At 61.1% G+C, this 51162-nt stretch carries 58 protein-coding genes and 2 riboswitches; of the genes, 29 read left to right on the top strand and 29 right to left on the bottom strand.

Going from position 1 to position 51162, the window contains the following annotated elements:
* Positions 1-423 precede the first annotated feature (423 nt).
* From Q0877_RS14665 to Q0877_RS14640, 5 genes are all read left to right on the top strand, one after another.
* A complete protein-coding gene (locus tag Q0877_RS14665) occupies positions 424-681 on the top strand; it encodes a glutaredoxin family protein (RefSeq protein ID WP_299169113.1) in 258 nt (85 codons plus the stop codon).
* A 99-nt stretch (positions 682-780) separates the two neighbouring features.
* Positions 781-1284 (top strand): single-stranded DNA-binding protein, encoded by a 504-nt coding sequence (locus Q0877_RS14660; RefSeq protein WP_299169111.1) that lies wholly within the window; start codon positions 781-783, stop codon positions 1282-1284.
* Between the two features lie 64 nt (positions 1285-1348).
* Complete coding sequence (locus Q0877_RS14655; protein ID WP_299169109.1) at positions 1349-1720, top strand: hypothetical protein; 372 nt, start codon at positions 1349-1351, stop codon at positions 1718-1720.
* Between the two features lie 8 nt (positions 1721-1728).
* On the top strand, positions 1729-1986 hold the full coding sequence (locus Q0877_RS14650; RefSeq protein WP_299169107.1) for a ParB family protein: 258 nt from the start codon (positions 1729-1731) through the stop codon (positions 1984-1986).
* A gap of 369 nt (positions 1987-2355) precedes the next feature.
* Positions 2356-3039 carry a hypothetical protein gene (locus Q0877_RS14640; protein WP_299169104.1) on the top strand — a complete coding sequence of 228 codons (684 nt, stop codon included), beginning with the start codon at positions 2356-2358 and terminating at the stop codon, positions 3037-3039.
* A 277-nt stretch (positions 3040-3316) separates the two neighbouring features.
* Here the strand turns inward: Q0877_RS14640 and Q0877_RS14635 are convergent, their stop codons facing one another.
* Positions 3317-3715, bottom strand: a complete 399-nt coding sequence (locus Q0877_RS14635) for a heavy metal-responsive transcriptional regulator (protein ID WP_299169102.1) — start codon at positions 3713-3715, stop codon at positions 3317-3319.
* A gap of 55 nt (positions 3716-3770) precedes the next feature.
* Between Q0877_RS14635 and Q0877_RS14630 the strand changes: the two genes are divergently transcribed.
* The 3 genes from Q0877_RS14630 (at position 3771) to Q0877_RS14620 (ending at position 8029) form a co-directional block, all read left to right on the top strand.
* Positions 3771-4064, top strand: coding sequence for a thioredoxin family protein (locus tag Q0877_RS14630; protein WP_299169101.1), 294 nt, complete (start codon positions 3771-3773; stop codon positions 4062-4064).
* A gap of 105 nt (positions 4065-4169) precedes the next feature.
* Positions 4170-5522, top strand: a complete 1353-nt coding sequence (locus Q0877_RS14625; protein ID WP_299169100.1) for an NAD(P)/FAD-dependent oxidoreductase — start codon at positions 4170-4172, stop codon at positions 5520-5522.
* 557 nt (positions 5523-6079) lie between these two features.
* A complete protein-coding gene (locus Q0877_RS14620) occupies positions 6080-8029 on the top strand; it encodes a cytochrome c oxidase assembly protein (protein WP_299169098.1) in 1950 nt (649 codons plus the stop codon).
* A 216-nt stretch (positions 8030-8245) separates the two neighbouring features.
* Here the strand turns inward: Q0877_RS14620 and Q0877_RS14615 are convergent, their stop codons facing one another.
* The 14 genes from Q0877_RS14615 to Q0877_RS14550 form a co-directional block, all read right to left on the bottom strand.
* Positions 8246-9361 (bottom strand): ATP-binding protein, encoded by a 1116-nt coding sequence (locus tag Q0877_RS14615; RefSeq protein WP_299169096.1) that lies wholly within the window; start codon positions 9359-9361, stop codon positions 8246-8248.
* 194 nt (positions 9362-9555) lie between these two features.
* Positions 9556-9741: a hypothetical protein gene (locus Q0877_RS14610; RefSeq protein ID WP_299169093.1), complete on the bottom strand. Its 186-nt coding sequence runs from the start codon at positions 9739-9741 to the stop codon at positions 9556-9558.
* A 117-nt stretch (positions 9742-9858) separates the two neighbouring features.
* Positions 9859-10332 carry a DUF3093 domain-containing protein gene (locus Q0877_RS14605; RefSeq protein ID WP_299169091.1) on the bottom strand — a complete coding sequence of 158 codons (474 nt, stop codon included), beginning with the start codon at positions 10330-10332 and terminating at the stop codon, positions 9859-9861.
* A 102-nt stretch (positions 10333-10434) separates the two neighbouring features.
* Positions 10435-10734, bottom strand: coding sequence for a hypothetical protein (locus Q0877_RS14600; RefSeq protein WP_299169090.1), 300 nt, complete (start codon positions 10732-10734; stop codon positions 10435-10437).
* Positions 10735-10771: 37 nt separating this feature from the next.
* Positions 10772-11467 (bottom strand): hypothetical protein, encoded by a 696-nt coding sequence (locus Q0877_RS14595; protein WP_299169088.1) that lies wholly within the window; start codon positions 11465-11467, stop codon positions 10772-10774.
* On the bottom strand, positions 11467-12351 hold the full coding sequence (gene lgt, locus Q0877_RS14590; RefSeq protein WP_299169087.1) for a prolipoprotein diacylglyceryl transferase: 885 nt from the start codon (positions 12349-12351) through the stop codon (positions 11467-11469). The genes Q0877_RS14595 and lgt overlap by 1 nt, the downstream gene beginning before the upstream one ends.
* A gap of 142 nt (positions 12352-12493) precedes the next feature.
* On the bottom strand, positions 12494-13249 hold the full coding sequence (locus tag Q0877_RS14585; RefSeq protein ID WP_299169121.1) for a cytochrome c biogenesis CcdA family protein: 756 nt from the start codon (positions 13247-13249) through the stop codon (positions 12494-12496).
* Positions 13250-13287: 38 nt separating this feature from the next.
* Positions 13288-13938, bottom strand: coding sequence for a TlpA disulfide reductase family protein (locus Q0877_RS14580; RefSeq protein WP_299169086.1), 651 nt, complete (start codon positions 13936-13938; stop codon positions 13288-13290).
* Entirely contained in the window at positions 13935-14114 is a 180-nt protein-coding gene (locus Q0877_RS14575; protein WP_299169085.1) for a hypothetical protein, read from the bottom strand. The genes Q0877_RS14580 and Q0877_RS14575 overlap by 4 nt, the downstream gene beginning before the upstream one ends.
* Before the next feature lie 32 nt (positions 14115-14146).
* Entirely contained in the window at positions 14147-15016 is an 870-nt protein-coding gene (locus tag Q0877_RS14570) for a F510_1955 family glycosylhydrolase (RefSeq protein WP_367182183.1), read from the bottom strand.
* A gap of 89 nt (positions 15017-15105) precedes the next feature.
* Complete coding sequence (locus Q0877_RS14565; RefSeq protein ID WP_299169082.1) at positions 15106-15747, bottom strand: DUF305 domain-containing protein; 642 nt, start codon at positions 15745-15747, stop codon at positions 15106-15108.
* Between the two features lie 101 nt (positions 15748-15848).
* On the bottom strand, positions 15849-16301 hold the full coding sequence (locus tag Q0877_RS14560) for a hypothetical protein (RefSeq protein ID WP_299169080.1): 453 nt from the start codon (positions 16299-16301) through the stop codon (positions 15849-15851).
* 81 nt (positions 16302-16382) lie between these two features.
* Entirely contained in the window at positions 16383-18437 is a 2055-nt protein-coding gene (locus Q0877_RS14555; RefSeq protein ID WP_299169119.1) for a heavy metal translocating P-type ATPase, read from the bottom strand.
* 126 nt (positions 18438-18563) lie between these two features.
* The gene (locus Q0877_RS14550; protein ID WP_299169078.1) at positions 18564-18887 is read right to left on the bottom strand and encodes a heavy-metal-associated domain-containing protein; all 324 of its coding nucleotides are present in this window, start codon (positions 18885-18887) and stop codon (positions 18564-18566) included.
* A 295-nt stretch (positions 18888-19182) separates the two neighbouring features.
* A riboswitch (cyclic di-AMP (ydaO/yuaA leader) is annotated at positions 19183-19362 on the top strand.
* A 6-nt stretch (positions 19363-19368) separates the two neighbouring features.
* Between Q0877_RS14550 and Q0877_RS14545 the strand changes: the two genes are divergently transcribed.
* Together Q0877_RS14545 and Q0877_RS14540 are read left to right on the top strand one after the other, a co-directional pair.
* On the top strand, positions 19369-20190 hold the full coding sequence (locus tag Q0877_RS14545; RefSeq protein ID WP_299169077.1) for an NlpC/P60 family protein: 822 nt from the start codon (positions 19369-19371) through the stop codon (positions 20188-20190).
* Positions 20191-20337: 147 nt separating this feature from the next.
* Complete coding sequence (locus Q0877_RS14540; RefSeq protein ID WP_299169075.1) at positions 20338-21189, top strand: M23 family metallopeptidase; 852 nt, start codon at positions 20338-20340, stop codon at positions 21187-21189.
* A gap of 76 nt (positions 21190-21265) precedes the next feature.
* On the opposite strand, the gene Q0877_RS14535 is transcribed toward Q0877_RS14540, so the two are convergent.
* From Q0877_RS14535 to Q0877_RS14525, 3 genes are read right to left on the bottom strand one after another with little or no spacing between them, the layout of a single operon-like run.
* Positions 21266-21868: a DUF305 domain-containing protein gene (locus Q0877_RS14535; protein ID WP_299169074.1), complete on the bottom strand. Its 603-nt coding sequence runs from the start codon at positions 21866-21868 to the stop codon at positions 21266-21268.
* 33 nt (positions 21869-21901) lie between these two features.
* Positions 21902-22456: a DUF305 domain-containing protein gene (locus Q0877_RS14530; RefSeq protein WP_299169073.1), complete on the bottom strand. Its 555-nt coding sequence runs from the start codon at positions 22454-22456 to the stop codon at positions 21902-21904.
* 31 nt (positions 22457-22487) lie between these two features.
* The gene (locus Q0877_RS14525; RefSeq protein ID WP_299169072.1) at positions 22488-22898 is read right to left on the bottom strand and encodes a four-helix bundle copper-binding protein; all 411 of its coding nucleotides are present in this window, start codon (positions 22896-22898) and stop codon (positions 22488-22490) included.
* A gap of 1020 nt (positions 22899-23918) precedes the next feature.
* Positions 23919-24122: riboswitch (cyclic di-AMP (ydaO/yuaA leader) on the top strand.
* Between the two features lie 3 nt (positions 24123-24125).
* On the opposite strand from Q0877_RS14525, the gene Q0877_RS14520 reads away from it, so the two are divergent.
* Positions 24126-25013: a LysM peptidoglycan-binding domain-containing protein gene (locus Q0877_RS14520; RefSeq protein ID WP_299169070.1), complete on the top strand. Its 888-nt coding sequence runs from the start codon at positions 24126-24128 to the stop codon at positions 25011-25013.
* A gap of 193 nt (positions 25014-25206) precedes the next feature.
* Here the strand turns inward: Q0877_RS14520 and Q0877_RS14515 are convergent, their stop codons facing one another.
* The gene (locus Q0877_RS14515) at positions 25207-25773 is read right to left on the bottom strand and encodes a TetR/AcrR family transcriptional regulator (protein ID WP_299169068.1); all 567 of its coding nucleotides are present in this window, start codon (positions 25771-25773) and stop codon (positions 25207-25209) included.
* A gap of 88 nt (positions 25774-25861) precedes the next feature.
* Here Q0877_RS14515 and Q0877_RS14510 point away from each other — a divergent pair, with 88 nt between their 5' ends.
* Both Q0877_RS14510 and Q0877_RS14505 read left to right on the top strand, forming a co-directional pair.
* Complete coding sequence (locus Q0877_RS14510) at positions 25862-26080, top strand: hypothetical protein (protein WP_299169066.1); 219 nt, start codon at positions 25862-25864, stop codon at positions 26078-26080.
* The gene (locus Q0877_RS14505; RefSeq protein ID WP_299169064.1) at positions 26077-26598 is read left to right on the top strand and encodes a DUF2269 domain-containing protein; all 522 of its coding nucleotides are present in this window, start codon (positions 26077-26079) and stop codon (positions 26596-26598) included. Before Q0877_RS14510 ends, Q0877_RS14505 begins: the two co-directional genes overlap by 4 nt.
* Positions 26599-26749: 151 nt before the next feature.
* Here Q0877_RS14505 and Q0877_RS14500 read toward each other — a convergent pair whose 3' ends face one another.
* The gene (locus Q0877_RS14500; RefSeq protein ID WP_299169062.1) at positions 26750-28003 is read right to left on the bottom strand and encodes an NAD(P)/FAD-dependent oxidoreductase; all 1254 of its coding nucleotides are present in this window, start codon (positions 28001-28003) and stop codon (positions 26750-26752) included.
* A 115-nt stretch (positions 28004-28118) separates the two neighbouring features.
* On the opposite strand from Q0877_RS14500, the gene Q0877_RS14495 reads away from it, so the two are divergent.
* The 7 genes from Q0877_RS14495 (at position 28119) to Q0877_RS14465 (ending at position 34799) form a co-directional block, all read left to right on the top strand.
* Positions 28119-28331, top strand: a complete 213-nt coding sequence (locus Q0877_RS14495; RefSeq protein ID WP_299169061.1) for a heavy-metal-associated domain-containing protein — start codon at positions 28119-28121, stop codon at positions 28329-28331.
* A 98-nt stretch (positions 28332-28429) separates the two neighbouring features.
* Positions 28430-29437, top strand: coding sequence for a hypothetical protein (locus tag Q0877_RS14490; RefSeq protein ID WP_299169060.1), 1008 nt, complete (start codon positions 28430-28432; stop codon positions 29435-29437).
* Positions 29438-29477: 40 nt separating this feature from the next.
* Positions 29478-31832, top strand: coding sequence for a cation-translocating P-type ATPase (locus Q0877_RS14485; RefSeq protein ID WP_299169059.1), 2355 nt, complete (start codon positions 29478-29480; stop codon positions 31830-31832).
* Positions 31833-31890: 58 nt separating this feature from the next.
* Complete coding sequence (locus Q0877_RS14480; protein WP_299169058.1) at positions 31891-32151, top strand: hypothetical protein; 261 nt, start codon at positions 31891-31893, stop codon at positions 32149-32151.
* Positions 32152-32164: 13 nt separating this feature from the next.
* Entirely contained in the window at positions 32165-32512 is a 348-nt protein-coding gene (locus Q0877_RS14475; RefSeq protein WP_299169056.1) for a metal-sensitive transcriptional regulator, read from the top strand.
* Between the two features lie 792 nt (positions 32513-33304).
* A complete protein-coding gene (locus tag Q0877_RS14470) occupies positions 33305-34327 on the top strand; it encodes a hypothetical protein (protein ID WP_299169054.1) in 1023 nt (340 codons plus the stop codon).
* 229 nt (positions 34328-34556) lie between these two features.
* Positions 34557-34799 (top strand): hypothetical protein, encoded by a 243-nt coding sequence (locus Q0877_RS14465; RefSeq protein ID WP_299169052.1) that lies wholly within the window; start codon positions 34557-34559, stop codon positions 34797-34799.
* 4 nt (positions 34800-34803) lie between these two features.
* On the opposite strand, the gene Q0877_RS14460 is transcribed toward Q0877_RS14465, so the two are convergent.
* From Q0877_RS14460 to Q0877_RS14450, 3 genes are all read right to left on the bottom strand, one after another.
* A complete protein-coding gene (locus tag Q0877_RS14460) occupies positions 34804-35262 on the bottom strand; it encodes an AAA family ATPase (protein WP_299169051.1) in 459 nt (152 codons plus the stop codon).
* Between the two features lie 113 nt (positions 35263-35375).
* Positions 35376-35759 carry a DUF1304 family protein gene (locus Q0877_RS14455; protein WP_299169048.1) on the bottom strand — a complete coding sequence of 128 codons (384 nt, stop codon included), beginning with the start codon at positions 35757-35759 and terminating at the stop codon, positions 35376-35378.
* Between the two features lie 164 nt (positions 35760-35923).
* On the bottom strand, positions 35924-36466 hold the full coding sequence (locus tag Q0877_RS14450) for a hypothetical protein (protein ID WP_299169046.1): 543 nt from the start codon (positions 36464-36466) through the stop codon (positions 35924-35926).
* Positions 36467-36592: 126 nt separating this feature from the next.
* Here Q0877_RS14450 and Q0877_RS14445 point away from each other — a divergent pair, with 126 nt between their 5' ends.
* Complete coding sequence (locus tag Q0877_RS14445) at positions 36593-38881, top strand: AAA family ATPase (RefSeq protein ID WP_299169044.1); 2289 nt, start codon at positions 36593-36595, stop codon at positions 38879-38881.
* Between the two features lie 469 nt (positions 38882-39350).
* Here Q0877_RS14445 and Q0877_RS14440 read toward each other — a convergent pair whose 3' ends face one another.
* From Q0877_RS14440 to Q0877_RS14430, 3 genes are all read right to left on the bottom strand, one after another.
* Complete coding sequence (locus Q0877_RS14440) at positions 39351-39905, bottom strand: GNAT family N-acetyltransferase (RefSeq protein WP_299169042.1); 555 nt, start codon at positions 39903-39905, stop codon at positions 39351-39353.
* Positions 39906-39993: 88 nt separating this feature from the next.
* Positions 39994-40398 (bottom strand): VOC family protein, encoded by a 405-nt coding sequence (locus Q0877_RS14435; protein WP_299169041.1) that lies wholly within the window; start codon positions 40396-40398, stop codon positions 39994-39996.
* Between the two features lie 132 nt (positions 40399-40530).
* Positions 40531-41133, bottom strand: a complete 603-nt coding sequence (locus tag Q0877_RS14430) for a recombinase family protein (protein WP_299169040.1) — start codon at positions 41131-41133, stop codon at positions 40531-40533.
* A 196-nt stretch (positions 41134-41329) separates the two neighbouring features.
* Between Q0877_RS14430 and Q0877_RS14425 the strand changes: the two genes are divergently transcribed.
* The 4 genes from Q0877_RS14425 to Q0877_RS14410 all read left to right on the top strand — a co-directional run bounded on the left by Q0877_RS14425 (position 41330) and on the right by Q0877_RS14410 (position 43848).
* On the top strand, positions 41330-41689 hold the full coding sequence (locus Q0877_RS14425) for a helix-turn-helix transcriptional regulator (RefSeq protein WP_299169038.1): 360 nt from the start codon (positions 41330-41332) through the stop codon (positions 41687-41689).
* A complete protein-coding gene (locus tag Q0877_RS14420; protein WP_299169034.1) occupies positions 41686-42285 on the top strand; it encodes a cadmium resistance transporter in 600 nt (199 codons plus the stop codon). Before Q0877_RS14425 ends, Q0877_RS14420 begins: the two co-directional genes overlap by 4 nt.
* Before the next feature lie 401 nt (positions 42286-42686).
* Positions 42687-42857 carry a hypothetical protein gene (locus tag Q0877_RS14415; RefSeq protein WP_299169032.1) on the top strand — a complete coding sequence of 57 codons (171 nt, stop codon included), beginning with the start codon at positions 42687-42689 and terminating at the stop codon, positions 42855-42857.
* Between the two features lie 250 nt (positions 42858-43107).
* On the top strand, positions 43108-43848 hold the full coding sequence (locus Q0877_RS14410; RefSeq protein WP_299169030.1) for a response regulator transcription factor: 741 nt from the start codon (positions 43108-43110) through the stop codon (positions 43846-43848).
* On the opposite strand, the gene Q0877_RS14405 is transcribed toward Q0877_RS14410, so the two are convergent.
* The 3 genes from Q0877_RS14405 to Q0877_RS14395 all read right to left on the bottom strand — a co-directional run bounded on the left by Q0877_RS14405 (position 43802) and on the right by Q0877_RS14395 (position 45470).
* Positions 43802-44197, bottom strand: coding sequence for a hypothetical protein (locus Q0877_RS14405; RefSeq protein WP_299169028.1), 396 nt, complete (start codon positions 44195-44197; stop codon positions 43802-43804). The two genes, Q0877_RS14410 and Q0877_RS14405, sit on opposite strands and share 47 nt — an antisense overlap.
* A gap of 64 nt (positions 44198-44261) precedes the next feature.
* Positions 44262-44957 carry a hypothetical protein gene (locus Q0877_RS14400; protein WP_299169025.1) on the bottom strand — a complete coding sequence of 232 codons (696 nt, stop codon included), beginning with the start codon at positions 44955-44957 and terminating at the stop codon, positions 44262-44264.
* 294 nt (positions 44958-45251) lie between these two features.
* A complete protein-coding gene (locus Q0877_RS14395) occupies positions 45252-45470 on the bottom strand; it encodes a hypothetical protein (RefSeq protein ID WP_299169022.1) in 219 nt (72 codons plus the stop codon).
* An 837-nt stretch (positions 45471-46307) separates the two neighbouring features.
* Between Q0877_RS14395 and Q0877_RS14390 the strand changes: the two genes are divergently transcribed.
* From Q0877_RS14390 to Q0877_RS14375, 4 genes are all read left to right on the top strand, one after another.
* Positions 46308-46991 carry a recombinase family protein gene (locus tag Q0877_RS14390; protein ID WP_299169020.1) on the top strand — a complete coding sequence of 228 codons (684 nt, stop codon included), beginning with the start codon at positions 46308-46310 and terminating at the stop codon, positions 46989-46991.
* A gap of 62 nt (positions 46992-47053) precedes the next feature.
* Positions 47054-47461: a TnpV protein gene (locus Q0877_RS14385; RefSeq protein ID WP_299169116.1), complete on the top strand. Its 408-nt coding sequence runs from the start codon at positions 47054-47056 to the stop codon at positions 47459-47461.
* Between the two features lie 101 nt (positions 47462-47562).
* The gene (locus tag Q0877_RS14380) at positions 47563-50469 is read left to right on the top strand and encodes a hypothetical protein (protein ID WP_299169019.1); all 2907 of its coding nucleotides are present in this window, start codon (positions 47563-47565) and stop codon (positions 50467-50469) included.
* A gap of 4 nt (positions 50470-50473) precedes the next feature.
* On the top strand, positions 50474-50689 hold the full coding sequence (locus tag Q0877_RS14375) for a hypothetical protein (RefSeq protein ID WP_299169018.1): 216 nt from the start codon (positions 50474-50476) through the stop codon (positions 50687-50689).
* Positions 50690-51162 lie beyond the last annotated feature (473 nt).

Genomic DNA, 51162 nt, shown 5'->3' with positions numbered 1-51162 from the left:
CCCGGCTACAACTGGTCGGGACACCCTGCCAGCAGGCCAAATAGTCCGTTGACAACATCATTGAGATTCCTACGGATTATGCGGCCCCGCTCCACACCGTCAAGCCCTCCTACGTCGGGCCCCAAGGCCGACAAACTTTCCCGACGCGCTCCTACGTCGCTTATTCCGCCAGGAAAGTTTGTCACCCCATGTGCCCTGCGGGTTGACGCTGCTCCGTCGGGGCCAAGCAAGCAAGCTTGCCAGCAGGCAAAAAACAACGGGGGAGGGATAAGGACCACCAACCGACTAAGAGAAAACACAGCAAAATCCCCGTGAATAAGCCTCAAAACCTCTCCTTTTTCAGATGAAAAAATACTAGAGTTGAGGTAGCAGTACAGCAGTTGACTCTTACTAAAACCACCACGTAACCAAGGACTGAATGCTATGACTCTCACCATCTACATCAAGCCCACCGGGTGCTTTGGATGCGACAAGACGAAGCAGCTGTTCACCGAAGCCGGCGTAACGTTCACCGCCGTTGATATCACCACCAACCCGCAGGCACTGGAGTACATCACCGAAGACCTCGGCTACTCCCAGGCGCCGGTCGTTCTATACGAAAAGGGCGGCAGTGAAGACCACTGGTCAGGACTGAACCCCACCAAGATCAAGCAGGTCATCGCCCTGGATGCCAGTGAATAGAACGTACCCAAGAACTGACTCACGCAAACACTCATTTACTCAAATACTCACGGCAGCAACGACAACACCACAACCACCACGAGAGGCAAGTTGATCATCATGTCAGGCGAAACCATCATCACCGTCATTGGAAACCTCACCGCAGACCCCGAGCTGCGCTTCACCCCGAGTGGAGCCGCGGTAGCGAACTTCACCATCGCCTCCACGCCGCGCACGTTCGATCGGCAGTCCAATGAATGGAAGGACGGGGAAACCCTGTTCCTGCGCTGCTCGGTGTGGCGTGAATCGGCTGAGAACGTCGCGGAAACCCTCACCAAGGGAACCCGTGTCATCGCCCAGGGTCGACTGAGGTCCCGCTCCTATGACACCAAGGAAGGCGAAAAGCGCACCGTGATGGAGCTCGAGTGTGACGAGGTGGGCCCAAGCTTGCGCTACGCCTCCGCGAAGGTCAGCCGCGCACAGCGCACCAGCGGCAACGGTCAGGGTGGGGGAGGCCAGGCATCGAACCAGGGTGGCCAGTCTGACCCGTGGGGAGCACCCGCCAACGCCGGCGGCAACAGCGGCTGGGGTAACGGCCCAGAAACCAGCGAACCCCCGTTCTAAGCCCCTCTATGTCGGTGGCCGGCACTACGCTGGCCACCGACCCGCACACCCTGTAGGAGCCGCAATGTCTGATGAAACACCCGAAGTAGTACAACACGCCGACGACGCTTATGAAGCGATCCGGGCGATCAACCACCTGACCATCAACGCTGCCTCCCTCCCGGCGCCCCTCGTGTACAGCGTGTTGGGGAACCTCAAAGCTCTGGGACTCTCCCAAGCCCTGGGGCAGCTCGCCAGCGGACTCGGCCGATCCCTGGACACACACAACGTGCACGAAGACGACGGACGCGATCCCGTGCAATCCATTGCCGCCGCAACCGACCACCTCACCCGCGCCGCTGAACTCGCTGCACAGCTCAGCGACGAGCTGGCGAAAGCACAGAACGCAATCAGCCGGCAGGGCTACAACGAGCCCAGCCCGAACCGTAGTGAGTAAGTGAGTAAATGAGTAGACGTAAGCCGGTCTCATTCACCCCGTACTTCACCCACGCCGATGCTGACCAGGTGCGTGCCGCGTTCCTATCCACAGGCTCTGCTGAGGGGTATGCGTCCGTGGCAGACTTGATCGAAGCAGCGGTACTCAAAGAAGTCCGCCGGCTGCAGCGCAAACACAACAACGGGAAACCCTGGGAACCCGTACCACCGGGCGCGCTGCGCACCGGCAGGCGCAGCCGGGACGAAGAGAGACAGCGCGCTGAATAGATTTCCTTTCGCGGGAAAGCAAGAAAGAAACAGGGGTCGGGAGCTGTGTGGTGCAGCCCCCGGCCCCACCTTCATTGACGAGGACAACCATTGACTGAACGCCAGGAAAGCCCACGCTTCCTCACCATCAAGGACGTCGCCGTGGAGCTCGCTACGAGTGAGTCCCAAGTGCGAGCGATCATCAGCTGTGGGGACCTACCGGCTATCCAGATCGGTGGCCGCGGTTATCTTAAGTTCCAAACACTCGTAGCTGAGGAGTTACGCGTCTGACCTGCTGAAACGGTTACTCCTGGCGTTCCTTGAGCGTGTGAGCATCGTGAGGTTCGAATAGGCGGCTGAAGCTCGCCAGTATCCGTAAGATCGTTTTTCATGGACCCGGTCGTCGGCGGTCAGCCGAGAGTGAAGCGCGCGCATCTTGTTGATCTGCTCCCCTTGAGCTGGAACACCGCATTGGCCTTAAGTAGAGGGAAAGGTCCTCGGACCCGCTGGCGGAAACATTTGCAAACCGTGATGATGTTGCCAATCTTCGTGCTTCTCTTTCTCATGTACATCCCAGCAGGAGACGTGATCACCACGCCGTCGCGCGATGCCGTGATTCTCTTGACGGAGGCCAGGAACACCAAGAAGACCCTGCGGCGTGTCGGGTCCATCGTCCTCGTCTTCTTCGGAGCCCTATTCGCGTTTGTTATCTGGCTGTTCGCTCTGATGGGTCTAGATGATTCGGTGGAACCATGGGTTGGCTTGCTGTGGCCGCTTTGGGTCATGATCGGACTTCTACTCATAGTGTCTTCAACCGGCGGCGGCGGGAATGTTTCTGGCTTAGTAGAGGCGCTGGCGACACGTCCGCGAGGCTCCTACTGGGTGGCGCAAGCACTCGCGTCCGCACCCGGTTCGCAGTGGAGCGGTCTAGAGTTCGCGAAGGCCGCTATCGAGACCTTCGTCCCCGTCGGAACGCCAGTGGTTGCCACCGCTGGGTCGGAGAAGACTGCTGTGATCTATGAACGGTTTGGTTTTATACGACAAAAACCTGGCAGTCTGAACCTGACTCGCTGACCCCTCTCTAGGTCACCCGTTGAGCTTGAGGACATGGGCTCCTGGATCGTTAATCTATGGGAGAGGCTCACCGCCGTCGAAGGTGTAGTGCGATCCATAGTCCGCATCGTCGGCAGATGTGGGCTGCTCCATCTTCCACCGCGTGCAGCTTTCTCAGGGCTAGGTGGCGTCCGCAGCACGAACAGGTTGCGGTAGCTCGATCGGGCTTGCTGGCTGCGGTCATATGCCAGTTTAGGAGTGCGCACGCGGCCCCGGGTGACTGCTTGCTCTGGGGTGCTTACTTGGTGGTGAGGATGTGGCAGATCTCGGCGGGCCCGCAATCTGCTGGGTCCAGGGTGTGGCTGGTTTCGATGAGTTTCTTGAGTTCGCGTGCCAGGATGGCGAGTTCTTGTTGGCGTGCCCGGACCTCGGCAAGCTTCTGTTCGAGGACGAGTGATACGTGGGCGCAGGGCGTCTGGCCTGCATCGCGAAGGTTGAGGACCTGAGCGATTTCAGCCAGGGCAAGGCCTGCACTTTGCGCTGCGCGAATGAACCGTAAGCGGTCGATAGTTGCGCTCTCGTAGGTCCGGTAACCGTTAGCAGCCCGGCCAGGTGTGGGCAGCAGGCCCTCACGCTCGTAGAAGCGGATGGTCTGATTGTCCACGCTTGTGGCGGCAGAAACTTCCCCGATCAACATGGTCCAATTCTAGCCCTTGACCTTATACCCGACTGCAAGGTTTACCGTGGGGTGCATGGACATCACCTTGCAGTACTTTGATGGTTGCCCGAACTGGACGGTCGCAGACGAGCGGCTGCGCATCCTTGCTGAGGAGCGCCCCGACATCGTGCTCGGGTATCAGCTCATCGAGTCGGTGGAAGCCGCCGAACGGGTAGGGTTCCACGGTTCTCCTACCGTTCTCATCAACGGCGTCGACGCGTTTGGCGATGACTCCACGCCGGTCGGCCTGGCCTGCCGCAGGTATCTGACCGATGACGGGCCGGCGGGCGCGCCGAGCCTGGCCCAGCTGAGGAGCGCCGTCGACTGACTGCCCGCTCTGTCCATTGCACGGCGAAGCCCACGATGGGCGGGCATCCACGCTTCACCCGTTGAGAGAACAACGTTCCCACTGACTCACGAAGGAGCTTCCTTGATGACTGATACCTATGACCTGCTGGTAATCGGGGCGGGGATGGCCGGGGTCGCCGCCGCGACGAAAACCTCGTCCAAGGGCTGGCGGGTCGGCATCGTCGACGCGCTTCCCTACGGGGGGACATGCGCCCTGCGCGGTTGTGATCCCAAGAAGATCCTGCGCCGCGGCGCCGAAGTAATCGACGCTGCCCGGCTCATGGGCGGCAAAGGCATCGACAGCAATGGGCTCTCCATCAATTGGGAAGACCTGATGAAGCACAAGCACGGCTTCACGGACCCCGTTCCACACAATATGGAACAGGACCTCCGCGCTCATGGCGTGGAAACCCTGCATGGTCCGACAACCTTCACCGGGCCCACCCAGGTCGACATCGCAGACAAACCCTACGAGGCAGCCAAAATCCTGATAGCGACGGGGGCAGTGCCGCGTCCGCTCGACTTCCCAGGACACGAGCATCTGATCGATAGCAGCGACTTCCTGAACCTGGAGACACTTCCTCGCCGGATCGTGTTCCTCGGCGGGGGTTTCATCTCCTTCGAATTTGCTCACATCGCTGCCCGGGTAGGAAGCACGCCGATCATCCTCGACCGAGGAGCCAGACCCCTCAAGGCGTTCGACGCCGACCTCGTCGAACTCCTGGTCAAGCGCGGATCAGACGCGGGAGTCGACGTGCGGCCCCGCACCAGCATCACGTCTATCACCAAGACCAGCGGCGAATACACCATCCACACCGACACCGCCGGCACCCCGGACTCAATCCAGGCGGACCTCATCGTCCATGGTGCCGGCAGAGTCGCTGAACTATCCAGACTGAACCTGGACGCCGGTCAGGTGGCGCACGGCAGCCATGGTGTGGAAGTGGCCGGGCACCTGCAAAGCACCACAAACCCTGCCGTCTATGCTGCCGGGGACGCAGCGGACACCGCCGGACTACCGTTGACCCCCGTAGCGGTCATCGAAGCGAAGGTCGCCGCCTCAAACATGCTGAAATCCGCCACGACAGTACCGGACTACGCTGCAACCCCAACGGCTGTCTTCACCGTCCCCGAACTCGTCCGGGTAGGCATGCTCGAGCACGAAGCTCAGAGCAAGGGCTTGAACATCGACGTCCGCTATACCGACACCAGCGGCTGGTACTCGAACTACCGGATCGGTGAAACCGCAGGAGCCACCAAAATCCTGGTCGACAAGGACACCGATCTCATCGTCGGCGCCCACCTCTTCGGACATGGCTACGCCGAGCTAGCGAACACCATTAGCGTCGCCATGAAACACGGCCTGACAACCCGGCAACTGAAATCAACCACCGCTGTCTACCCATCAACCGGCTCCGACTTGGGCTCAATACTCTAACTGCCCCTGCCAAGAGACCAGCAACGGCGCGTTTGACCGGTTGAGAGAACCATCGTTACTCACTTGAACGGGAGGCACTGAGAATCGGGGGCGGGACTGATCGATTCTCATGAAACAAGCACCATAAACTGCACTGAAGATAACCGCGGGCACTGGCGTATCGGCAGGGCTGATCTCGAAGAATACATAGCAGCGGCATATGCCCGCACAGCCGAGGTGATCCGGCACGGAGACTTCACCGAGGGCGACCACTAAACGCCCCCGGTTATCTTGTCGAACACCGGCACCCTCGCCGAATGCACCAAACACCTACGCACCGTCCGCCAACGCTAAGCTGGCCCCGTTGGGGGAGGGCAGGTATCCCACAGGTTCCCTGCCCGGATTCTGATCATTCCGGGGCAAGCCTCACGTAACTCAGGTTGGTGGATGTCAGTGATGGCGCATCGAGCCGACCTGGCTTACCGGCGGGACATGTTTAAGGATTTCCCAAGCCGGGCCGGTGACACTGACCGGTACGGGGAGCGTGTTCCACAAGGGAGGCGCCGGGAGGGCCAGACATGTCAGTCGGCGTACGTAGTGGCGCAATTGTTGGTTTAGCTGCCGCGGCGCTGCTCGGGATGCTATGGGCATACAGTCTTGGCACTGACGCGGAGGTAAGCGTCCTGGACCCGACCGGGCAAACGCTGCTGGTAATGTCCACGGCTGCGAAGCTCCTCTTCAACCTCGCCGCTGCCTGCACGATCGGCGCTCTGACACTTGTCTGTTTCGCGCTGTCTTCGTCGGAACCCGCTTACAACGTTGGGTTACGTTTTGCCGCCGGCTCGGCGACCGTATGGACTTTCACCGCGGCCCTGCTGAACATGCTGAACTTTCAGCTCGTTGGAGGGGCGTCCCTGCTCTCCGGAGCGTTCTTGCCGGATTTCATAGGGTTCTCAACGACTGCGGAAGTGGGCCGGTCCGGTCTGCTGAGCTTCGTGATAGCTGCGTCCGTGTGCGCGTTGAGCTTCGTCATTCACCGTCGATCCGCGGTCGTAGGAACCGCCGTGCTGGCGTTCACGGGTTTACTGCCACTGATTCTTAACTCGCACGCTGAGGGAGCGGGCGACCACGCCGACAACACGATGTTCCTGGTCCTGCATGTGGGTGCAGCCGCCGTCTGGCTGGGGGGCCTTGTATCGGTTGCTGTGCTCCATCGTGTCCTGGCGCCCGAGCGGTTAGGCGCCGTGGTGGGAAGGTACTCCACGCTGGCTCTGGCAGCCTTCGTCGTACTGGGGTTCTCCGGATCCCTCACGGCCTGGGACCAACTGGGATCACTGAGCAACCTGGGAACAACCTACGGGGTGATTGTGGTGGCCAAGTCCGCCGCGTTCGGGGTACTCGGGATTTTCGGTGCGGTACACAGACAAAGGATTCTGAAGCAGCTAGAGCGTGATCCCCGGCAGGGGACACGGCGCTTCATGGTTCTTGTCGTGGCGGAGTTAGCGGTAATGGGCGCCGCATCCGGGTTGGCGGCGACGTTGGCCCGGACACCGGCACCACCGCTGGAGTCTGCCCCCACCGACCGGCCGCTTCCTGCCCCGGACGAGTGGAGCTTCATGTCGGAGTGGACCATCGATCCCCTGTGGGCACTGGTATGCGCGTTCGGTGTCGTCGTCTACCTTGTGGGAGTGCGCAGGATCCGGCGCGCAGGTGAGAGCTGGCCGATTCACCGGACGATGTTTTGGTTGGTCGGCGTCGCCGCCCTCTTCACCATCACCAACGGCGGCATCCACGTCTATCAGGGATACTTGCTCAATTTCCATGTGCTGACTCAGATGCTCATCAGCACGGTAGTTCCGCTGCTGCTGCTACCGGGCGCCCCGCTGGAACTTGCCACCCGTACTATCCGCCCTAGATCCGACGGAAGCGCCGGAGGTGCGGAGTTCATACAGGTCATCGTCCGGCCAGCGGTGGCTGCGGCCACTGCGGCACCCTACGTCCCGGTTCTGGTCCTAGCCGGTTCCCTGGTCGCAACGTATTACACGCCGCTGCTGGAATTTTCCGCACTCAATCAGCCCGGCTATGCGCTGATGACCTTACTGGCGCTGGCCTCCGGTTGCTTTTTCACTGCAGCGTTGGTTGGCACAACGCCGGTTGACCAGCGCCTGCTGAAGAAGCGGCTGGCCGCCCTGGCGGGAACGGCGGTGCTGTATGCCGTCTATGGGTGGGGATTATGGACACAAGGTGAGGCGCTGGAGGGGGCCTGGGCCCAATCTGTACGCCCATGGGGGCCGCTACCGGTCATCGCCCCGGAAACGGCCGGTCTGATCCTGTGGGCCATCGCCGGCGGAACAACCACTGCGCTTGCCGCCATCATCACTCGACGCACGCCGACCATCAAGGACGTCACAACCAAACCGGGAACCATCAGGCAATCTCAAGGACGGGCTTTGATCAGTTCCGGTGGCCTTGCTGCAACCCAGATTGACGGGCCGCGGGTCACGGCGCAGGGAACACAGCAGGATTGAGGACTGCAGCGCCGCCGGCTGCCCGTGTACAGGAGGAACTGGACCGCCGTAGTGACATAGCGGGGCAAACCCCCCGCTTGTCCACGTACCTCGGCTAAGGAGTCTGCGTGCGACCTACTGCATGGTGCAGGGAGGCACCCCGTGGTGGGAAGTATGGGAGTCCGCTGACTCCTCAACGGAACTTATTTGCGCTTCCGTTCTGTGTCATGGTGCTGTTCAGATATCCGCGGCCACATGTTCACGCAGGTACTCCCGAAGGTACGGCAGGGCGAAGTCAACGTAGCCCCTGCGGACAGGTTGGATCAGCTCGGCGGCGATCAGTCGGAGACGGTACTGGCTGGCATAGTTGACGCTGACCTTCAGGCGTTCCTGAATGTCGGACATCTTCGATGGTCGATCGTCCTTCGCCATTGCGAGGAGGAATGACTTGTCTATGTCAGAGGCGTCTGCCAGTGCAGGCTCGTGCACGAGAGCGCCCAGCCGCCGCAGAGCCCGGGTGACGCCTTCCTTCGCGTCCTCGACGGTGATCTCGGTCTCCCGTGGATGGAGTCTCCACGTTTGGGCGCCCACGAGCTGGATCAGGAATGGGTATCCACTCGTACCCTCGGCCATCACCTGCAGTGCGTGACTTCCGATGGTTCGTCCGGACGTTTCGATTGGTTCACGCAGCGCACGATTCACTTCGGCGGGGGTGACCGGGCCTAGGGTGTGGCGCTCGGCCCGACGAAGGAAAGTAAGGACATCATCATTTACAACGTCGCTGATGGCTGAAGTGAGGCCGGCACCGACGAAGGCAAGTTCCCGGCCTTCCCGGAAGGTGTGCTGGACCGTTGTGGCGATTTCCCGCAGTTCGCTGATTTGGTTCTGGTGAATCTCATCGAGGGTGATCAGCAGCCCTGTTTCATGTTCGGCAAGTAAATCAGTGAGCAGCTCAACCTGGTTGCGCAGTCCCGCTTCCACCACGTGCGATTCCACGCTCTCCCACGTCACCGCTCCGATATTGAGCGGGCCAGTGATCCCGGTCAACTTCTGGCGTACGGCGTCGGGGTCGAAGCTGCGCAGGAGACGGGGCAGGTGCTGCCTCGTGATGCGGTTGATGAAGCCTGGGCTGGCAGTTTCGCTGATGACCAGCCAGCCGCGTTCCTTGGTCCGGTCCTCGATGGCGTTGAGCATCACTGTCTTGCCTGATCCGCGCGCTCCGGTGTAGAGGGTGGCGCGGCCTGAGGAGCCGGGTCCGTCGTCGAGTGCCTCCATGAAGTCCTCAATGACGGCGTCGCGGCCTACAAGCAGCGGTGGGCTCACCCCGAAACTTGGGTGGAAAGGGTTCGGCATAGAACCAGTATACCTCAGGGTCTTTAGACTCTTTTAGACTTCTTAGACTCTTGTAGAGTATTGGACTTGTGCTCGGTGGTCGCCGGATACCTGGTCACACTGAGGATCTGGCGCAGCATCCAAATAGGGCATCGAGGCTGCGACTACGCCGACGCAGGCGGATCCTGCCATGCGCGTTTCGTCCTGGACTGGTTTCAGCCTCGATTCCTTGCTGAAGTTTCCCCCGCGGCCGCCTGGGTGGGTGCGCCATGTGTTATCTCGTGTTCGGCGGCGGCTTGTGCTGCCCGTTCGGCCCTGTCGGCGCCGAAGATGGCCCGCATTGTGAAGTAGAAGATGGTCCCCACGGCCACAGAGGGTAAGAGCACGGAGATGTATTCCATGGCGGCAGTCTATTGTGCATTGCTGCCATCCTTGGATTCGGGCACCCTGCCGCACCGCGCAGTGGACGATCAACGGTTACCTGGACTTCAATCCTGGTTCTGCCGTGGCATGGTGTCTTAGCGTCCCGAGTCCTCGCGGCATAACGCGTTGACGAGTTCAGTAGGACGTCTGGTCGACACGAGCCAGTAGGGGGTGGGGTCGTCCTCATCCTCTATCTGGATTCGCACCACGGGGTCGATCCAACCCCGTATGCACAGATACGCCAGGCCGTTCAGTCCGGGGCCGCGCTCTCTGGTGGCCTCATTTTTCAGATGAGCGTGCGCCGGGCCGAGGAACTCACGGTCGATGTGGGCGCGGCCAACGCTGAGCGAGGTTGTGGTCACAGTAATCCGTGGAGTGGACAGAACCAGGAGAACGACAAGGACGAAAAAGATCACGATGCAGGCGATAATTCCGGTGAGGATGCTGATGGGCGCGAAGACGAGAATTGATGCTCCCGCAATTCCCGAAATGATCAACCATACGAAAGGCGTCGGCCACAACCGTTCGTCGTAAAGGACTGCATCTGGCGGTGCGGACGCCTCAGACATGGTCCCCCGCTTGCCACAGCCTGCGGGGGAGGGGCCCAATGCTGGAGGCCTCGAGGTATGTCTCAGTGCACCTCACACGCTTCCAGGTACGCGGAAATAGGTTCATGTGCCAGACCGAATTTCTGTGTGCGGTACGTCGGCGGGCAGGGCAGTGTCGAGTGTCGCGGGTGTTGGGGTGTCACTAGTGTGGTTGCGGTGTTGCTCAGCCGCCTGCTCACGGTAGCGGACCTTGCGGATTCGGCCCACCATGGAACGCATCAGGAGGATCACGGCGATCACCATGAAGAGGGTCATGAGGAATCCCAGAAGCCCGGGGGTCACTTGGGTGGGATCCAGGCCGGGCCGTAACTGGCCCTCATCCGGTGGTGATACCAAGGCGGGTAGCGACGCGACTAATAGCATCAGAGTTTCCTTCATCCGTGGGCGGGTAGGTGTCGGGTCATGGTTGATTGAGCTTCTGGCGCAGCCGTCGCCGTAACCGGTGGCGCGCCGCTGTGCCGGCGATGACGCTCAGGACGGTGCCGAGGGCTGATGTGAGACCGATCCAGAACAAGGTTCCTTCCGGTGCTCCAAGCGGTATCGGCGCGCGAAAGATCACCTCCCACCAGATCGTGGCCGTCGTCAGCAGCCAGGGCAGGGCGGTGAAACCGGCTGCCCACATGTAGGGTTGAGCGCCTTTCCGGCGGCCGTTACTGCTGAAGCCGACTGCCAATAGGGCCAGACCGGTCAAGGTCCCTACCGCACCGCCGATCACGAGCTGACTCAGTAGCGCCCCAAACAGGATCAGCAGAGCGGCAATGAGTATTAGCCGGCGGTGTCGCAGGGGCATGCGGACCGGTGAGTTGGCGGCGGCCCGCCCGAGTGCTGCCCTGATGTCCGGCTCCTGCGGAACCGTCGGCCCGGGAAGGGGCCCTGCCGCGTTCATTTGCCCGGTTGCGACCGGGTCGATCTCCCGCCCGTCTACCCGAAGCACTGGGCTGCCCGGAAATATTGCCGCGGCAGCGCCTTCCCCGGCGGGAATCCTGGTGAAAATGATGTGTTCCTGCGGAGCGAGGTCCTCCAGAATGGCCTCGGTTATTTCCCGCAACGGTTGCGCCGCCGGACAGCCCTCGGCGTACCGGAGTTCGACGCGCATCACCGGCCCCCGGTATGTGCTGCCACGTGCTCGGGTTCGGTGGTTGATGACCGTGGCCGGTTCCTGCAGATGAGGAACACTGTGAGAGCACCGAGGAAGAGGATGGCGGAGACCCAGGTGTTGATGCGCAGCCCAAGGATGGTGTTGGCGTAGTCGGAGCGCATCAGTTCAAAGAAGAACCTGCCACCCGTGTATAGAGCGACATAAAGGGCGAAAGGTGCGGCTGCGCCCAGAGCATACTTCTTATCCAGGAAGAGGATCAGCGCCGCCGCGGCCAGGCACCACAGCGATTCGTAGAGGAAGGTCGGGGCGAAGTACCCTAGCACGACCGGGTTGCCGGCGGCGTCGAGTCGAGCAGAACCGGCCGACAAGTCCATGTCATGTATTTCGAGGGCCCAGGGCAGGGTTGACGGGTCGCCGTAGAGTTCGTTGTTGAACCAGTTCCCCCACCGGCCGATCGCTTGAGCGATGAGGACCCCGGGTGCGGCAGCGTCAGCGAAGGCCAGGAAGTTGACCTTGTTCCGGCGGCAGCCGATGTACGCACCGACAGCGCCCAGGGCGATCGCCCCCCAGATACCGAGCCCGCCTTCCCATATCCGTAGGGCACCCCAGGGGTCCTTCCCGGGGGCGAAGTAGAGCTGGTAGTCGGTGATGACGTGGTACAGCCTCCCGCCGATGATCCCGAACGGTACGGCCCACACCACCACATCCAGAGCCTGCCCGGGGTTGCCTCCGCGCGCGGTCAGCCGGCGGCTGGTGAGCCATACAGCAACGACGATGCCGGTCACGATGCACAGTGCGTAGAAGCTGATGGAAACCGGTCCCAGCGAGAGGGAACTGATGGACGGGGACGGGATGTAAGTGAGGGGTTCTGCTGTGTTCATGGTGGTCCAATGGCAGTGATGTCGAAGGTGGTGCAAGCCGTTGATGTACCTTGCACGGGCGCTTCGATCGAGTGGGGGAGCGTGAATCTGACAACCGTCGCCGGGGTGGGTCGCGGTGCGAGCTGCCGCACGGCAAGGGGGTTTAGATGGGGAGCCGGATGTCGTTGGCGAACCAGTTCTGTAGTTCTGCGACCCAGGCCCCCCAGACGCCGGAGACCATGAGCAACCCGAGGGTGATCAGGATTCCGCCGCCGAAACGTTGCAGCGCCAGACGGTGGGTGCGGAAAAAGCGCAGGGCTCCCATGCCGCGGCGGGCTCCGAGCGCTATGAGCAGGAACGGGACGCCCAGGCCCAAACAGTAGAAGAAGGTCAACAAGGCGCCCTTGGCTGCGCCGGAGCCATCGGTGAAGGCAAGTAGCTGGACAGCCGAAAGGGTCGGGCCGATGCACGGCGCCCACCCGAGGCCGAAGGTGACGCCAAGCAATGGCGCACCCCAGAGCCCGGTAGGTACGTGCGCGTGGATTCTCGCTTCCCGCTGGAACCAGGAGAGACCACCGAGGAAGACCACACCCATCAGGATCACCAGGACACCGAGCACCTGGGTAATCCAGGCCTGCCCCGGTGCCTGGAGCCACGCACCGAGCTGCCCGAACACTGCACCGATCAGCATGAACACCAGTGAGAATCCCAGAACGAACAACCCGATCCCCGCGAGCATCCGACCGCGTTTTTGCTGGGCAAGGTCCACTCCGGTCAGGCCGGTGACGTAACCGAGGTAGCCGGGCACGAGAGGAAGGACACACGGTGAGGCGAAGGACACCAGCCCTGCCAGCACAGCGATCGGAACCGCCAGCAGAAGCGAGCCGCTCAGGATGGTCTCAGCGAACGGATTGGCCACGGTGGAGATGACCATGGCCGGTGTCTCCATGAGCCGGGTCATTGTTCGGCCACCACATCCGTGATCAGAGCCTTCAGGGTGCTTTTCTCAGCCAACCCGATGATGCGGGCGGCAACACGGCCCTGACGATCCAATACCAGGGTGCTTGGTACGGCCTGTGCCGGCACGTACTCTGCCATGGTGAACTGAACTGTCCCGTCCTGGTCGTTGAAGCTGGGATAGGTGATGCCGAAATTCCGTTCGAACGCCTCAGCGGTCTGCCGTTGGTCCCGAATGTTCACCCCGAAGAACTGAACACCGTCCTGCTGGTGTTCCTGTGAGAGTGCTTGCAGGTCCGGGGCCTCCACACGGCACGGAGCGCAGGCGGCGTACCACACGTTCAGGACGGTCACTTGCCCGACCCAGTCGGCTGATGAGATCGTCGTCCCGTCATAGAGCTCGGCGGTCAGTTCCACTGGTTCTCCCCGTGTTTCGGGGGTGTACTCGCTCACTGAACCGTCACCGGCGATGTAGTTCTTGTTATCTCCGGCTTTGGCCTGTTGCGCCAGCGGATCGGTAGCGGCGCACCCAGAGATCAGCAATGACAGGGTCAGGAACAGGACCGGAAGATTCTTCCGTGGCCGGTGTTTCCCGCCGTTTTGCGGGCGGCGGGCGCCGGTTGGTGTGTGCCGGAAGAGTTGTCTGCTCATTTTCGTCGCCGATCGCGCCGGGCATCGGAGGAAGCGGAGTACGCGGCGAGGATCGCCACGGGTAGGACGATCAGTACCGACACCCAGGAAGGAAACGTTTGCCTGAGCAGGAGGTAGCCGATCGCGGCAACCAGGAGCAGGAAGGTGGCCTTATGCCATCCGCGCCATTGGGACATTTCTCTCCAGTCCAGGTGAAGGAGTCCGTGCATCAGGGCAGCAGATCGTTGAATGAGGTTCCACCGTCACCGGACACTTTCACGCCGGTTTCGGTGGCGACCCAAATTTCCTGGTCGGCTCCGTCGTCGGTGTGGGCGTCTATGGCGGTGGGTGCGGCCCCGATGGAGCCTTTCTTCGCCCAGGTCGCCCCGGCGTCTGCGCTGGTGTGAATGTCACCTTCAGGTGTGACACCGACTGCCGTTTCCCCGTCCAGGGCGGTCAGCAACAGTAGCGGGCTGTCAGCGACGAGACTCCAGGTGGAGCCGGCGTCGGTGGAACGGTAGAGCCCTTCCCCGGTTGTGGCCAGCACAACATCGCTGCTTGTCGTGCCGGAGAGGTCGAAGGGAGCGATCTGAGTTTCCGCGGCTTGCCACTGCAGACCGTCACCGCTGGTGATCAGTTGCCCGTCGTATCCGACGAATGATTCTCCGGTTCGGGTCAGAGCATGAAAGTCGGACTGGCCCTGCCGGGACATGGGTTCCCAGCTGTCTCCGCCGTCGGTGGAGCGGAGCAGCCCAACCGGATTGGGTAGATCCGTGTCCGGTCCGGGGTGCCCGGATGCGTACAGGGTGCTGTTCTCACCGGCGGTGTATCCCATCAGGTCGATCACACCTCCGATGCGTTGAGCGGGGGAGACGGAGACGTCGTACAGCCCATTGTGGGTGGCTAACAGCACCCGATCAGTCGCAGGGTCAACGCTCATGCCGTGCACATGACCGGTAGGAAAACTGTCCGGTGTGCCGGTTAGTTGGGGTGCTGCCGAAGGAGCCGAACAGGCCGCCAGGGACACCATCGAGATGAGGGCCACCGTGGGTAAGAAGAGACGACGGCGGAGAAGGATAGGAAAAGTTTTCGGGCGCATTGTTGCTCTCTAACCAAGGGAAAGTGGCGGGAAGAGGGTGGGCCTGGTCCGGGGAGGCTGTGATCGCCTCCCCTGACCGGGCTCCCGTCCTAGAGCTCGGCCAGGAGGGCTTCCATCTCCTCGATCTCGGCCTGCTGTGTTTCCACGATGGTTTCGGCCAGGGCGATGGCGTCCGGGTACTGTCCGTTCTCGATCTCTTCCTGCGCCATTTCGACCGCTCCGTTGTGGTGCGCTGTCATGGATTCAAGGAACATGCGCGCCGCTTCGTCCCCTTCGGCGGCTTCCAGTTCGGCGAGCTGGTCCTCGGTCATCATGCCCTGCATCTCCCCGGCGCCGCCCATGTTGCCCATGTCGTGGCCTTCCATGCCGCCTTCGGGTTCGACCGGTTCACCCCAGGTTTCGAGCCAGCCGGTCATCGTCTCGATTTCGGGTGCCTGCGCGTCTCTGATCTGGGTGGCCAGGTCGCGTACTTCCGGGCTGATGGAGTCCTTGGCGAGCATGATCTCGCTCATTTCCACGGCCTGGCGGTGGTGCGGGATCATCATCTGGGCGAACATGACGTCCGCATCGTTATGTTCGGCCGCGGTGTCCTGCGTGGTTTCCGGTGCGGCGGAGCCGGTACTGGTTTCCGGTGCCGTAGTAGTGCCGGGTGTGTCGCTGGCTCCGCATCCGGCGAGCGTGATGGTCGCGGCGATCGCCAGTGCGGACATGGAGAGGTAACGCTTGGTCATGGGGGGTGTGTCCTTCGATGGTTGAGCTATCTGCGTTTCAGGCGGCGGGCACGACGGGGTTGCCGTCGGCCCGTTATCGGAGTCGGGTATTTACGCGACTCTTACGTGCGACTGATGCAGAGCTGAACCAGTGTCAGCGAAGGTACGAAAGTGCGGGGAAGCTGTACTACCGGCGGTGGGCCCCGCAAGCGAACACGGCCGTAGGCCAGCCGGCTCCTGAGGACGATAGCCGTTGCAAAGGAAACCACTAGGAACGCCAGGATGCACACACCCGCGGCGATCTCTTCACCGCACGTATCAGCACAGTTCAGGTTCAGTGTCATCCCCGGGTCTGCGGTGTCGGATGCAGATGCCGGCGTGATCGCCTGGTGGTGCACAGCCGTCGCGGGCGCCGCCGTGACAGCCGGACCGACGGCGTGTGTGGCACCGTGCCCGCCCATCCACACATGCATCGCAAGGATACCCACGATGACGGCGGTCAGGCTAAGGAAGAGAAGAGCTGTTCGGGGGAAGCGGCGTGGAAGCGGCAAAGCGATTCTCGCCTTCTTGTTCATCGCTCTGCCCCTTCCTGTTCCAATGATGTTCGTGCCTGATGTCAGAGTACCGATCGATCCTGTGAGGGATCGAATCGGTGTTCAGTCGGTGATGGCTGCCGGATCCAGGTTCATCCGGCGCAGGAGCTGCGCGTTCAGAGCCACCACAATGGTCGATACTGACATCAGGACCGCGCCTGCCGCCGGGGAAAGAACGATCCCGGCGAAGGCGAGCACCCCGGCGGCCAGAGGAACGGCCAGGACGTTGTAGCCGGTGGCCCAGACGAGGTTCTGGATCATTTTCCGGTAGCTGGCCCGGGACAGATCGATCATGGACAACACCGATCGGGGGTCGTTGCCTGCCAGGACAACTCCGGCAGACTCCATTGCGACGTCGGTTCCGGCGCCGATGGCGATACCTACCTCGGCGCGAGCCAAGGCAGGGGAGTCGTTAACTCCGTCCCCGACCATGGCGACCTTCAGGCCGCGCTGCTGCAGTTCGGTGACCTTCTTGTCCTTGTCCTGGGGCAGGACGTCGGCGAAGACCTCATCGATTCCGAGATCCCTGCCCACCGCGTCAGCGACCTGCCGGGCGTCGCCTGTGATCATGGCAACTTTCACTCCGCGCTGCTGCAGGGCGTGTACCGCGGCCCGGGACTCGTCCCTGATGCGGTCCTCCAGGCGGAGGGCACCGACAACCACGCCGTCACGGATGACGTGCAGCACTGACGCGCCACGATCGATCCATTCCCCAGTGTGGTTGGTGATCTCCTCTGGCACGGTGAGCCCGAGTTCGCGCAGCATATTCGGTCCGCCTACGGCGACGTCGGCGCCGGTGACCTGGGCGCGCACCCCCCGCCCGGTCATCGACGCGAATCCGGTCCCCTTGTATCCGAAACCGGTGGCCTTGTCGTCTTCCTGGGCCGCGCGGACGATAGCCCGTGCGACGGGGTGTTCGCTGTCGGCCTCGGCGGCGGCCGCGAGGGCCAGGAGCTCGGCGGTGGTGGTGCTGGCCGCGGGTGCGGTGGCGGTCACGGCGTGTTTGCCTTCGGTGAGCGTTCCAGTCTTGTCGAAGAGGACCACGTCGATGGTGCGCATGCGTTCGAGCGCCATCCTGTTCTTGATCAGCACCCCGGATTTCGCTGCCCGTTCCGTTGAGATGGCGATCACCAGGGGAATGGCAAGGCCAAGGGCATGGGGGCAGGCAATGACGAGGACCGTGACGGTGCGGATGACCGCTTCGTCCGGGCTTCCGAGCAGGAGCCAGGCGATGAAGGTGATGATCCCGGCGCCGAGTGCGAAGTAGAACAGCAGCGCGGCCGCTCGGTCGGCCAGGGCCTGGGCTTTGGAGGAGGATGCCTGGGCTTCGGCTACCAGTCGCTGGATTCCCGCCAGTGTGGTGTCCGAGCCGACGGCAGTGACTTTGACCCGGACGGAGTTGTCGGTGGCAACCGTTCCTGCCACGACGGTTTCGCCGACGTTGCGCGGTACGGTGCGGGATTCACCAGTGATCATCGATTCGTCGAATTCCGCTGTACCGTCGACGATGGCACCGTCCGCAGGCACGCGGGCACCGGAGCGGACGAGGACGACGTCACCGGTAACAAGGGAGCTCACGGGTACGGTTTCGATGCCGGACGCGGTAACGCGGTCGGCCTCATCGGGCAGGAGTGCAGCCAAGGCGTCCAAGGCTCCTGCTGCGGATCCGAGGGCACGCATCTCCATCCAGTGTCCCAGGAGCATGATGACGACGAGCAGGGCCAGTTCCCACCAGAAGTCCAGGTTGAAATTCCCGATCCTCAGGGTGGTGATCCAGGAGGCGATGAACGCCACGCTGATCGCCATTGCAATCAGTAGCATCATGCCGGGCTGGCGGGATTTCAGCTCGGTCCACCCTCCCTTGAGGAAGGGTGCACCGCCGTACACGAAAATGATTGTGCCCAGAATTGGGGAGATCCACGACGCCCCGGGGAAGTCCGGCGGCGTGTAGCCGAGGATCATCGCGAACATGTGGCTGAACAGGACTACCGGGATGGTCAGTGCAAGGCTGAGCCAGAATCTGTTCTTGAACATTGCCGTGCTGTGTCCGGCGTGCTGGCCGTGTTCATGCTTGCGGTGGTCCTCGTCCAACGCTGAATGCGGGTGATCAGAGGGCATCGCCTGTCCATGGGTGTCCTCATCGATCACGCCGGGGGCGCTTGTTCCGTGGCTGTGGTCTGGCTGGTTGTGATGATTGGCGTTCATGGCCATGTCCTTTCCTCGTGCGAGGTGGTACCGCCTTGCTCAAGCGGTCGTGAGCGAGTACCCGGCGTCCTGGATCACCGGGGCGACCTCGGCGTCGGACAAAGCACGGCTTCCCATGACGTGCACGGTCGAGGTTCCTCCCGGGACCAGGTCGGTCCGCACATCGGAAACCCCATCCAGGGTCGTCAGTGCGTCCGCAACCCTGGATGCACAGGAACCGCAACTCAGTCCCTCAACAGCGAATTCGGTAGTAACCGCTTCTGCAGGAACTGGGTCGGCTTGAACGCCTGATTGTGGTGCGCAGCAGGCGCAGCCGACCGAGTTCTTTTCAGTCAGCCGCAGATCATCGGTGGTGCCACACATGGAAACTCCTTGCGTTACGTGGTGAGCAGGGTCAGGTAGCGCTGGATGTCGGGGTGCTTCCGTCGCGCGTGATGTGGGGACTGGTCGAACGTGCGGCTCCAAAGGAACCGGACAATGTCATCCAGTACCTCGAAATTATACCCCCCCAGGGTATATGTCAAGGGTTAGTTTCCGTGGATCCCCATGAGGGCAGGAGCCTCTAGTGGTGACTGGGAGACCCGCCGTGATCCAATTGTGATAATCGCTGCGGGGTGAGGTACTCTCAATCTCGTGCCTGCCCCCCATGGAGGCACTCCCACACGGATCGCCGAGCTCTGTCACCGTGGTGGGGTCGTCCGTTTTCCGCTGGCAGAGGCGGGGGAACCATGTACGCGGGCCCATGTTTTGAGGGTCCTTGGGGTTAAGCCGTTTTCACGGCCGGGTGACTCCCATCCGAACCCGACAGCTAACCTCGCAGGCGTTGGGAGAAGGTACTCGATTTATGTCTACTTGGCATGCCCCCGCGCGCCATCGCGCAGTTCCGGCCCAGACCAATACGTTGGCTGTCATCTCCAAGGCTGTCTCCTCCAATATGGGATCTGCAGGCCGCCAGGCTGCAGTGATCACCGCAGCTTCCGGTCTCATTCTCAGCGCTGGCCTTCCGGCCCAGGCGTTGGACGCACCGCAGCGTCAGGTGAGCACCAGTTCACTGGTCGCCACCGTGGAAACCGAGCCGGTGTCCGCGGACACATCGGCCGATATCTCCTTCGAACGAGAAGCCGTCGCCGCTGCGCCCGCTCCAGTTGTCGCTGAGCCGGCTCCTGTCGTCGAACACCCGGCCCCCGAAGCCGAGGCGTCACTGGTAGCCGTGCAGACGGTGGAAACCGCCCCTGTACAGCAAACCCCTGCCGTGCAGGAAGTGGCCGTGCAGGAAGTGGCACTGCAGGCTCCGGCTCCTGCGCCCGCGGCTGCTCCTGAGCCGAAGCCAGCTCCTGCCCCTGCAGCCAGCAGCAGTGTCGGTGCCGCACTCGTCGCTTCGGCCTACGCACAGATCGGCCGCACCCAGGACTGCACCATCCTCGTCGAGGTCGCACTGCGATCCATCGGCAAGTCTGTCGGCGACCTCGGACCCGAGCAGTTCTACCAGTACGGGACCGTTGTCGGCTCACCAGCCCCGGGTGACCTGGTCATCCGACCCGGCCACATCGCCATCTACGTAGGTAACGGCCAGGTCATCAGCAGCGGCATGAACGGTGTCAACGACACCCTCCTGCACCCCCTGAGCGACCTCCCCGGATCATCCTTCGTCCGGGTCAACGGCTAACAGCCACCTAAGCCGGGCAGGAAAGGGCCAACAGGGCGACCGCGAACCGCCCCAAAGCTCTTACCTACCCACACCTGGGCATGCCGGAGTAATTTCCCCCTGCACTCCGGCATGCCCTCACCCCGTTTGAGTGAGTAGAGATCATCGTTGTCTTCCCATAACCCGCACGATCGACGCCGCGCCGCCTCAGGACGCCGCCGCGCCGCAGCGGTCGCCCCACGTCAGGAGCACGGCCGTCGCGCCGTGATCCGTAGCGCGACGAACCGCCGCGCTTCACCCGTTGCCCCGGTCGCCGGTGCAATCTCGGCCGCCGGCGTGCTCAGCGCCGCTCTCCTCGCCGGCATCCCCCTCACCGCAGCGGTCCCGTCATCCGTTGAACCATCCGCCGTCAGCACGGCCGCGGACAGCGCTCAACAGCCCCGAGCGCACAGAGTTGAGGCCGACCCGAAGGCCAGAGTAGATTTCAGCCGCGACGCGGTGCCCGGTGCTGCCTCCACAGAGCCGGCAACCGGTTCGGTGAATTCATCCCACTTTCTAGCCGATGGTCCCATCGAGACGACCCCCGGCGATGACGTGGAGAATGAATCTGCGGCCGAACCCGCTGAACAGTCCGGCCTCGGCGCACCGCTGGCCCAAATGACCACCGTCTCGACCTTCGGATATCGCACCAACCCACTGACCGGGGTCCCAGGGGAAATGCACACCGGCATCGACCTCACCGGCTCATGTTCCACCCCAGTCATGGCCGCGGCCAGCGGAGTCATCACCGAAGCCGGATGGAGCCCCTACGGTGGAGGCAACCGCATCGTCATCGACCACGGGGACGGGCTCAAGACCACCTACAACCACCTCGCCACCATTGCCGTCAGCGTAGGCCAAACAGCTGCCCGGGGAGACGTTGTAGGCGGAGTCGGAACCACCGGCAACTCCACCGGCTGCCATCTACACTTCGAAGTCATGATCAACGACGCGCTCGTCGACCCCTCCACCTGGTTCTAATCCCGCAGCCAAGCACGAGGGGCCGAGAAAGAGCCCGGCCCCTCGCGTTATCTCTGTTTCCCGGTGTTGCGGTGCTTTAGACCGTACCGGAGGGACGGCCGCCCTGCCGGTCGTACCAATCCTCCAGCCAGGACTGCATCTGCCCAATCTCCTCCAACTGGGTCTGCCGGATGTTTCCGCAGAGGGAGAGCAGCTCGGGGTGGCCGGCGTTCTCCAGACAAATCCCGCTCTCACGGACCGCAGCCCAGTGGTGCCGAATCATCGATTGCATGAAACGGATCTCGTACTGTGCGCCGGTGAAGTTCTCCATCCGCTGCATCGACCGCATGTCACCGGTGCTCAGCTGAGAACTGTAGGAGATGCCGTACCAGTCCTGCAACCATCCCTGCATCTGATCTACCTGAGCTGACTGAGAGGCGATGATCGAACTGCACAGCTGCACCAACTCATCGTGGGTTGCTTTCTCCAGGCAGGTCTGGCCCATCATGATCGCCATGGTGTGGTGATCGATCATGTTCTTCAGAAAATCCACTTCGTAACTGGCGACCTGCTCACTCTGGGCCGGCGCATCAGCCAGAGCCGGCGAGGCCACTGCCAGGCCAGTACCAGTGAACGCCCCGGTGGCCAAAACTGCCGATGCTGCAACGGCTGAAACGTTCCGCTTGTTGATGTTCTTCATAGGCCTCTTACACTCCTTGAGGATTGGAATGGATCAGTCAGATGCGTACCGGTCGAGGATTGATTGCATCTGACTGATCTCCTCCTGCTGGGTCTGAACAATGGCATCGCAAAGTTCCACGATCTCCGGGTCAGTGATGTTTGATTCCTGGCACACGAGGATGGCCCTCGAATGGTGCGGGATCATCGACTTCAGGAACTGCTCGTTACCGACGAACGTCTCGGTCCGCCCCAGGGCTAACGTGCCCACGAACAACAGGACGAAACCGGCGAGCAGGGCGATGTTCACCTTGATGCTCTTGAACATCGACCACATACCCACCACCATGACCACCGCCATCGCGGACACCATGACAAGGGCCATCCAGAAGTTGCTCAGGTTGAAATAGAAATGGTCAATCGATCGGACCATCGACATTGACAACACCCACATCAAGCCCAGGCTGACGAGTAGGATCACACCGAATTTGATGTACATCCTGCCCATTCCGTGCCCTCCGTGGCCGGTGTCGTGCCGGTTCCCCTGCGGGTCTGACTTGTTCTCGGGTCCATCCTGACCGCGTGGCGATTTCTGTGGCGAACTGCTCACCGGTTCCTCCCTCCGCTACGGTTTCACTGAACTAGTTGAGGGTTGCGAGCAGTTCCTCACAGGCCTTCTCGCATCGGCGGCACGCTTCAGCACAGATCCGGCAGTGATCATGCATATCGGCGTGCTGCCCGCATTCATCCGCGCAGGCCTTGCACGCGGTGCGGCATGCTTCCACGATCGCCCTGGTCAGGTTTGCGTCGTAGCCGGTGTGCCGGGACAGCACGTTCCCGGTCGTGGCGCAGATATCCGCGCAGTCCAGATTGGTGCGAATGCATTTGGTCAGTTCGGCGACCATGTCTTCGCTCAAGCAGGCATCGGCGCAGGCGGTACAGGTCTGGGCGCATTCAAAGCAGGCTTCGATGCACGCAGCGAGTTTTTCCTTGTCCACTCCTCCCAGATCCTTCGGGTAGGTATCGAGCATGGACGTCACATGATGTGTCATTGGTTTCTCCCATTACTGGTGAATTTGTTGGTGAAGGCTGACAGATACAGCCCTGTTTGGTGAAGTGTTTGTCGCGGGAAGGTGTGAGCCCGCGTCCAGCCGACATGTCGGCGAAAAGAAAGTGTTGAACTACCGCCGGCCCGGATGCTTGACCGGGGACGTGGAGGGACAATCCGGGTCTATGTCCGACTGATCGATAGCGCGGTCAAGGACGGGGTGAAGTGCTCCAGTTTTTCCAGCGTTGGATCAGGCTGGGCAGGAGGTATCAGAGCAGCAAAAGGGAGCTGGCTAACGGGAACGCTGAAGTTCGCAGGATTGTCACCGAGGACAGCGCGGCGTGCAGGAGGGGTCGCTTCGGAAGCATCTGCACGTTGTTGGCAACAGGGAACCGTGGCCGGAGACCGAACGGTATTGGCCGCTATCTCCACAGGGGATGCTTCGGCATCTGCCGCGACAGGCGCACTGGCCACCATGCCCATGGTTCCTCCGGGCCCATGGCTCATCTGCAGACACAAGGCCGCAGCAGCCGAGGTGGAAAACGCAACCAACAGCGAAAAGGCGAGCATCACCTGCAGCACCGTTCGAACGGTGCCATGTAGGCGAACGCGTGCTCGCTGCGAAATGGTTGTCCCCTCCCAACGACTTGCTCTAGCTGCCTCACCACCCTAACGAACACTAAGCATGGTGACCAGTGCCGTGGTCCCTGCTCGTTTCGGTATTCACCGCAGGGGATGCCCCTGTGGTGGTGCACTCCAGGACAGGGACCCGGAGCTGCGGTCCCAAATCGTTTCGAAGCATCACTGGGGGAGCACCAGCCATCACCGTGTAGCTAGGAGGTTCCCAAGCGCGTCCCCTCAAGAACTGCTGCGATGGCATAACCCCGCCTCCTTGTCGGACCTAAGGAGACTAAGGAACCCGGGCACGGTGGTGAAAAATAGATGATCTGTTACCCAAACGTGACTTTTCATACCTGAGGGGGGTATCCTCGTTAGGTGTTCCCGGCACCAGCCGAGAATATTCCCGTGCAGAATGCCGAGTCCTGCCGCTGCGCGGGATCCGTCCGTAATTCCGTTTGGCAGGAACGGGGGACCCACAGATCGACCGGGCCATGACATGGTCCTTGGGGTTAAGACGTTTCTGCTTCCGTCCTGGAACACCAGAAACGTCCGGGTGACTCCCATCCGAACCCGACAGCTCACCCCGCAGGCATGGGAGAGGCAATCACGCATGTCACGCAACACTTCGGCGCGCCACCGCGCCACCGTTACTCACTCGATCGCTCTTGAGGGGCTGTCCCACTCGACCAAGGCCGGTGCCGTCGCATTAGGTAGGCCGGTTATTATTGTTGCCGCAACCGGCGGCCTCGTCGCTGGCGTGGGGGCACCTGCGCAAGCGGGAACCTACGCCCAGGAAGCAACTACCCCGGCCACTCAGGCACCGGTCTCCGCCCCGGTCGCTGAAGCTCCGGCTGCATCCTCGGCTTCGGTTCATACCGTTGTTTCCGGTGACACCATGGGGGCCATCGCAGCCCGCTACGGCGTAGAACTCAATACCCTGCTCGCTCAGAACAACCTGTCCTACGCGTCGGTCATCTACCCTGGCCAGCAAGTCACAGTGTCGGGCCAAGCAGCCGCCTCGACCGCGGCCCCGGTAAGCGCGGCCCCTGCCGCTATCCCCTCAGTAGCACCGGCGAACCAGGTTTCCTACACAGTGGGCGCCCAGCAGGAAGCCCGTATCTCCCTGGCCTCAAGCAGCATCACTCCGGCCCAGCAGTCAGCTCCGGCTCCGGCTGTTTCCTCAAGTGGTGTCGGTGCCGCTCTGGTCGCCTCGGCGTACGGTCAGCTCGGTTCCATCCAGGACTGCACCATCCTCGTTGAGCGTGCACTACGCTCTATCGGCCTCAACGTAGGCGATCTTGGGCCGACGCAGTTCTACCAGTACGGCACCGTTGTCGGGACCCCAGCCCCCGGTGACCTGGTCATCCGGCCCGGTCACATCGGCATCTATGTCGGCAACGGCGAAGTGATCAGCAGCGGAATGAACGGTGCGAACCTCACCCTCAAGCACCCGCTGTCCGACCTTGCAGGCTCGTCTTACGTACGAGTCAACGGTTAATTATTCCTAGACCGTTTCCTTAGTTCGGGAGAGCGGCAGGCACCTTAGAACGGGGGTGCTTGCCGCTCTTTCTTTTGTACCCTGCTTCCTGCGAGCAATGTGCCGGCGTTCAGGTGTACAGCGACAACGGCCAACCTTTCACCGACCTCCGATCAGAGCATCAATAGCGGGAAATGAAGCACATTCAGGAATTTCAGGTATAGATCCCTCGTACCGTGACCGAGACGAGACTCGGAACGGCGTCCCGGGAGGAAAGTGAACGGGCGGAACCGACGGCCTGGATGCAGTATCGGGCAAGGTCCGACGGCTCCATGGCCAAGTCCGCGGCCCTCTCCTGAGCGTCTGCACGGATAAGGTCTGCGATGAAGGCCTCCAGGTGGAGATGCGCATGGTCGACGTGAGAGCCCCGATGAAGGGCCGGAGGTGAAGAGTCGTGAGCCGATCTGTCATAGATCATCAGGGCGTACGCCTCCAGAACGGCCTGCAACGGGCGTCCCGGACCGGCCGTCTCGCGGCGTACCCTCTCCAGCCCGGCCAGATGCTCACTGACCTGCCGTTCGTGCCAGGCACCCAGTAGCGCCTCAACATCAGGGAAGTACTTATAGAGAGTGGCCCGGGTAATACCGGCCTGTTCTGCGACCCGCGTCATCGAGACGCCTGCGAAACCGTCCTGCGCAATCAGCAGCGCCACCGCGTCCAAGGCAGCTGTCCGGACGGCGAGGCGGTGAGCCTCCACGGTTTTCGTCCAGAGCTTGGGCATACCACCAATGTACTGGCCGCCACTCCGCCATGCACCGCTTTCCTATACACTGCGTATATAAAAATTGTTGACCGAAAGATTTCTTAACATGGCCACTGATTCAGACCGCGAGCACGAGAGTCATCACCCGAACACGCAGGAGCGTCCTGGAGTACCCCGATGGGTGAAAATCTTCGCTCTCGTCGCCTTAGCAGTGGTGTTGGGTTTCGTGATCGTGATGCTCTTCGGCGGGGAACACGGTCCCGGCATGCACTCATCCGCTCCGGAAAGCACGGTTTCCATGGGGATGGCCGGGATTCTGGCGTGACGATGCCGCCGCGGCTGCGCAAGGCTGCGCTGGTGGCCCACGTCGCTTCCTCCGTCGGGTGGCTCGGCGCCGTGGCCGTATTCCTCGCCCTGGCCATCACCGGGTACGCCACCGCGGATGAATGGACCATGCGCGCCGCCTACACGACCATGGAAATTATCGGCTGGACCGCATTGGTCCCCTTGAGCGCTCTGACACTGCTCACCGGGATCGTTCAGGCACTAGGAACACCGTGGGGTCTCATCAGGCACTACTGGGTGCTCATCAAACTGCTCATCACCGTCGTGGCCACGGCAATCCTCCTGCTGTACATGGAGACTCTCTCGGTCCTCGCCTGTGCCGCGGCACGGCAAGCTCCGAGCGGAGCGGCAGAGGAACTGCTGCCGAGCTTTTCACCGATCCTGCATTCAGCGGCAGCCCTGGTCATCCTCACCGTCGCTCTGGTGCTCTCGATCTATAAGCCACGCGGGCTGACCGGGCTGAGCTCCACCCGGCCGCGGCTCGCCCAGCAACGCTGACCCCGACCCGGTGGACAGAGGCGTGCAGGAGATCACCGTCGGCATCGCGTCAGGCATCGGCATGCAGCGCGCACCGTCAGCGCGAGGGTCGTGGTCAATCCGTGTGGGCTGTGCAGGGACAGTGCCAGGTGGTTCGGCAGTGGAATAGGTCTCATCGGCTGGCTTCTAGCTCTTCGTGGTGTGCCTGACGTTCAATGAGCGGTTTGAGCTGATTCACTGCCCGGGCTCCACCGACACCGACGCCCGCGACGATCCGCTGCTCGGAGTCAAGGAAGGCAAAGGCGAAGCGTGGATCCCCGGGAGCGCCGAGGACCGCGCTCTCGGTCGCCGCCTGGCGGGCGTCTCCGACGACGGTGACCTTGGTCCCGTGGACGTATGTACTGTATGCCGGGACCGCTGATGCAGCTGATGCAGTGGAACCTTCGCCGACTGGCCTCGACCCGTGATGCGCAGCCACGATCGTCTGCGCCGCGGTCCTGCCCTGAGCGAGGGCGGCACCCCAATGCTCAATCCGGACGATACGGCCATCCGGCGATGCCACGGCGGCGATGTCCCCCGCGGCGTAGATTCCGTCATGATCGGAGACCCGCTGATGTGCGTCCACCAGCACACCTCCGGCATGCAGCGGTACCCCGGAGGATTCCAGCCATGCGGTATCCGGCTCCACACCGAGAGCCACCACGACGACATCGGCCAGCACAGTGTCCTTTACATGGAGGTCTTTTCCGCTGAGCTCCACCTGTAGGTCAGTGCCGCCGTTGGTTTTCACCCTGGTGACTCGGGTGTTCGAGCGCAGATCGACTCCGGCCCGCTCGTGGGCCTGGGCTACCCCGCGGGCGACGCTCTGACCGACATAGCTGAGCAGCGGTAAGGGCCGCCCGTCAATGAGGGTCACGTGGTGTCCGGCTAGTGTGAGAATGCCGGCGGTCTCGGAGCCGATCAAACCAGCCCCAACGATAAGTACCTTCGACCGGCCCTGAGCCAGTAATCCTCGCAGCTGCAGGGTGTCGGATTTGGTGCGCAGATGCACGATCCGATTCGCAGCGGCCTCATCGGTTGGCATGCTGAGGCGGCGTGGGGAGGCGCCGGTGGCCAGAATAATCGAATCGGCCGTCACCGTAATTCCGTCCTCGAGCTGAAGAGATCGCCTATCCGCATCGAAGGCAACAGCCCGTACCCCGGTTCGCCACCGGATACCCTCGACGTCCATGTCCGGAAGCGTGATTGCCGTTTCATCCACGGCACCGGACAGCAGGCCCTTGTTGACGGTCGTCCGGTTATAGGGCGCTGAAGCCTCCTGGCCCACCACAGTTACCTCAACGTCCTGGTCAAGCTGGCGCAAGGCCACGGCTGCCGCACTACCGGCGGCCCCTCCTCCGACAATCAGCACGGACTGTCTCTTCATTCGTCTCTTAGATACCCTAGGGGGGTACTTGCAAACTATACCCATGGGGGGTATCTTGTGGGAAGGCCGTCAGAACACCGTGTCGGCTCATCACAACCGAAAGGGGTGCCTCACCATGGCGAACAACACTTACACCGTCAAGGGAATGACCTGCGATCACTGCGCGGGATCGGTCACTGCCGAGGTCACCAAGATCGCGGGCGTCACCGACGTTTCCGTCGATGTTTCCGCGGGCCGCCTGACCGTCATCAGCGATGAGCCGGTATCGGCTGAGACCGTCACGGAAGCCGTCGAAGAGGCCGGCTACGAGGTAGTCGCTTCCGCATAACCTGGGTCGGGCCGGCAGGGCCGAACCCTGCCGGCCCACCCCACCCTTGAAGTACCGACGCCGGTCCGGCGCACACGAAAACGAAAGGCAGAAACGCAATGCGCACTCCACTGAAACTCGCCGCATACGGCGGAGTTCTTGCGGTGGCCTTCGCAGGTGCCCTCGGAACCGGAAGTGTCCTCGGCAGCCCGGTACCCCCGGTCAGCGACACTCACACAGCAGGGGAGTCACACAGTGAGCCCTCTGCCACCGCAGCTGACCATGACGGATCCCACACCCCCGAAGCCGCCCAACCCGCAGCAACCGACGACTTACCAGGAGGACTGATGGTCTCCGACCGTGGATACACGCTGGCACCGGAAACCAGCACCCTGACCGCAGGATCCCAGACACAACTGAGCTTCCGGATCCTGGCCGCCAACGGTGAACCAATCACATCGTTCGAGCAGAGCCATGACAAGCAGATGCACCTGATCGCGGTCCGCAGCGACACGACAGGGTTCCAGCACGTCCATCCCACCCTCTCCGAGGACGGAACCTGGAGTGTTCCGCTGGACCTCACCGCCGGCACCTGGCGGATCTTCGCCGACTTCGCACCCACCGAAGGAGCAGCGGCGGGCGACTCCCTCACCTTGGGAGCCGACATCTCCGTAGCAGGCGACTACACGCCTGCTGACCTACCGGAAGTCTCCCGAACCGCTGAAGTCGATGGATACACCGTGACCCTGGAGGGGGAACTGATAAAGGGGAGCGAGTCAGAGCTGACTCTGACCATCACCCGTGACGGTGAACCTGTCACCGACCTGGAGCCCTACCTGGCCGCGTACGGCCACCTGGTTGCCCTGCGTGCCGGTGATCTGGCATACCTGCACGTCCATCCGGCCGGCACACCCAATGATGGCGTAACCGAGCCCGGCCCCGGTATCACCTTCTACGCCAAGGTCCCCTCGGCCGGAGACTACCGGCTGTATCTGGATTTCCAGCATGACGGCGTTGTACGCACCGCGGACTTCACCGCCACAGCCGATCACGCGCAGGACCCCGACAGCACAACTTCTGAGGAAGTGACCGAGTCCGGAGCCGACGAAGGCCACTCCGACCACTAACAGCCAGCCGCTTCACAGCACCCCTCTCGAGGAGAGAACGATGAGCACCATTCCGGACAGCATCACGCAGCCACCGGTCAACGCCGGTCAGATTGAACTGGCAATCAGCGGAATGACGTGCGCCTCATGCGCCAACCGCATCGAAAAGCGTTTGAACAAGCTTGATGGTGTCACTGCCACCGTCAATTACGCGACAGAAAAGGCCAAAGTCATCTTCCCTGACACCCTCGCCGGGGAGGACCTGATCGCGGAGGTAGAAAAGGCCGGCTACACGGCCAAACTGCCGCAACCAAAGAAGCCGCAACCCGAGAACCCGGCCACGGAACCGGCGGAGGGAGCCGATGAGCTGACGGGGCTGCGGAACCGGCTCGTGGTCAGCACCCTGTTATCGATCCCGGTGATCGCAATGGCTATGATTCCCGCTCTCCAGTTCACCTACTGGCAGTGGCTTTCGTTCGCAATGGCAGCACCGGTACTGGTGTGGGCAGCCCTGCCGTTCCACCGGGCGGCCTGGGCCAACCTCAAGCACGGCGCGGCCACTATGGACACCCTCATCTCGATGGGAACCATCGCAGCGTTCGCCTGGTCCACCTACGCACTCTTCTTTGGCACCGCCGGGGAACCGGGAATGACGCACCCCTTCGAACTCTCCATCGCCCGGATGGACGGCAGCGCCAACATCTACCTCGAAGTAGCAGCAGGTGTCACCACGTTCATCCTCGCCGGACGGTACTTTGAAGCGAAATCCAAACGACGGGCAGGAGCCGCGCTGCGGGCCCTGCTCGAAATGGGCGCCAAAGAGGTTTCGGTCCTGCGCGATGGGCCGACGGGCAAAACCGAAGAGCGCATTCCCGTAGATGCCCTCACCGTTGGGGATGAATTCATCGTCCGGCCGGGAGAGAAGATAGCCACCGACGGCGTCATCTCTGATGGCTCCTCGGCGGTCGATGCGTCCATGCTGACCGGAGAGTCCGTGCCCGTCGAAGTCGTTCCCGGAGACGCCGTCACCGGCGCTACCGTCAACGTAGGCGGGCGCCTGTTGGTCCGCGCTACCCGTGTCGGGTCAGACACCCAGTTGGCGCAGATGGCCCGCATGGTCGAAGACGCACAGAACGGTAAAGCGCAGGCACAGCGCCTCGCGGACCGGATCTCCGGCATCTTCGTTCCCGTCGTCATCGCCCTCGCGGTAGCCACCCTCGGCTACTGGTTGGGAACCGGCAGCGGCACCGAATACGCGTTCACCGCCGCGGTGGCAGTGCTCATCATCGCCTGCCCCTGCGCACTGGGGCTGGCCACACCGACCGCGTTGCTCGTGGGCACCGGCCGCGGAGCCCAGCTCGGCATCATCATCAAAGGCCCAGAGGTTCTTGAATCCACCCGCAAGGTAGACACCATCGTTCTGGACAAAACCGGAACCGTCACCACAGGACGCATGACCCTGCTCGACGTAATCCCTGCAGCAGGAGAGGACCGGCAGCAGGTGCTGCGTCTCGCCGGCGCACTGGAAGACGCGTCCGAGCACCCCATCGCCCAGGCCATTGCCAAGGGTGCAACCGAACAGACCGGCAGCCTGCCGGAGGTTGAGAATTTCACCAACCTCGAAGGCCTCGGCGTCCAGGGTGTCGTCGACGGACAGGCGGTACTCGTGGGCCGCTCCCGGCTCCTGGCGGAGTGGTCACAACCGCTCACACCCGAACTGGAACAGGCCATGGCCGTAGCAGAAGCTGAAGGACGAACCGCGGTGGCCGTCGGGTGGGACGGTGCAGCGCGTGGCGTGCTCGTCGTCGCCGATGCCATCAAGGACACAAGCGCAGAAGCGATCGCCCAGTTCAAACAACTCAGCCTCACACCCGTTCTGCTTACCGGGGACAACGAAACAGTTGCTCGTTCCGTGGCATCCCAGGTCGGAATCGATAAAGTCATCGCCGAAGTGATGCCCCAGGACAAGGTTGACGTGGTCAAGCGTCTGCAAGCCGAAGGCAAAGTGGTCGCCATGGTCGGCGACGGTGTCAACGACGCCGCCGCCCTGGCCCAGGCCGACCTCGGGCTGGCCATGGGAACCGGAACAGATGTTGCTATCGAAGCCTCAGACCTCACGCTCGTCCGCGGGGACCTCCGCGCGGCCGCTGACGCCATCCGTCTTTCCCGGCGCACTTTGGGCACCATCAAGGGCAACCTGTTCTGGGCCTTCGCCTACAACGTGGCTGCCCTGCCGCTGGCGGCGGCTGGTTTGCTCAATCCCATGCTCGCCGGAGCCGCGATGGCTTTCAGCTCAGTGTTCGTCGTCTCCAACAGCCTCCGCCTCCGCGGCTTTAAACCACTACGCAGTAACCGCCTAGAGAAGGCAGACGGTCACCGCGAAAAAGCGCAGGCACGCGTGGGCGTGGACGCGTGATGATCGCCGATTTCGCCCACTGACGCCTCATCGGAGACCATGAATTAGGAGGAATCCAATGTGCACAGAACACCACAACGATCACGCCCACTCGGAACCCGCGCACGGCGGAAACGGACATAGCCACGGCGCAGGAGCCGGCGTACCCGCTGAGGAAACGGCTGAGTGCCCCGTTATGCCGGGATCCTTCGTCAACAGGGCCGACGCCGAGGATGAAGGACTTGTCCGCGAGCATCAGGGCAAGAAGTACTATCTTTGCTGCGACGCGTGTGCGCCCATGTGGGACGCAGACCCCACGCGCTACGCCCAATCAGCCTGATAAGGAAACCAGTATGAGTATCGCCGCCGAGAACTCCACCCACTCCCAGGACGACGTCGTACCCGCCAATCACGGGTACACGCCCGAAAAGGAGGCCTACCTCCGCCGGCTCAAGCGCGTTGAAGGTCAAGTGCGTGGTATCGCCCGCATGGTGGAAGAGGATAAGTATTGCATCGACATCCTCACGCAGGTTTCAGCGGTCAACAAAGCACTCCATGCGGTCAGCATCGGCCTGCTCGATGACCACATCGCACACTGTGTGGTCGATGCGGCTCAGGAATCCAAGACGACAGGTGACCCCGCCGTCGTCCGGGAAAAAGTCCGCGAAGCCAGCGACGCCATCAGCCGCCTGCTGCGCTGAACACCCTCACCGAACCTGAGAAAACAGGCCATCTCGACGAAGGGGTGTCAGACACACTCTGGCACCCCCGAACTCGATGTCACCGGTTGAACCTGCCCAAAAGTCTCATGAGTTGGGTTATGTCCTGTGCGGTGAGAAACAGTACCCGCCTCTCACATGCGGGGGTTCAGATGCTCGAGCGGGCCAACCCTGGCGGGGCCGAGCTCCGGGAGGTGCCCGAAATAGCGCAGGGCGTGCCGGAACGAGGAACCGAAAAACAGTATCAGCGGATACCTCATCCGTGCAGAGAGTGTCGGTACTACCGGGCCAACGCGAGCGTTGGCGGTGCTCCGGATTCGAGCGGCACGCTCTCCATCAACTCATCATGCGCTGGAACTAGGCTGTGCACGCCCACCGCTCGCTCAAGGTTCGGCTTACGCGGCTGGCTGGCTTCACGGAAGCTACCGGCCTCTAACTGGGCTCGGCGCTACTTGTCGTCACGCCTGCGTAGGATCAACGTGTCAAACCCGCATCACTGACCGCGTGTGGGGTATGAAGAGTGCAAGACGCCATCGTCAACCCGGGGGAACCATGAGCTGTCGCGCGAACAACTCGCCGTAGACGCTGAGCCGGACATGTACCGGGCATTGTGGGCACCCCTCCACCGCGCGCAGAAGACAGACAAAAGATAGCAATCCTGGCCGCGTCCTATTGATCACGCATGGCTGCTGATGAGGGACGACTAAGGTCTAGTGTTCGAGAGCAGTTCGCGTGTAGTAGAAAATCGGCGAGCCATATCTGAGAGGACTTTTGATGGCCGACAGCCCGGAGAAGAATTGGTTGCAAAACCAGGACTCACCGCAACTAAAACCCGGGCGAGACCTGTCTGAAGTTCCGCTACAGAGGCTTCACTGGGCTTTCACCAAGGCCAGCAGCTTTCACGAGTCGCAAGTCACATGGTTTCAGGGCTACACCCCTGACACGGAATATGTTTCAAAATCTTCCGGTACGATACATGAGTTTTCCCTCTCCATTCGCCCGCCAGTTGACGAGTGGGCGCTGCTTACCGGGGAAATACTCAACCAGCTCTCCAGCGCCAGGGACAACCTGTTCAGAGACGTAGTGAAACGAGCGAGCGGTTTCTCCGACGAAGAAATTAGAAACAACTTCAGAGGAGGAGTTCACTGGCCGTTGTGCTTCACTGAGAAGCAGTGGATATCCGTGATGAAAAAGTACAGTTTTATTCCCGAGGTAATCATGGACCGGGTCAGGCTTTTCCAACCCTTCCGTGATCTACGTCCTGATGGGAAGACACCCGATGAGGAGTGGATGAAGGCTGGGGCATCGACTTGGGCACGGTTTTTGAATAATCAAGACAAACACGATGAGCCGGTGCGCGTAACTGCTCATCATTATCTAGGCGGCCCAGTCACTGCTGAATCGGAGTTCATTCTCCGAAAACAACCCCGGCAACGTTGGGATTATACAGATCCCCAATCAAACGAGCCGTTAATCACAATTTATTCTGAACCCATAGAAGACCTTCGCATCATCGCGCCAGCAATCGACGTAGTTGTGACGGCTAAGGGGCCATCAAAAATTAGATGGGACCCACTTAATAGCGGCTTATGGTCGGCGCTATTAGAGAGTCAGTTAGTAATAAATACGGTGTACTACGGAAGAGAGAAAGCGCAGGAGCTGAGCATCCCTATCATGGAATACGCGCCGCCAAAAGGTTGGACCGACTTTCGATATGTACTTCAACCGGGCGGCGGGTACAAACTCACAGCACGAGGCAACTACGCTCAAGAGGCTTTGAATAGAGGTTTTGTATGAAGCGCCCAAGAACGCGATTCGTCATCCACCGCCGCGGCCGGAGCTAGTACCCCCAGCCCCCCGCCGCAGCAATGGACCCGTAAATTATCGGCTGACCATAAGTAGCGCAACCAGCGCGCAAGCACTGCCCTAGAAATCGTCCTGTGAGGGATCCCTTACCGAACAGTCATGGCAGGCACCGACGCACGTCGTATTCTCATCACGGTGCAAGAGCGACATAGTTGAGCTCATGGATGACATCGCCGAACCTGCCCTGGTACGACAGCGCAAGATGAAGCGGTTGGCCAAGGCGCTTTTCGCTCTTGCTGTGCTGGCCGTGGTTCTGCCTGTCCTAATGGGACTGCTCGGCAACAACTTGGCTGTACCGGTGAGTCTGCTAGTCGCCATTCTGATGATCGCTGGAGTGATTACCTGGACTCGATCTGACCCCGCCTATGCGAGAGCGCTGCAGAAGCGGAACCCACGCAGGTGATGGTTCACCGGACGTGGCGAGAGGACGCCATAAGGCGCTCAACGGCGTCAGCAAGTTCTGAAACGGGTCGGCGACCGTCAAGTTCAAGGGTTGCACCCTGGCGTAGCAGCGGTTCGACGTCGAGGACCTGCTGGCGGATCACGGACTGCTCTGTCTCTGCGTTGCCGTAGGGGTTGTTGGTACGAACCGATACGCGCTCGATCAGCACTTCCACCGGTGCGCTGAGGAGTACGACGGCCTCGAAACGGTCATAAAAGTGTCCCTGGTTCTCGACAGTTCCCGAGACGATCGCAGACGAATTCGAGGCGAGGTACGCGGCCATGAGCGTTTCGTCCCAGGTGCCGTCGGCGAGCACCCAGCCGTCATAGTCGGTGTCGAGCGTCTGGTAGCCCCGTCGGGACAGCTCGCCCAGCACCGTTGTCTTTCCCGTGCCCGACATGCCGGTGATCAAGACTCGAGACATGAATTCAGCCTAGCGATCCAACAGTTTCCCGGAAGTCGATCCCTCCACGGGCGCTGCTGTGACGCGTAGCAACCAAAAACGCCGCCACTAGCATTCGCCAACCACACCACCCCCTAGTGAAAGAGAACGTAGAAGACGATTGCCAGCGCCGGGAAGAGCGCCTGGCCGATGGCGCTGACCAAAAGGCGCTTCTCTGTGACCCACAGCCAGAAACCAAGGAAGACGTGGCACGAGCAGCAGAAGATAACTATGGCCGACCCGCTGGCGGGATTGCCTGAGAAGTTCACCAGCCACAGGCCCACTGCGATGCCTAAGCCGAAGGTGATGTTGTAGGCGCCAACATTCATCGCCCACATCCGCACTGCGCGCACGTCTTCCGGCCTAATCAGGAAGATCCGGTGGAACCGTTGATCGCCATGGAAGAAGATCTCCAGGATGCCAACGCTTATCAGCGCCAGGCCGGTGGATCCGGCGAGTATCTGGCTCAGCACATTCATGCCGCGCTCCTAGGCCAATCTTGCAATCTCCGCTTCTTGCGTGCAGGTTACGCTTCAGGCGCGAAGACCTTCAAGGGTCGGCTTGCAAACGCAGTCCACTACCCATGCCCGCCCGCCTCCAGCCCGGCCCCAACAGCCCGCCTTAAACGCATCCTTCATCGAACCTACTCGCGGCGGTCGTCCTTGACTGGGGGCTCAGACTTCTCGACGTAGGCAGCCAGAATTGTTCGCCCGCGGTTGAAGACCTCCGCGATGAGGAGACGCTCTTCATCCGTGAAGTCCGGGCTGTAGTGCTCGCCGGCGGGAGTGATGCTCTCCAGATTGGTTCCGTAGAAGAGTTTGTCACAGCACTTGGATGTTTTTGGCCCGCTGTCCTCCAGTGACGCTCCGACGCTGCGGGCAATGTCACCGAATAGGTTCCAAGCGTTCAGCAGTTTGTCGCAGATGTCATCGGATACGGGCAGCTCCAGCAAACGTTCGAGTTCATCGAGGTTCTGGAGCTCCTCGGTTCCCTCCTCCAGCTCCAGATCGAATTGCTGGGCCACCGCCGCGAATTCCGTGGCAGAGCCCACAGAAATGATGCGACCGTCCTGAACCAGCACACTGTCCGTATCACCCTCAACTTCGCCGGTTCCGACCTCTGTCTGCCAAACAAGGCCCATCCGCTGGCCGCGGAACTGGATCCACAGCGTGTAGGAGAGCATCATTCTTCGGATCCTACCTATGCACCCACTTGCTCCCATCACACGCCCTGCACGTGGATGCACCACTGTACGTCCTGAGCAACTACGAATGTGCGCGGGCTCGTCGCAAGTCGCAGTTAGGGTTTGACTATGCTTCGCAAACTCGACCTCAAGGGTCCGTGGCGGTCGTTGGACAAAGATTTCTGGCCTGATGACCTCCCCGCGGGCTGCCGCACAGTTGTATATGGGCACAATGGCAGCGGAAAGTCGACGCTCTCCGAACTCCTGCTTAACCTCTCGGAAAGTTCCTGCCCAACTGACGTTGTTTGGGAACACGAGGACAAGCAACGTACGAGTGTGGGCGTGGGTGGAGCAAGCCCTTCGCCTTCCACGGCAGTCTTCACGCGAAAGTGGGTTGAAGCGAATCTCTCCGATTTCCTCGACGGCGATAGCGCCTCTGCCATCGTCACCCTCGGGAAGGAGGCGATTGATGCCAAGGAAGAAGAGGCGCGACTTAGGGATGAGATTGACCATCTGCAGAGGGAAGCGAGCGAGACTGAGAAGCAGCGCAGGGCGGCTAATCAGAAGGTAGATAAGCTTGCGAAGGAGGTCCAGGATCGAATCATCTCCGAGCTAAGAGAGTTCGATTACAGCCACTTCACCAAGAACCGATACTCCATCCCTAAGGTTCAGGAGGCCCTACGCGGGTATAAGGGCGAGTACCCGGACAGTAATGGCCATGCCGAGGCACTGAAACGGTTGGGAGAGGGCGCTCTTGTTCCCGTAGCAGAAGTGCCCGCGCCACCGACTGGCGCAGTAGGAGGTCTGGTCGGGCTTTCCGAGTTGCTCACCGAAACCCCAACCCGAATCGCTCTCGAAGCCTTGGAGGGGAACTCGGAAGCGCAGACGTGGGTAGAGCAGGGACTTGACCTGCATCAAGGATTGGACCACTGCCTCTTCTGCGCCGGAGCGTTCGGCGATGATCGGCGAGCTCAACTTGCACGACACTTTGACGAGAGTTGGCTGCGGATTCGCAGCGAAGCAACAAGCCTGCTCGAGGCAGTCGCCCGTGAGAAAGAATCACTCAACGCCTGGTATGCAGCCCTACCCACCGAATCGGAGCTCTCGAGTGATCTCAGGTCGGTATACAAGGTTGCAAAGGACCGAGCGCAGACAGATGTCGGTAAGCGTGTCGCAGCGCTAGGCGTGGTTCATAACGCACTCAGCACCAAAATTGCTGATCCTAGCGCAACGCCGGAAGCGCCAGACTGGTCGGTTCTAAGCAGCGCCCTGTCCATCACCGTGCTTGAACAAGCGGTTAAAGAGCATAACGACCAGGCTCGTCGCAATGAGGAGATCACAGGGGAACGAAAGCAAATCGTCCTTGACCATCTTGTCGGGTCGCAAAGTGTCCCCTTCCTCGAACTGGAGAAACTCGCCAAGGCCTGTGCCGATAAGACTTCGACCAGCGAGAAGGCGGTCAAACTGGCCGAACGACGGTTGGACCAGGTTCGTCAGGCACAGTTCACCACCAAGGACATGGCCAACACGTTGACGCAGGACCTTGCTCAGGTCTATGGGAAGAATCATCTGAGCGTAGCTGTCACAGCCGACGGAAAGTCCTACGCTTGCCGACGCGGCGACAAGCCGGGAACGGACCTGAGCGATGGTGAACGGACAACCCTCTCGCTACTGTATTTCCTTCGGAAGCTTCAGGATGAGCAAACCTCCGGTTGCGCTCCCGCTCAGCGGATCATCGTGATCGACGACCCATCAAGTTCGCTTGACCGCGAAGCGCTTTTCGCTACCCATCAGTGGCTCTTCGACACCCTAAAAGGGTTCGGTCAGTACATCATCTTGACCCACGATTTCAGCCTTCTACGCCTCTTCATCAAGTCCCACCGGAATGCATGGGGGAAGTCACTGAGCAATATTAAGAAGGGGGACACCGACGAGATTCGATTCCCGAAAGTGGCCTTCCTCGAGATGTATGCGGCGGCTGTCGACGGGAAGCGAGGCTCCAAGATGGGTAGGCTTCCCCGTGTCCTACTCAATAACACCTCAGAGTACGCCTACCTCTTCTCGATGGTCATGGCAGGCATCGCCGATTCGGAGGAGCACGAGCGTCTCTTCCTTCTGCCGAATGCGGTTCGTCGAGTCCTTGAGGTCTTCGCCAGCTATAAGGCGCCCCACCGAACAGATTTCCTCCAGCAATTGGAAGTTCTCGTCGATGCTCAGGAAGATAAACCATTTCGCGACGTGTACGACTTCTGTAACCGGTTTTCGCACGGTGAGGGTGGCGAGAGTGTGGACGTGCTCGATGCACGTGCTGTTCATGGACAGATTCGGCGGTGCATGGAGTTCCTGAAGGCTGTCGATGAGGAACACTTCCTACGAATGTGCACGGCGACCGGAAGTGACCCCACGGCACTCGCCTAAGAGCACGAGCTCTAAGCCTGGGATGCGGGCATGGTCGTTGGCTGGCTGACCGCAGTCGAAGCACCTCGCGCTTCCACATGTGTAACCGGTAGCCCATTCAACGCTCCGTAAGCCGAACGTTCAACGCCCCGCAATTCTGGTCCGCCGGCGACCTTTTATATGGCGCCCTCCCTGATGTGCGTTAGACCTGCACGCAACGATGCGCGCTGGGATGCCCTAACCGCACCGAATCTTCTAGGGGAGAACCTGTCAGAAACGGTCGATATCTTTAGTCCTCACCGCTATCTGCCGCAATGGCGCGGCGTATCCGAGGTGGAAAGTGTCCATGACGCATCTTCAATGGGTCCGCGGCTCTCCGGAGTGGGGCCGAAATCGTGATGCACTTGAGATGCGCTAAGAGGCCGGCGTCGTCCTGCCATACCGGACATGTATCGCGGAGCGTTTCTTCAGTGAGCGTCGGGCGTAGTCTTCATCTGAAATCGATCCAATATCGACGCTTAGGTGCAGACCCTTCAGCGGCTACGGTGCCTTCAAGGATGCCACCACACCGCTCAATCGTCCCGATCGATCCTTGATTGTCGTCGTCGCAAGTGACTAGCGCCCGCTCGATGCCGAGGCTTTGAACCACACGCAGCCCTTGGCGCAGCATCTCGGTTGCATAGCCACGGCGGCGATATGCCGGCCGCACGCAGTAGCCGATATGACCGCCCTCTACGAGCAGTGCCGGGGTTAGCTCATGCCGGATGTGGACCCGCCCCACGATCTGGTTGCCGATTGCCGCGAACAGCATCGTCGCGGGCACGCGGCCTGGCGAAAGGTCTATGCCGGCCCGGTCCCGCTCAACCTTGTCGAGATACTGTTCCCACGTCTGGTCGGCACGGCGGAGTGTGAAATTGAAGCCGTCCTCTGCGAGCTCTGACTGAGCAGCAAGGACCTGCGCCTCGTCCGTTGGAAGCGGATCCCGCAGGACTAACGATCCCTGGGGATCCGGACTCGACGGAGCGGAGGACTGTGACGTCGACATCTCCAGAACCCTACCCGAGCTGGCTCATCGATCTTTTGACGTCAGCTTCGCGTAAGGAAGCAGAACCAATCGATCGCTCGATCGGCGCTTACGGTTTTGGGGAGAGAAATTCCAGCCTGTTGCCGCTATTGTCCGGCAGATAGAAGCGTCGCATGCCTGGAAAGTTGTCATCCCATTCAGGTACCAAACCATGTTCCTCAACTCGGGCTGCTAAAGCGTCCAGGTCCTGAACAAGGATTCCCGGGTGAGCTTTCTTCTGCGGCCTGAAGTTTTCCTCGACGCCCAAATGAATCTCCAGGCTGTCCGCCCGCACCCATAAGCCACCACGTGCAGCAAGGACCGGAGGCTTTTCCACTTCAGTCAGACCAAGAACGCCCACGTAAAACTTTCGGCAATCGTCCTCACCGCCCGGCGGCAGGGCGAGTTGGACGTGGTGTAGCCCGAACTTGAAAGGAGTTTCAGCAGGAGCATCCGAATACTGATCAACCGACATCGCTTTCCTATCTGGTCGCGTGTACGACGTTCATCTCGACTCTAAACCCAGGCCCATAGGCGGCGGCTGTTCCTCCCGACAGGTGAGTCAAAGCGATAGCGGTCCCGGCCGCTTAACGCATCGCGGAGTGGATCACGCATGGGTCGTCGGGGTTTCGCTGATCACGAGGGCTTGCTGGTGCCGGTATAGGGTGGCGCGGCTCCAGCCAACTAGTCGTGCGGCTTCTTCTGCGGTTCGCCCCTTGGCTCGTGCGTCAGCTGCGATGGCTAGCTTGTCGGCGACCACCTTTGGATCTGACAGCGGACGTCCGAATCGGGTGCCGTTCTGCTTGGCAGCGGCGATGCCGGCGTTGACCCGTTCGGTGATGAGCTCCCGCTCATACTCCGCGAGGGTGGCGAGCATATTCAGCATCAGCCGACCGGTCGAGGTTGCCGGGTCTATCCCGTCCGAGAGGGACCGGATGAGGATTCCTCGTTCACGGAGCAAGTTGACCGTGTTCAGGACGTCGATGAGTGATCTACCGAGTCTGTCGACGCGCCACACAATGATGGTGTCTCCTTCATCGGCGTATTCGAGGAGCTTCTTCATCCCGGGCCGCTCGATCGCAGCTCTGCTGCCTGAGGTGACATCGGAGAAGATGTCACGCTTATGCGCGCCGGCCGCAATGAGTGCGTCGAGCTGCAGCTGTGCGTCTTGGGTTGATGTGCTGACGCGGGTGTATCCGAGATGCCTCACACCGTCATTCTGACTCAGAAACCCCGATCAACGGCGCATGTGAGACGAAATGCAGTGAGATGGGTTTCCGAGACGCGGACTGCCCTGTATTTCCGGGGCGCGTGAAGCTCGCCCCGAACTTCGGCGGTGTGTCTTGGAAAGCTGTAGCTTTATGAGGCGTCGTTGTGAGTTCAGCTCCTACTGTATAGTTCAGTGAATGCTGACTATTGCCTCTCGTGTTGATGTGATGAACCGGTTGGGTCGGGCGATGGCCGACCCCACCCGGTCACGGATACTGATGACCCTGCTGGAACGGCCGGCCTACCCGGCCGAACTGGCCCGGGACCTGGAACTGACCCGGTCGAACGTGTCGAACCACCTGGCGTGCCTGCGTGCCTGCGGGATCGCGGTCGCCGCGGCCGAGGGCCGCCAGACCCTGTACGCGATCGCCGATGCGCACCTGGCGCGGGCGCTGACCGCCCTGGTCGAGGTCACCCTCGCGGTGGATGAGAGTGCCCCGTGCCTGGACCCGGCCTGCTCCGTGCCCGGCTGCTGCGAGACGGGGGTGGGCGCGTGATCCTGTCCTCAATCCTCCAGGCGATCGGCCTGTTCCTGGTTACCAACATCGACGACATCATCGTGCTCTCTCTGTTCTTCGGCCGTGGTGCGGGCCAGCGCGGGACCACCGCCCGGATCCTGGTCGGCCAGTACCTCGGGTTCGTCGGCATCCTGGGTGCGGCCGTGCTCGTGTCGTTGGGCGCGGGGGCGTTCTTGCCCCCGGAGGTCATCCCCTACTTCGGGCTCATCCCGCTGGGCCTGGGACTGTGGGCGGCCTGGCAGGGTTGGCGCGGAGGCGAAGACGATGACGACGATGCCAAGATCGAGGGCAAGAACGTCGCCGTCTGGACCGTGGCCGGGGTGACCTTCGCCAACGGCGGGGACAACATCGGCGTCTACGTCCCGGTCTTCCTCAGCGTCGGCCCGGGAGCCGTGGTCGCCTACTGCATCGTGTTCCTGGCCCTGGTCGCGGTGCTGGTGGGCCTGGCCAAGTTCGTCGCCACCCGTCGGCCGATCGCAGAGGTGTTGGAGCGCTGGGAGCACATCCTGTTCCCCATCGTGCTGATCGGTCTGGGTGTCTTCATCCTGGTCAGCGGCGGAGCCTTCGGTTTCTAACGACGTCTCCGGCCCCGCATGCGGGGTCGGTGGTCCTGATCGAAAGCCTCCACCACAAGGGGATCTCCGACCATGGCCGATGCCGACGTCCTGGTGTTCGGTGCTGGCCCCAGCCTACGGACAGCGTCGCTTCTGGATGGACGGCCTGTGCCGCCATTTATCTCAGCAAGAATGCCGCCACATACCTGCAAAAGTCACAGGATAGGTACCCTTTAAGCAACGCGAAATGCGTGATGGCTACCTTGTTGCGTTCGGGTGTACCCCAATGCCACATCTCTTTGACATTGGCGGTATGGAAGGCGTTTTACGGCACTGACTACTCCAATACGAAAAATGGCGCACCTTCGCATGCGAAGTAACCCGGGACCGAAGCCCTTCACATTAGGATTAGTTGTTCGGGCATGCCAGCTAGCAGTTGGCATATGAGCGGGCGACAGTTGAGCGGCTCCCCACACCGACAAATGATCATCGTCGAGGCCAACACTGATACCTTGAGCCATCTGCATGAGCTCCCGATCGGCGTTGCCGCAGATAAGAACTGCGCGGTCTCCGAGTTCCACCAGTCGGTCTAGCACTTCAGTGGGCTGAGGCCCCCACGTGTGGTCGCCGGCAACGACTATCAAATCAGCAGCTTGCACGGCGGGCGGCGAGCTTGCAGGATTTCTGGATCGCCAGTAGGGCGTCCCGGCGCGAGATGCAGCTGCCTATATCATCGTGTGATGGGGGCCACTCCGGCGGCACATACAAAGTTTCCATGTTCATCCGCCTGCAGAAGCAGCTCCCGTTGAGATTTCTTGGTAGCGCTGTCTTGTTGGGGGAAGCATGCATGAAATTACTGTCGCGGTTGTCGACGATCACAGGCTTATTCGCGAAGGGCTAATCGCTCTATTGTCTGCCGACGTGAGGATCGGCATAGGAGGGAGCGGTGCAGACGGATTCGACGCGATTAAACTTGCCCTGGACCCCCAGCTGGACGTGATGCTCCTCGGACTGGATGTGGGAGGGCCTTGCATTGTCGACGTGATGAGGGAGATCGCTCGGCTGGCGCCCGAATTGAAGGTCATAATCCTCGCGAAGAGCTCGGAGCCTACCTTTATGCGGGAGCTATTGCAGTGTGGAGCGGCGGGGTACTTCGTCAAACATGCCGAAATTGAGGAGATCACGGCGGCAGTGATCGCAACAAGTAGGGGAGTGGGTGGTTTCGTTACCCTGAAGGTCCCTCGGCATGCATTTCTCTGCGTGAGCGATTCAACCAACGCGACGACAATAGGCTCGGCTGCTCGACTGCTTTCCCGGCGTGAACAAGAAATTCTCGCATTGGTAGCCCAAGCGCAGTCAAACGCACAGATTGGGCGTGAACTATTCATCACCGAGGGGACCGTGAAACGACACCTTTCAAACATCTTCCGGAAACTTGGAGCCGTATCCCGGATTGATGCCGTACATAAAGGATCGCCCTCGCTAGACAGGAAGCTCCCCGTGCATGAAGGGATCATGAGCGAAGGGTCCTGGGCGGTTAGAGATTCAGCGAGACCGGTATACGGGAAGATTTTCCAGACATAGCCTTCACTGTCCGGACAGCCACAACCGTGAAGCAAATCCCACAGAGGACGCCGAAGAACGAGAAAAGATTTCCAGCGAGCACCAGCATCCACATCGATACCAATGTCTGCGCGACGGCAACCGACGCTGCGGCATATGCGAGGACACGAGCGCTGTTGGAGGGGACAGCGGCAGGTGAGCTCTGCTGGTCCTCAGAGACCTGCTTGCCCGCGACCACGAGCATCTGTAGTGCGAAGGCCAAGAAAATTCCGCCGAGAATGAGGCACATCAACAGAGCTGGCTCGGTTGAAGTGAAGTAGCCAACAACAATAGCGCCTACCAGCGCCCCTATGAGCGGTTCTTTCCTCATGGTGATCCCCTTTCAACATGCTTGGAGGGTGCTGGACCCCAGCACCCTCCAAGATTACGTCAGCCTAGTTACCGGCGGTGTAGGACGTGTGGCTGCTGGATGAAACTGCAAGCCACAATTCCGGATTCTGGGTTTGCAGGCCGTTCCAGGAGGTGTACCTGGCTGCCGCATAGGCCCTGGCTGGGTTCCCGGTCTTGGCGACCACCTGCAAACTGGGGTAGGTGATGGAGCCGTATTTGGCGCTGGAACTTTGACCCCAGACCGAGAGAATGTTCCCGTATGCGCCCGCGTACCGCTCGAACGTCGCCTTGAACGCCAGGCTAATTGTGCCGTTGCTGATATTGACGGTGCAGTTCGACCACCGGCCCCAGCCCGAGCCGCCAGTGGTGGTACACCCAGTGATGCTCATCGGAGAGATAGTGCCGGGCTCGGCTACTGCAGGTTTCTCGACCTCCGAAACGCTGATCGAGCCGTCAGCATAGGTTTCGATCGTGGTAATAGCCTGAGCAGATTCTTTCGTCTTGGTTTTGACCGGAGATCCACCTCGCATGGCATCGTAGCTGCCTTCAGTCTCGAGCTTTTCAATCAGCCGGTCCTGAAGGGGTTCGTTGACACCATGCTCGTCAAACCAGCTGCGAAGACTCGCTTCATCCTCCGACATGGCCGCGTGAGCTGGCGCTCCTGCGAGCAGAGCCCCGATGACCAGTGGTATGACAGCAAGTGTTTTCAGTCGAAGAACGCTGTTTTTTGTGTGTGACATGTTTCCCCCGTTAATTGAAGTTGCGGCTGGACCAGGCGGTGTTCCCGCCGACGTTCAGAAATGCGTATCCGGTGTAAGAGATGGTGCCTCCGAATCCGTTGTACTGGGCACCCATCTGCGCCAATGCAGGGGAGCCAGATTCCGTTCGCCGAACGATCGAAAGGTGAGGGTCCGATGCGGAGCCCCAGCTCGACGAGGCGGATCCGTTTCCGACCCAGCTGATGTAGTCCGCTGCACCGTTCACGAGCGTGTAATTTGCCCTGAACTGCAAGTGAAGGTAGCCGTTGGATTCCTTCACTTGCAGTTGGACCGGCTGGAGTAGCCACTTCCGGAGGAGACAGTGCAACCGGATATGGACATCGGAGAAATGACGTTCGGGTCCAGGAACTGCACGTTCTGAGGCTGTTCCTGCTCCGAGACGCTAATTGAGCCGTCAGGGTAGGTGGTGATAGTGGTGATGAAGGCCTCGGTCGTACGCTCCACTGCGGACACCGGTGCCACGTCGCTCTTCATCGAATCGAGCATCTGACCACCCAGCACCTTTGCATGCAGGCGATTCTGCACCTGCTTAGAGACACCGTACTGATCAAACCAGGAGGAGAGTGCTTCCCGGTCCCCAGCAGGCGCGGCTTGCGCGGGTTGAATCGCCCCGAGGCTAAGGAGTGTGCCTGCTGCAATGCAAGCCAGTAGTTTAGTGATTTTCACGCGTTTCCCAACTGATGAGGCTGCTCTGAACCAGAATGTCCGGCCCTTGTCAGCGAGGGATACCCCCCCAAAACATCCCAAATTGAAGGCACTCTGAAGTCAATGGACCGTGATTTGAAAGCGGGGAAGGTGTGTCCGGAAATGTCTCTTTAGTGCAATAGGGATACTGGAGTCGTACCAGCAACGCACACTTCGTGGCGTCGCTCGTGAATCCAAAGTGTCCCTGCCATGCCTGTCGGAGGTTGAGCGACGGGTTGAAGGAGACTTCATCCGAAGTGCTGGCAAGTATTTGTGCGGCCCTCGGCATTTCTCTGTTCACATCCGCCGCTCGCGCAAAATGAGGTTCCCAGTGTTGGTGACGTGGTGGTTGCGTGCAGGCGGTCAGAGGTTCCGGCTGTCCAGGTGGTGCGGGACAAGCAGCGAAGCGGGGGAGCTTGTGCCGTGCACGGGTGGGCAGGAGGCCCTGATCGGGAAGGCCGTTGATGCCACCACCGTTTGTGAACCGAAAGTTCTGACACTCCCGAAAAATCTGGAAACGCTGGCCAGTTTGCTCCACAAACCAAGTACGAAACATGTATTGTCATAACGCGAGGGTCGAGCGCGACAGCACGGATTGTGACCCTCACGGAACCGGGGGAATGGAGTATGGAACGAGTCGAGCGCCTCGACGGCGTTGAAGAGCCCATTTTGGTGTCAGATGGTGTGTCTCTGGGTTATGCCCGTGTCTCGACGGTGGACCAAAACCTTGAGGGGCAGCGCCAGCAGCTACTCCAGGCGGGCTGTTATGACGTGTACGCCGACCTAGGGCGTTCCGGTGCCACTATGGCACGCCCGGAGTTGGAAGCATGCCTGCGCGCCCTGCAGCCGGGCAACACCCTGGTCGTGACGAAGCTGGACCGGCTCGGGCGCACAGTGCGCGGCCTGGTCGAGCTACTGGACTCCCTACATGAGCGGGGCGTGAAGTTCCGTTCTCTGACAGAGGGCATCGACACAAGCACATCCACAGGCAGACTGATGTTCAACATCATTGCCGCCGTGGCCGAAATGGAACGCGAGCTGATCCGGGAACGGACCAAGGCCGGCCTCGCCGTCGCCGCCGGCAAAGGCGGCCGTCCGCCGCGGCTGCAGCCACACGACGTCGTCGAAGCCCGCAGGCTGCGGGATGTAGAGAAGCGGTCTGTGCAGGCGATCGCGAAGAAGTTCAAGGTCAGCCGATCAACGATCATCAGGGCTCTGCGTACGGATGGCTTAGCTAGTGCTGGGTACGGTGGGAACAAACTTTCCGCCGGCAGCAGGGGACCATCCGATGACGAGAGCTCGCAAACGTAAACAGATCGACGGACAGGCGAGTCTGGATGCTTTCCTTTTCGCACCATCAGAGGAGGTTCGTGATGAACAAGTACGGCAGGTACGCGCAGGAGACGTGGAGAATGACCGCGCCGTCGCAGTACGCACTGATCCCGGATCCGGAGCAGTTCTTCCGGAGCCTGGGCGAGGAAGCGATGCAGCGGGTGGGGGAGCTGCAGTACGAGCTGGCGGGACCGGACCCGAAGGACGAGAGCTACCTGGAGAAGGTGGGCCGGCTGAACGCATCGAGGATGCAGGCCGAGGAGATCGTCAGGGCCGAGATGCTGACACCGGACTCGATGGAGACCGAGGGCGACGAGACGGAGGAGGACGAGGTCGACCGCCGGCAGAAGGAGATTTGGGAGCTGCAACGGTCGATCAACCGTCAGCGTCAGGACCTGATCGACCTGTACAGGGAGCAGGAACTGGACCAGTACAACCAGAAGTCCTAACGGCCCCACCAGCGGACTCCCGGTTCATCCCAGCACGCCAGGACGACCTCGCGCCCTCAGGTGCTCGTGCCCGCTTCCAAGCCAACATTGCCGCGCTGCGCGTGCTGCGCGAACTGCAGGAGCAGGAAAGGCCCGCCAGCTCTTCTGAATGCGAGGTGCTGGCCCGGTGGGGGAGTTGGGGAGCCTCCGGCGTAGCCGAGGTCTTCGATGAAAGCCGTCCGGAGTACGCGTCGGATCGCGCCGAGCTGCGCGAGCTGCTCACCGACGATGAATACCGTGCCGCAAACCGCACCGTCATCAACGCCCACTACACAGACCCTGCCCTTGCCACGGAAATCTGGCAGACCTTGAACACCTTGGGATTCGACGGCGGCCGCGTCCTTGAGCCAGGCTCCGGAGCCGGAACCTTCATCGGCCTCGCCCCCGAGGGCGCGACCATGACCGGCGTGGAGCTGGACCCGATCACCGCCGGCGTCTCACAAGCGCTCTACCCGGACGCTAACATTCGTTCGGAGTCTTTCGCTGAGACTCGCATGCCAGCTGGCTACTTCGACGCCGCCGTGGGCAACGTTCCGTTCGCCAAGACCAGGCTGCACGACCCGCGCCACAACGCGGGCAATCACTCGATGCACAACCACTTCATCATCAAGTCACTGGACCTCACGCGTCCCGGTGGAGTCGTCGGTGTCATTTCTTCAGCGTTTACCCTCGACGCGCAGAACCCGGCAGCACGCCGGGAAATCTACGAAACAGCAGACCTCCTCGGCGCCGTCCGCCTGCCGACCGGGGCGCACCGACGAGCCGCCGGCACTGACGCTCTCACCGACGTCCTGATCTTCCGAAAGCGACTCCCAGGTGAAGAGCCACTGGATGCTCAGTGGCTGGAATCCCGCTCTATCTCGGTGGAAAGCGACGTCGACCAGCAAGAGGCAGCGCGAATGAACGCCTACTTCATCGAAAACCCTCAGCGTGTCCTCGGTGAACCCGTAGTGGGCAACGGAATGTACGGCTCAGCGACCCTGACCGTCCGCAACGAGAACCTCGGCTCCGTACCCGAGCAGCTACACGATCAACTGCAAGCCGTCGCGAGGACGGCGCTGGAGGGCGGAAGGGGAGTGGCAGCGCGCCAGGAGGGGCAAGTCATTGAAGCTGCTGCGATCGTTCCGGCAAGCAGTGACCTGCAGGTCGGGCACATCTCAGCCCAGGCCGACGGCACCTTCACCCAGGTCGGTCTTGATGGAGCTGTAGCAGCCCTGAAAGTTCCGAAGACCCAAGAACGGGAGTTGCGGTCCCTGCTGCGTCTGCGGGACCTCGCCCGGTCCGTGTTGTCTCTTGAGGCGTCCAACGTCGAGGACACCGCTGAGCTCGAAACGGAGCGTGAACGGCTGCGCGGAACCTACCGCACCTACGTGGATACCTACGGGCCGATCAACCGTTTCACCGAGCGTCGCACAGGAAAGACCAACGACGCCGGCGAAGACATCATGGCCAGGATCACGCCGAAGGCCGTAGCGATGCTCCGCAGCGACCCCTTCGGACCCTTGGTGCCGGCACTGGAAAACTTCGACGAAGCATCACAGACTGCTTCTCCTGCCGCACTTCAGCGTGAACGCCAGGTCCAGCCCCGCCAACCCATCCGCGGCGTGGACACACCTGAAGAGGCACTGGCTGTCACCCTCGACGCTTTGGGCGAGGTCGATCTGACTGAGGTCGCTCACTTGTTAGGTATCGAGCAGGACGCTACGCGGGAAGCCCTCGGGGATCTTGTGTATGACGTTCCAGGCGAGGAAGGCGCGCTGGAAACCCGTGCCGAGTACCTCAGCGGGAACATCCGCGAAAAACTCGACGCCGCCCAGCCGGCCGCCGCTGAAGACAAACGATTCGAACGTAACGTTGCAGACCTTCAGTCCGTGCTTCCACTGCCGCTAGGTGCCCACGAGATCGAGGCACGCATCGGGTCGATATGGATCGCACCGACCATCCACGAGGAGTTCCTACGAACCATCCTGCGTGACCCTGGCGCACGCGTCGACCGGGTCAGCGGCGCTAACTGGGACGTGCAGGCCAACAAGCAGCTCCTGACAGCACGCAATGAGTGGGGCACCGAGCGGATGCCGGCCGGTGAAATCTTCAAGAACGTGCTCGAGCAAAAGCGGGTCCAAGTCACCGACCCGGATCCGGACAACCCGGAGAGCGCCCGCCGGATCATCAACCCAACCGAAACCACGGCCGCGCAGGAAAAAGCCCAGCTGATGCAGGACCGATTCAGCGAATGGGTGTGGGAAGACCCAGAACGCGCTGTCGCCCTCACCGATGAATACAACCGGCGATTCAACTCCCTGGTGCTGCGCGATTATACCGTAGAAGGCGACCGCCTGACCCTGCCCGGACTGGTGAAAACCTTCACCCCGCGACCGCACCAACGCGCCGCAGTGGCACGGATGATCTCCGAGCCATCCGTGGGCTTGTTCCACGAAGTTGGAGCCGGTAAGACCGCTGAAATGGTCATGGGCTCTATGGAGTTACGGCGTCTGGGAATGGCACGTAAACCCGCCATCGTGGTACCGAACCACATGCTCGACCAGTTCGCCCGTGAATGGCTACAGATTTACCCGCAAGCACAAATCCTCGCTGCATCCTCAGCGGACCTCGCCGGCGACAAGCGCCGCCAGTTCGTCGCCCGGGCAGCCGCGAACGACTGGGACGCGATCATCATGACCCGCACCGCCTTCGAGCGCATTCCCTTGTCGGGCGAGTCCAAAGCTGCGTATCTGTCAAAGGAATCCGAACGGAAACGTGCTGAATTGCTCGCGGCCCAGCAACGCGCCGATGAAGGCGGCAGCCGCCTCAGCGTGAAGAAGCTGGAAAGCCGGCTGCAATCTGATGAGGAAATGGTCAAGCGTCTCCTGGAACACGCGGAAGACCCGGGCATCACGTTCGAGCAGACCGGCATCGATTACCTCATCGTGGATGAGCTGCACGACTTCAAGAACCTAGAAACGATTTGAGTAAATGAGTACGTTTGGCAAACTCACCCCTGGACGGCCCAGCGCCAACAAGTCAAAAGATCAGCTCATGGAGTCGCTGAAGGATGAGGAAGGAACAGCGCGAGTTAACTTCGAGGTTCCGCGCAGCAAGCATCAGAAGCTGAAGATCCACGCAGCGCGACGCGGCCAATCCGTCCGCGAGTTTCTGACTGCTTACATCGACTCCCTACCGGATGAGTAGATACTCAATTGAGTAAGTGAGTATCTACTCATCTACTCAGAAGCGCCGCCTCCGGGACTCTGAACCCAGTAAGGGTGCGGAGTCCTTTCAATACGAACGGTGCACGCCGTTGGTCCTACGCTGGCCTTCGGTCTGGGGGCCCTGTGTAGGCCGCTCCTTCTTGAGTTCCTGACTGCTTATATGATTCCCTACCGGATGAGTAGATACTCAATTGAGTAAATGAGTAGAACACTCATTCACTCAAAACCGCCGTTTCAGGGACTCCGCACTAGTAAAGGTCCGGAGCCCCTTCCGCTGTGCGGCACGAACTGGTCCTACGCTGGCGCTTCGGCCTGATGTGCTGGGGCGACCGCTCCCTGGCGGTCGCGCCCGCCCCAGCGATCTGCCGACGGCGTGTTTGCTGCTGTCCTTATGTTGTTGAGCAGGTAGTTCGCAGGGCAGTTGTAGTGTCTTGGCTACCCAGGGGTGATGGG

Origin of the sequence: uncultured Arthrobacter sp. (genome assembly GCF_947495145.1) — a bacterium.
Classification (GTDB): domain Bacteria; phylum Actinomycetota; class Actinomycetes; order Actinomycetales; family Micrococcaceae; genus Arthrobacter_D.
Note: the sequence above shows the minus strand (reverse complement) of the source record. Positions and strands in the feature narration are given on the sequence as shown.

Coding starts and splice junctions, on each gene's coding strand:
- Q0877_RS14665 (WP_299169113.1), top strand. CDS start 424: ATGACTCTCACCATCTACATCAAGCCCACCGGGTGCTTTGGATGCGAC.
- Q0877_RS14660 (WP_299169111.1), top strand. CDS start 781: ATGTCAGGCGAAACCATCATCACCGTCATTGGAAACCTCACCGCAGAC.
- Q0877_RS14655 (WP_299169109.1), top strand. CDS start 1,349: ATGTCTGATGAAACACCCGAAGTAGTACAACACGCCGACGACGCTTAT.
- Q0877_RS14650 (WP_299169107.1), top strand. CDS start 1,729: ATGAGTAGACGTAAGCCGGTCTCATTCACCCCGTACTTCACCCACGCC.
- Q0877_RS14640 (WP_299169104.1), top strand. CDS start 2,356: ATGGACCCGGTCGTCGGCGGTCAGCCGAGAGTGAAGCGCGCGCATCTT.
- Q0877_RS14635 (WP_299169102.1), bottom strand. CDS start 3,715: ATGTTGATCGGGGAAGTTTCTGCCGCCACAAGCGTGGACAATCAGACC.
- Q0877_RS14630 (WP_299169101.1), top strand. CDS start 3,771: ATGGACATCACCTTGCAGTACTTTGATGGTTGCCCGAACTGGACGGTC.
- Q0877_RS14625 (WP_299169100.1), top strand. CDS start 4,170: ATGACTGATACCTATGACCTGCTGGTAATCGGGGCGGGGATGGCCGGG.
- Q0877_RS14620 (WP_299169098.1), top strand. CDS start 6,080: ATGTCAGTCGGCGTACGTAGTGGCGCAATTGTTGGTTTAGCTGCCGCG.
- Q0877_RS14615 (WP_299169096.1), bottom strand. CDS start 9,361: ATGCCGAACCCTTTCCACCCAAGTTTCGGGGTGAGCCCACCGCTGCTT.
- Q0877_RS14610 (WP_299169093.1), bottom strand. CDS start 9,741: ATGGAATACATCTCCGTGCTCTTACCCTCTGTGGCCGTGGGGACCATC.
- Q0877_RS14605 (WP_299169091.1), bottom strand. CDS start 10,332: ATGTCTGAGGCGTCCGCACCGCCAGATGCAGTCCTTTACGACGAACGG.
- Q0877_RS14600 (WP_299169090.1), bottom strand. CDS start 10,734: ATGCTATTAGTCGCGTCGCTACCCGCCTTGGTATCACCACCGGATGAG.
- Q0877_RS14595 (WP_299169088.1), bottom strand. CDS start 11,467: ATGCGCGTCGAACTCCGGTACGCCGAGGGCTGTCCGGCGGCGCAACCG.
- lgt (WP_299169087.1), bottom strand. CDS start 12,351: ATGAACACAGCAGAACCCCTCACTTACATCCCGTCCCCGTCCATCAGT.
- Q0877_RS14580 (WP_299169086.1), bottom strand. CDS start 13,938: ATGAGCAGACAACTCTTCCGGCACACACCAACCGGCGCCCGCCGCCCG.
- Q0877_RS14575 (WP_299169085.1), bottom strand. CDS start 14,114: ATGTCCCAATGGCGCGGATGGCATAAGGCCACCTTCCTGCTCCTGGTT.
- Q0877_RS14570 (WP_367182183.1), bottom strand. CDS start 15,016: ATGCGCCCGAAAACTTTTCCTATCCTTCTCCGCCGTCGTCTCTTCTTA.
- Q0877_RS14565 (WP_299169082.1), bottom strand. CDS start 15,747: ATGACCAAGCGTTACCTCTCCATGTCCGCACTGGCGATCGCCGCGACC.
- Q0877_RS14560 (WP_299169080.1), bottom strand. CDS start 16,301: ATGAACAAGAAGGCGAGAATCGCTTTGCCGCTTCCACGCCGCTTCCCC.
- Q0877_RS14555 (WP_299169119.1), bottom strand. CDS start 18,437: ATGCCCTCTGATCACCCGCATTCAGCGTTGGACGAGGACCACCGCAAG.
- Q0877_RS14550 (WP_299169078.1), bottom strand. CDS start 18,887: ATGTGTGGCACCACCGATGATCTGCGGCTGACTGAAAAGAACTCGGTC.
- Q0877_RS14545 (WP_299169077.1), top strand. CDS start 19,369: ATGTCTACTTGGCATGCCCCCGCGCGCCATCGCGCAGTTCCGGCCCAG.
- Q0877_RS14535 (WP_299169074.1), bottom strand. CDS start 21,868: ATGAAGAACATCAACAAGCGGAACGTTTCAGCCGTTGCAGCATCGGCA.
- Q0877_RS14525 (WP_299169072.1), bottom strand. CDS start 22,898: ATGACACATCATGTGACGTCCATGCTCGATACCTACCCGAAGGATCTG.
- Q0877_RS14520 (WP_299169070.1), top strand. CDS start 24,126: ATGTCACGCAACACTTCGGCGCGCCACCGCGCCACCGTTACTCACTCG.
- Q0877_RS14515 (WP_299169068.1), bottom strand. CDS start 25,773: ATGCCCAAGCTCTGGACGAAAACCGTGGAGGCTCACCGCCTCGCCGTC.
- Q0877_RS14510 (WP_299169066.1), top strand. CDS start 25,862: ATGGCCACTGATTCAGACCGCGAGCACGAGAGTCATCACCCGAACACG.
- Q0877_RS14500 (WP_299169062.1), bottom strand. CDS start 28,003: ATGAAGAGACAGTCCGTGCTGATTGTCGGAGGAGGGGCCGCCGGTAGT.
- Q0877_RS14495 (WP_299169061.1), top strand. CDS start 28,119: ATGGCGAACAACACTTACACCGTCAAGGGAATGACCTGCGATCACTGC.
- Q0877_RS14490 (WP_299169060.1), top strand. CDS start 28,430: ATGCGCACTCCACTGAAACTCGCCGCATACGGCGGAGTTCTTGCGGTG.
- Q0877_RS14485 (WP_299169059.1), top strand. CDS start 29,478: ATGAGCACCATTCCGGACAGCATCACGCAGCCACCGGTCAACGCCGGT.
- Q0877_RS14480 (WP_299169058.1), top strand. CDS start 31,891: ATGTGCACAGAACACCACAACGATCACGCCCACTCGGAACCCGCGCAC.
- Q0877_RS14475 (WP_299169056.1), top strand. CDS start 32,165: ATGAGTATCGCCGCCGAGAACTCCACCCACTCCCAGGACGACGTCGTA.
- Q0877_RS14470 (WP_299169054.1), top strand. CDS start 33,305: ATGGCCGACAGCCCGGAGAAGAATTGGTTGCAAAACCAGGACTCACCG.
- Q0877_RS14465 (WP_299169052.1), top strand. CDS start 34,557: ATGGATGACATCGCCGAACCTGCCCTGGTACGACAGCGCAAGATGAAG.
- Q0877_RS14460 (WP_299169051.1), bottom strand. CDS start 35,262: ATGTCTCGAGTCTTGATCACCGGCATGTCGGGCACGGGAAAGACAACG.
- Q0877_RS14455 (WP_299169048.1), bottom strand. CDS start 35,759: ATGAATGTGCTGAGCCAGATACTCGCCGGATCCACCGGCCTGGCGCTG.
- Q0877_RS14450 (WP_299169046.1), bottom strand. CDS start 36,466: ATGATGCTCTCCTACACGCTGTGGATCCAGTTCCGCGGCCAGCGGATG.
- Q0877_RS14445 (WP_299169044.1), top strand. CDS start 36,593: ATGCTTCGCAAACTCGACCTCAAGGGTCCGTGGCGGTCGTTGGACAAA.
- Q0877_RS14440 (WP_299169042.1), bottom strand. CDS start 39,905: ATGTCGACGTCACAGTCCTCCGCTCCGTCGAGTCCGGATCCCCAGGGA.
- Q0877_RS14435 (WP_299169041.1), bottom strand. CDS start 40,398: ATGTCGGTTGATCAGTATTCGGATGCTCCTGCTGAAACTCCTTTCAAG.
- Q0877_RS14425 (WP_299169038.1), top strand. CDS start 41,330: ATGCTGACTATTGCCTCTCGTGTTGATGTGATGAACCGGTTGGGTCGG.
- Q0877_RS14415 (WP_299169032.1), top strand. CDS start 42,687: ATGCCAGCTAGCAGTTGGCATATGAGCGGGCGACAGTTGAGCGGCTCC.
- Q0877_RS14410 (WP_299169030.1), top strand. CDS start 43,108: ATGCATGAAATTACTGTCGCGGTTGTCGACGATCACAGGCTTATTCGC.
- Q0877_RS14405 (WP_299169028.1), bottom strand. CDS start 44,197: ATGAGGAAAGAACCGCTCATAGGGGCGCTGGTAGGCGCTATTGTTGTT.
- Q0877_RS14400 (WP_299169025.1), bottom strand. CDS start 44,957: ATGTCACACACAAAAAACAGCGTTCTTCGACTGAAAACACTTGCTGTC.
- Q0877_RS14395 (WP_299169022.1), bottom strand. CDS start 45,470: ATGAAGAGCGACGTGGCACCGGTGTCCGCAGTGGAGCGTACGACCGAG.
- Q0877_RS14390 (WP_299169020.1), top strand. CDS start 46,308: ATGGAACGAGTCGAGCGCCTCGACGGCGTTGAAGAGCCCATTTTGGTG.
- Q0877_RS14385 (WP_299169116.1), top strand. CDS start 47,054: ATGAACAAGTACGGCAGGTACGCGCAGGAGACGTGGAGAATGACCGCG.
- Q0877_RS14375 (WP_299169018.1), top strand. CDS start 50,474: ATGAGTACGTTTGGCAAACTCACCCCTGGACGGCCCAGCGCCAACAAG.